49 protein-coding genes and 2 pseudogenes are annotated in these 56,814 nt (G+C 73.5%); 27 read left to right on the plus strand and 24 right to left on the minus strand.

The annotated features are described in order from the left end of the window. Positions 1–72: 72 nt before the first annotated feature. The 8 genes from AB0A94_RS28775 to AB0A94_RS28810 form a co-directional block, all read right to left on the minus strand. The gene (locus AB0A94_RS28775) at positions 73–294 is read right to left on the minus strand and encodes a hypothetical protein (protein WP_361748824.1); all 222 of its coding nucleotides are present in this window, start codon (positions 292–294) and stop codon (positions 73–75) included. A gap of 184 nt (positions 295–478) precedes the next feature. Next, positions 479–1,684, minus strand: coding sequence for a glycoside hydrolase family 64 protein (locus AB0A94_RS28780; protein WP_361748825.1), 1,206 nt, complete (start codon positions 1,682–1,684; stop codon positions 479–481). A 315-nt stretch (positions 1,685–1,999) separates the two neighbouring features. After that, the gene (locus AB0A94_RS28785; RefSeq protein ID WP_361748827.1) at positions 2,000–2,890 is read right to left on the minus strand and encodes a Gfo/Idh/MocA family oxidoreductase; all 891 of its coding nucleotides are present in this window, start codon (positions 2,888–2,890) and stop codon (positions 2,000–2,002) included. Positions 2,891–3,025: 135 nt separating this feature from the next. Next, positions 3,026–3,439: a VOC family protein gene (locus AB0A94_RS28790; RefSeq protein ID WP_361748828.1), complete on the minus strand. Its 414-nt coding sequence runs from the start codon at positions 3,437–3,439 to the stop codon at positions 3,026–3,028. A gap of 110 nt (positions 3,440–3,549) precedes the next feature. Further along, complete coding sequence (locus AB0A94_RS28795) at positions 3,550–6,909, minus strand: SAV_2336 N-terminal domain-related protein (RefSeq protein WP_361748829.1); 3,360 nt, start codon at positions 6,907–6,909, stop codon at positions 3,550–3,552. A gap of 2 nt (positions 6,910–6,911) precedes the next feature. Then, positions 6,912–7,862 carry a MoxR family ATPase gene (locus AB0A94_RS28800; protein WP_361748830.1) on the minus strand — a complete coding sequence of 317 codons (951 nt, stop codon included), beginning with the start codon at positions 7,860–7,862 and terminating at the stop codon, positions 6,912–6,914. Further along, complete coding sequence (locus AB0A94_RS28805; protein WP_361748831.1) at positions 7,859–10,003, minus strand: trypsin-like peptidase domain-containing protein; 2,145 nt, start codon at positions 10,001–10,003, stop codon at positions 7,859–7,861. The genes AB0A94_RS28800 and AB0A94_RS28805 overlap by 4 nt, the downstream gene beginning before the upstream one ends. 3 nt (positions 10,004–10,006) lie before the next feature. Further along, the gene (locus AB0A94_RS28810) at positions 10,007–10,432 is read right to left on the minus strand and encodes a CU044_2847 family protein (RefSeq protein WP_361748832.1); all 426 of its coding nucleotides are present in this window, start codon (positions 10,430–10,432) and stop codon (positions 10,007–10,009) included. Between the two features lie 221 nt (positions 10,433–10,653). Here AB0A94_RS28810 and AB0A94_RS28815 point away from each other — a divergent pair, with 221 nt between their 5' ends. From AB0A94_RS28815 to AB0A94_RS28825, 3 genes are all read left to right on the plus strand, one after another. Beyond that, positions 10,654–11,511, plus strand: coding sequence for an aldo/keto reductase (locus AB0A94_RS28815; RefSeq protein ID WP_361748833.1), 858 nt, complete (start codon positions 10,654–10,656; stop codon positions 11,509–11,511). 116 nt (positions 11,512–11,627) lie between these two features. Then, positions 11,628–13,397 (plus strand): ABC transporter ATP-binding protein, encoded by a 1,770-nt coding sequence (locus AB0A94_RS28820; protein WP_361748834.1) that lies wholly within the window; start codon positions 11,628–11,630, stop codon positions 13,395–13,397. A 110-nt stretch (positions 13,398–13,507) separates the two neighbouring features. Further along, a complete protein-coding gene (locus AB0A94_RS28825; RefSeq protein ID WP_361748835.1) occupies positions 13,508–13,765 on the plus strand; it encodes a DUF5133 domain-containing protein in 258 nt (85 codons plus the stop codon). Positions 13,766–13,786: 21 nt separating this feature from the next. Here the strand turns inward: AB0A94_RS28825 and AB0A94_RS28830 are convergent, their stop codons facing one another. Next, positions 13,787–14,758, minus strand: a complete 972-nt coding sequence (locus tag AB0A94_RS28830) for a helix-turn-helix domain-containing protein (protein ID WP_361748836.1) — start codon at positions 14,756–14,758, stop codon at positions 13,787–13,789. A gap of 188 nt (positions 14,759–14,946) precedes the next feature. Here AB0A94_RS28830 and AB0A94_RS28835 point away from each other — a divergent pair, with 188 nt between their 5' ends. Both AB0A94_RS28835 and AB0A94_RS28840 read left to right on the plus strand, forming a co-directional pair. After that, positions 14,947–15,420, plus strand: coding sequence for a hypothetical protein (locus AB0A94_RS28835; protein WP_361748837.1), 474 nt, complete (start codon positions 14,947–14,949; stop codon positions 15,418–15,420). A gap of 160 nt (positions 15,421–15,580) precedes the next feature. Next, positions 15,581–15,796 carry a hypothetical protein gene (locus AB0A94_RS28840; protein ID WP_361748838.1) on the plus strand — a complete coding sequence of 72 codons (216 nt, stop codon included), beginning with the start codon at positions 15,581–15,583 and terminating at the stop codon, positions 15,794–15,796. Between the two features lie 22 nt (positions 15,797–15,818). Here the strand turns inward: AB0A94_RS28840 and tgmB are convergent, their stop codons facing one another. From tgmB to AB0A94_RS28855, 3 genes are all read right to left on the minus strand, one after another. Beyond that, positions 15,819–16,802, minus strand: a complete 984-nt coding sequence (gene tgmB / locus AB0A94_RS28845) for an ATP-grasp ribosomal peptide maturase (RefSeq protein ID WP_361748839.1) — start codon at positions 16,800–16,802, stop codon at positions 15,819–15,821. 16 nt (positions 16,803–16,818) lie between these two features. After that, the gene (tgmA, locus tag AB0A94_RS28850) at positions 16,819–17,010 is read right to left on the minus strand and encodes a putative ATP-grasp-modified RiPP (protein ID WP_030821244.1); all 192 of its coding nucleotides are present in this window, start codon (positions 17,008–17,010) and stop codon (positions 16,819–16,821) included. A gap of 120 nt (positions 17,011–17,130) precedes the next feature. Beyond that, positions 17,131–17,457: a YkvA family protein gene (locus tag AB0A94_RS28855; RefSeq protein ID WP_361748840.1), complete on the minus strand. Its 327-nt coding sequence runs from the start codon at positions 17,455–17,457 to the stop codon at positions 17,131–17,133. A 474-nt stretch (positions 17,458–17,931) separates the two neighbouring features. Here AB0A94_RS28855 and AB0A94_RS28860 point away from each other — a divergent pair, with 474 nt between their 5' ends. Together AB0A94_RS28860 and AB0A94_RS28865 are read left to right on the plus strand one after the other, a co-directional pair. Next, complete coding sequence (locus AB0A94_RS28860) at positions 17,932–18,147, plus strand: hypothetical protein (protein WP_361748841.1); 216 nt, start codon at positions 17,932–17,934, stop codon at positions 18,145–18,147. Positions 18,148–18,164: 17 nt separating this feature from the next. After that, positions 18,165–18,410: a hypothetical protein gene (locus AB0A94_RS28865; RefSeq protein WP_361748842.1), complete on the plus strand. Its 246-nt coding sequence runs from the start codon at positions 18,165–18,167 to the stop codon at positions 18,408–18,410. A gap of 28 nt (positions 18,411–18,438) precedes the next feature. Here AB0A94_RS28865 and AB0A94_RS28870 read toward each other — a convergent pair whose 3' ends face one another. Continuing rightward, positions 18,439–19,578 carry a hypothetical protein gene (locus tag AB0A94_RS28870; protein ID WP_361748843.1) on the minus strand — a complete coding sequence of 380 codons (1,140 nt, stop codon included), beginning with the start codon at positions 19,576–19,578 and terminating at the stop codon, positions 18,439–18,441. Positions 19,579–19,994: 416 nt separating this feature from the next. Between AB0A94_RS28870 and AB0A94_RS28875 the strand changes: the two genes are divergently transcribed. The 4 genes from AB0A94_RS28875 (at position 19,995) to AB0A94_RS28890 (ending at position 22,188) form a co-directional block, all read left to right on the plus strand. After that, positions 19,995–20,396 (plus strand): hypothetical protein, encoded by a 402-nt coding sequence (locus AB0A94_RS28875; RefSeq protein ID WP_361748844.1) that lies wholly within the window; start codon positions 19,995–19,997, stop codon positions 20,394–20,396. Then, positions 20,393–21,169: a hypothetical protein gene (locus tag AB0A94_RS28880; protein WP_361748845.1), complete on the plus strand. Its 777-nt coding sequence runs from the start codon at positions 20,393–20,395 to the stop codon at positions 21,167–21,169. The genes AB0A94_RS28875 and AB0A94_RS28880 overlap by 4 nt, the downstream gene beginning before the upstream one ends. Positions 21,170–21,207: 38 nt before the next feature. Beyond that, positions 21,208–21,726, plus strand: a complete 519-nt coding sequence (locus AB0A94_RS28885) for a roadblock/LC7 domain-containing protein (protein WP_361748846.1) — start codon at positions 21,208–21,210, stop codon at positions 21,724–21,726. Between the two features lie 87 nt (positions 21,727–21,813). After that, positions 21,814–22,188, plus strand: a complete 375-nt coding sequence (locus AB0A94_RS28890; protein ID WP_217134164.1) for a hypothetical protein — start codon at positions 21,814–21,816, stop codon at positions 22,186–22,188. Positions 22,189–22,239: 51 nt separating this feature from the next. On the opposite strand, the gene AB0A94_RS28895 is transcribed toward AB0A94_RS28890, so the two are convergent. Continuing rightward, on the minus strand, positions 22,240–23,442 hold the full coding sequence (locus AB0A94_RS28895) for a globin domain-containing protein (RefSeq protein WP_361748847.1): 1,203 nt from the start codon (positions 23,440–23,442) through the stop codon (positions 22,240–22,242). A gap of 344 nt (positions 23,443–23,786) precedes the next feature. Here AB0A94_RS28895 and AB0A94_RS28900 point away from each other — a divergent pair, with 344 nt between their 5' ends. After that, a complete protein-coding gene (locus AB0A94_RS28900; RefSeq protein WP_361748849.1) occupies positions 23,787–25,517 on the plus strand; it encodes a GAF domain-containing sensor histidine kinase in 1,731 nt (576 codons plus the stop codon). Between the two features lie 177 nt (positions 25,518–25,694). Then, entirely contained in the window at positions 25,695–28,064 is a 2,370-nt protein-coding gene (locus AB0A94_RS28905) for a glycosyl hydrolase family 65 protein (RefSeq protein WP_361748850.1), read from the plus strand. Between the two features lie 15 nt (positions 28,065–28,079). Here AB0A94_RS28905 and AB0A94_RS28910 read toward each other — a convergent pair whose 3' ends face one another. The 5 genes from AB0A94_RS28910 to AB0A94_RS28930 all read right to left on the minus strand — a co-directional run bounded on the left by AB0A94_RS28910 (position 28,080) and on the right by AB0A94_RS28930 (position 34,342). After that, positions 28,080–28,574 (minus strand): lamin tail domain-containing protein, encoded by a 495-nt coding sequence (locus tag AB0A94_RS28910; protein WP_361748851.1) that lies wholly within the window; start codon positions 28,572–28,574, stop codon positions 28,080–28,082. A gap of 194 nt (positions 28,575–28,768) precedes the next feature. After that, the gene (locus AB0A94_RS28915) at positions 28,769–30,133 is read right to left on the minus strand and encodes an FAD-dependent oxidoreductase (RefSeq protein WP_361748852.1); all 1,365 of its coding nucleotides are present in this window, start codon (positions 30,131–30,133) and stop codon (positions 28,769–28,771) included. A gap of 134 nt (positions 30,134–30,267) precedes the next feature. Continuing rightward, a complete protein-coding gene (locus tag AB0A94_RS28920; protein WP_361748853.1) occupies positions 30,268–33,006 on the minus strand; it encodes a SpoIIE family protein phosphatase in 2,739 nt (912 codons plus the stop codon). A gap of 203 nt (positions 33,007–33,209) precedes the next feature. Beyond that, positions 33,210–33,755 (minus strand): hypothetical protein, encoded by a 546-nt coding sequence (locus AB0A94_RS28925; protein ID WP_361748854.1) that lies wholly within the window; start codon positions 33,753–33,755, stop codon positions 33,210–33,212. A gap of 29 nt (positions 33,756–33,784) precedes the next feature. Further along, positions 33,785–34,342: an ATP-binding protein gene (locus AB0A94_RS28930; RefSeq protein WP_361748912.1), complete on the minus strand. Its 558-nt coding sequence runs from the start codon at positions 34,340–34,342 to the stop codon at positions 33,785–33,787. Between the two features lie 154 nt (positions 34,343–34,496). Between AB0A94_RS28930 and AB0A94_RS28935 the strand changes: the two genes are divergently transcribed. Together AB0A94_RS28935 and AB0A94_RS28940 are read left to right on the plus strand one after the other, a co-directional pair. Further along, positions 34,497–34,727 (plus strand): DUF397 domain-containing protein, encoded by a 231-nt coding sequence (locus AB0A94_RS28935; protein ID WP_217134151.1) that lies wholly within the window; start codon positions 34,497–34,499, stop codon positions 34,725–34,727. A gap of 175 nt (positions 34,728–34,902) precedes the next feature. Next, the gene (locus tag AB0A94_RS28940) at positions 34,903–35,823 is read left to right on the plus strand and encodes a helix-turn-helix transcriptional regulator (protein ID WP_361748855.1); all 921 of its coding nucleotides are present in this window, start codon (positions 34,903–34,905) and stop codon (positions 35,821–35,823) included. Between the two features lie 72 nt (positions 35,824–35,895). Here AB0A94_RS28940 and AB0A94_RS28945 read toward each other — a convergent pair whose 3' ends face one another. Next, a complete protein-coding gene (locus tag AB0A94_RS28945) occupies positions 35,896–36,717 on the minus strand; it encodes an SAM-dependent methyltransferase (protein ID WP_361748856.1) in 822 nt (273 codons plus the stop codon). 224 nt (positions 36,718–36,941) lie between these two features. On the opposite strand from AB0A94_RS28945, the pseudogene AB0A94_RS28950 reads away from it, so the two are divergent. The 11 genes and pseudogenes from AB0A94_RS28950 to AB0A94_RS29000 all read left to right on the plus strand — a co-directional run. After that, a pseudogene (locus AB0A94_RS28950) lies at positions 36,942–37,979 on the plus strand (molybdopterin-dependent oxidoreductase); the annotation flags it as partial. A 350-nt stretch (positions 37,980–38,329) separates the two neighbouring features. Beyond that, on the plus strand, positions 38,330–40,015 hold the full coding sequence (locus AB0A94_RS28955) for a hypothetical protein (protein ID WP_361748857.1): 1,686 nt from the start codon (positions 38,330–38,332) through the stop codon (positions 40,013–40,015). Positions 40,016–40,403: 388 nt separating this feature from the next. Continuing rightward, positions 40,404–40,596, plus strand: a pseudogene (locus AB0A94_RS28960) (hypothetical protein); the annotation flags it as partial. A gap of 384 nt (positions 40,597–40,980) precedes the next feature. After that, a complete protein-coding gene (locus AB0A94_RS28965) occupies positions 40,981–41,883 on the plus strand; it encodes an alpha/beta hydrolase (RefSeq protein ID WP_361748859.1) in 903 nt (300 codons plus the stop codon). Between the two features lie 165 nt (positions 41,884–42,048). Further along, positions 42,049–44,748 (plus strand): helix-turn-helix transcriptional regulator, encoded by a 2,700-nt coding sequence (locus AB0A94_RS28970; protein WP_361748860.1) that lies wholly within the window; start codon positions 42,049–42,051, stop codon positions 44,746–44,748. Between the two features lie 151 nt (positions 44,749–44,899). Beyond that, positions 44,900–46,171, plus strand: a complete 1,272-nt coding sequence (locus tag AB0A94_RS28975; RefSeq protein WP_361748914.1) for a helix-turn-helix domain-containing protein — start codon at positions 44,900–44,902, stop codon at positions 46,169–46,171. 323 nt (positions 46,172–46,494) lie between these two features. Beyond that, positions 46,495–47,277, plus strand: coding sequence for an ABC transporter ATP-binding protein (locus tag AB0A94_RS28980; RefSeq protein ID WP_361748862.1), 783 nt, complete (start codon positions 46,495–46,497; stop codon positions 47,275–47,277). Further along, positions 47,274–48,077, plus strand: coding sequence for an ABC transporter ATP-binding protein (locus tag AB0A94_RS28985; protein ID WP_361748863.1), 804 nt, complete (start codon positions 47,274–47,276; stop codon positions 48,075–48,077). The genes AB0A94_RS28980 and AB0A94_RS28985 overlap by 4 nt, the downstream gene beginning before the upstream one ends. Then, complete coding sequence (locus AB0A94_RS28990) at positions 48,074–48,970, plus strand: branched-chain amino acid ABC transporter permease (protein WP_361748864.1); 897 nt, start codon at positions 48,074–48,076, stop codon at positions 48,968–48,970. The genes AB0A94_RS28985 and AB0A94_RS28990 overlap by 4 nt, the downstream gene beginning before the upstream one ends. Continuing rightward, on the plus strand, positions 48,963–50,108 hold the full coding sequence (locus tag AB0A94_RS28995; RefSeq protein ID WP_361748865.1) for a branched-chain amino acid ABC transporter permease: 1,146 nt from the start codon (positions 48,963–48,965) through the stop codon (positions 50,106–50,108). Before AB0A94_RS28990 ends, AB0A94_RS28995 begins: the two co-directional genes overlap by 8 nt. Further along, positions 50,105–51,391: an ABC transporter substrate-binding protein gene (locus tag AB0A94_RS29000; protein ID WP_361748866.1), complete on the plus strand. Its 1,287-nt coding sequence runs from the start codon at positions 50,105–50,107 to the stop codon at positions 51,389–51,391. The genes AB0A94_RS28995 and AB0A94_RS29000 overlap by 4 nt, the downstream gene beginning before the upstream one ends. A 55-nt stretch (positions 51,392–51,446) precedes the next feature. Here the strand turns inward: AB0A94_RS29000 and AB0A94_RS29005 are convergent, their stop codons facing one another. Then, on the minus strand, positions 51,447–51,929 hold the full coding sequence (locus tag AB0A94_RS29005) for an MSMEG_6728 family protein (RefSeq protein ID WP_217134122.1): 483 nt from the start codon (positions 51,927–51,929) through the stop codon (positions 51,447–51,449). 89 nt (positions 51,930–52,018) lie between these two features. Beyond that, complete coding sequence (mgrA, locus tag AB0A94_RS29010; RefSeq protein WP_361748867.1) at positions 52,019–53,062, minus strand: L-glyceraldehyde 3-phosphate reductase; 1,044 nt, start codon at positions 53,060–53,062, stop codon at positions 52,019–52,021. Positions 53,063–53,290: 228 nt separating this feature from the next. Here mgrA and AB0A94_RS29015 point away from each other — a divergent pair, with 228 nt between their 5' ends. After that, positions 53,291–53,857 carry a snapalysin family zinc-dependent metalloprotease gene (locus AB0A94_RS29015; RefSeq protein WP_361748868.1) on the plus strand — a complete coding sequence of 189 codons (567 nt, stop codon included), beginning with the start codon at positions 53,291–53,293 and terminating at the stop codon, positions 53,855–53,857. 254 nt (positions 53,858–54,111) lie between these two features. On the opposite strand, the gene AB0A94_RS29020 is transcribed toward AB0A94_RS29015, so the two are convergent. Together AB0A94_RS29020 and AB0A94_RS29025 are read right to left on the minus strand one after the other, a co-directional pair. Further along, the gene (locus AB0A94_RS29020) at positions 54,112–55,434 is read right to left on the minus strand and encodes a lipase family protein (RefSeq protein ID WP_361748870.1); all 1,323 of its coding nucleotides are present in this window, start codon (positions 55,432–55,434) and stop codon (positions 54,112–54,114) included. Between the two features lie 177 nt (positions 55,435–55,611). Beyond that, the gene (locus AB0A94_RS29025) at positions 55,612–56,787 is read right to left on the minus strand and encodes an alpha-lytic protease prodomain-containing protein (protein WP_361748871.1); all 1,176 of its coding nucleotides are present in this window, start codon (positions 56,785–56,787) and stop codon (positions 55,612–55,614) included. Positions 56,788–56,814: the final 27 nt, after the last annotated feature.

The raw sequence follows: 56,814 nt of genomic DNA on the forward strand, positions 1-56,814 counted from the left end.
CGGTGCGCGATCGCGCACCGGGCCGGCGGCGCCGTCCTGTCCCGTCCGTCCCGGGAACGGGGGTACGCGGGATCAGGGCAGCATCTTGTCCAGGGCGGCGGGCCCCTCCTCGTCCAGCTTCCGCCTGGCCCACTCGAGGTTGCGCGGGGTGAGGTCCTTGCCCGAGGCGAGGACGATGTCCTCCGGCGACACATCGGTGCCGGTGCGGGCATGGAGCAGGCTGTCCGGGGTGGCGCGGTCCGCGGACCGCCGGGACGCTTCGGGCTGGGACGCGTCGGGCTGGGACGTCGACATCTTCTGGCTCCTCGGGTCCGGATCGCTGGAGCGGCCCCGGTGCTGTCATCGGGTCCGATGTCCACCATTCAACGCGGGAGCCCGCCGTGCATCCGGAACGCTCGCGGCACCGCGGTGAAGGGCCGCTCCTCCTGGCTGCCGGGGTACCTTCCCCGGCCCGCGGGAAACCTGCTCCGCGGGCCGCCTAGAAGGGCGAGAGCGTCAGCCGCAGGCCCGTGGGCGCCGTGTCCTGGATGTACGAGGCGAAGTCGGCCACGTCGTCGAAGGCGAAGCCGTACGCCCTGCCGTCCTCGGTGGCCGCGTGGACGGCCCTGGAGTAGTGGTTGGTGAGCTCGGTCCGGTAGAAGACCGAGGCGTCGGCCGTCGGCTGGTCGGGGTGGCTGAGCAGCGTCGAGCGGTTGAAGCCGGCGCCCAGTACGGCGGCGACCGGGCCGGTCGTGCCGTCGTTGGGGGCGGCGAGGGCGCCGTCGCAGAAGAGGACGTCCCGCGTGGAGGGCTTGCCGAAGGAGACCTGGGCGGGCCCGTCGAAGGTGAACCGCTCGCCGCGCACCCGGCCGGTGAAGGTGCCGGCGTTGGTGGTGACCCTGAGGTCCCGGCCGGTGTAGGTGCTCCACACCTCGTCGATGTACGGGGCGAAGTAGTCCTTCGCGAACAGGCCGGCGTCCAGACCGTGGCCGGGGGCGATGATCCGGGTGTCGTCCACGACGAGCCGGGAGAACGCCTCCACCCGCTTGACGGCGGCGAACGCCGCCGCGCGGCCGCCCTCACGCACGGTGCCCGTCGTCTGGTCCTTGGCGCCGGTGAGCCGGATGCCCATCGGCACGCTGAACATGTCGACCATGGTCGTGTTGCAGAACATGCCCGAGGAGTTGTACGTGAACTCGGCGCAGTCGTGCAGCACGCCGTAGTTGGGGTCGGAGGTGACCCAGCCGGCCGGGTACTGCAGCGCCGCGTTGCCGTTGCCGTCCGTGACGACCTTGAACTTGAGCTTCGCGCCGAGGGAGACGTAGATCCGGCCGGACATGTACGGCAGGGACAGCCTGGTCTCGCCGCTGCCGGCCAGGCCGATCGCGTAGTCGGCGAAGCCGTCGGGGCCGTTGTCGGAGGCGGCGACCGGGGCGACGGTGCCCTCCGGGGTGACCCGGACCTGACGGCCGTCCACGTTGCCCACGATGTAGAGGTGCACGTTCGCGTTGCCGAAGGAACCGCTGTTGTTGACGACCGTCAGCGGCAGGGCCCCCGCCGCCGCCGTGCCGGCCCTCTGCTCGCCGGACTGGTCCGCGAGGGCGTGCGGGGCGATCGCCGCCGCCGCGGGAAGGGCCACGGCGGCTCCGCCGAGGGCGAAGAGGACCTTGCGGCGGCCGAGGCTGCGCTGGTGACGAGGAGTCATGTGGGGGATCTCCAGGGTACTCGTGCGGGTTCCTGACCGCGCCGGCCCGCCGACGTGGGGAGAAGACCCGGAGAGAGCGCTCTCAGGCGGTACGTCGGAACCGGCGCGCGGCACCGATGGTAGGGACGGCCGCGGCCCCCGCCAATGGTCCGACTTGTCCGCAACGCCGCTCTGACCTGCGGTTACGTAAGGAACCGGCGACGAGCCCACGATCACTTAACCGGTCTTTAAGGGCCGCTTAAGCCGGTCGGGCCCGAAAGCCACGGAGCGCGTCGGGAGCGCTCCGCTCCGCAGTCGTCCGGCAGAGGTCCGCCGTCAGCGGGTCCCGCCGCCCAGCTGCGCCTCCGCGGCGGCCAGGATCTCCGTCACCCGGAGCGCGAACGCCGCGTCGCAGGGATGGGGGGTGCCGGTACCGGCCGCGGCGAGGAGGGCGTCCGCGGCCCGGGTGAGCGCCGGGACCGCGCCCTCGGAGGCCTCCGGCAGAAAGGTGACGCCCGCCGTGCCCCGGAGCTCGACCATGGCGCCGGCCGCGGCCGGGGGAGCGGTCAGGCTCAGGGTGAGGCTGCTCGACGCGCCGCCCGCGTGGTCGAGGACGAGATGGACGGTGTCGCCGGGGCCGTACGCCGCCGCCGTCACCCGCCGCGGTTCGCCGAGCACCGGAAGCAGTACGGACAGGGCGTGCGGGCCGACGTCCCACAGGGCGCCCTTCTCCCGCCGCCACGGAGAAGCGGCGAAGGGGTCGCCGTCGGAGGTGAACACCGCTCCGAGCCACTGCGCGCGCCCGGTGAACCAGCCGCCCACACGCGCCTGTTCGGCGATCCAGGCCTGAGGCCCGGGCTGGAAGCGGGTGGTGAAGAAGACCACGGACGCGACCCCCGCCGCCTCGGCCGCCTCGACCACCGCGCGCCCCTGCGCGACGGTCGGCGCGAGCGGCTTGTCGAGCAGCAGATGGCACCCGGCCCGCGCCGCGCGCACCGCCAGCTCCGCCTGCACCGCGGGCGGCAGCGCGACGGCGACGGCGTCCACGTCGGCGAGGAGCGCCTCGACGTCGCCGTACGCCCGGGTGCCGTGCAGAGCGGCCAGCTCCTCGGCGGCGTCGGGCCGGCGGCCCCACACCCCGGCGAGGTCGAGGTCCGGGTGCCCGCTCAGCGCGGGGGCGTGGGCCGCCCGCGCCCAGGGTCCGGTGCCGAGCAGTCCGATCCGCATGCCGCCGCCTCTCCCGGCGCGGCGACCGCCGCCGGGCCGGTGTCCTGTCGCGTCCCACCGACGCGCTCCGGTCAGTACGGTGATCCCTGCCGGAACGTCATGTCAACGGCCGCTCACCGGGAGGCCGTCCGGGGCTCAGCCCCCGGGCTGGTTGATGTTGACCATCCAGGGGACGCCGAAGCGGTCCGTGCACATCCCGAACACGTCCCCCCACATCTGCTTCTCCAGCGGTACGGCCACCGAGCCGCCGCCGGACAGCTTCTCCCAGTAGCCGCGCAGCGCGGCCTCGTCCTCGCCGCTGACGCTCACGGCGAAGTTGTTCCCCGGAACGTGTTCCATGCCCGGCGGTATGTCGGCGCCCATGAGGGTGAAGCCGGCCGCGCTCGCCAGCATGCCGTGCATGATCTTGTCGGCGTTGTCGCCTCCGGGCCGGCCGAAGTCACCGTACGTGTTGAGCCGCAGCTCGCCGCCGAAGACCTCCTGGTAGAACTCCAGCGCCTGCCGCGCGTTCCCGTCGAAGCTGAGATACGGGTTGAGGAGCGAGGCCATGATTACCTCCCGGAACGTCCGCAAAGGGGAAACTGTGCGCAGCGTAACGCCGGGTAGCGGCACCCACATGTCCGGACGGCGCGCACCACGGGCCGCGGGCAGCGCGGGGATCACTGTGCGACGCCGGTGCCGCCGGGATCCACCACCAGCTCCGCCAGCCTCAGGAAGGCGCTCGTGGTGGCCACCCGCAGCTGGTTCAGCTTCCAGCCGGAGGACTGCAGCGCGGCGTCGAAGGGGACGTGCACCACCTGCGCCGGATCGACGTCCAGGTCCCGCACGGAGGCCGCCGGCAAGGGCCGCCCCGAGGGGCCGCCCAGTTCGCTTGCGACCACGATCGCATCCCGCGCCAACCGCTCACGTCCGCCCTGCCGCAGCTCGCCGAGGATGCGTGCCGCCGATTCCAGGAACCAGTGAGACGTACCGCAGCACAGGATCAGCCGGTCCGTGCAGTCGAGGACGGCATGGGCCGTTCCGTCCAGCCGCAGAGGGGCCCAGTCGGTGAGGACGAACGGGTAGTAGGGGGCGGTATGGCCCAGCACGCGTGCGTATTCACGCGCGTGCGCAGGGTTGGGGCTGTAGTGGCCCTTGCGGTGCGCGACCACCTCCAGTCCGGACGGCAGACCGGTGGTGAGGGCGCGGATCTCCTCGTACGACGGGGTGTCCGGCAGGGCCGCCAGATCCCGTACCACTGCCTGGTTGCGCCGGGTGAGAAAGGCGTCCAGCGCTCCCTCGGAAGCCGCGCCGTCGAGGGCGAGGACGGGTTCGCCGCGCACGGAGGCGAGCAGCGAGCCGAGCACCATCGTCGTGGTGGCCCGTCCGCTGTAGCGGTAGGCGCCGATCAGGGTCAGCCGCCTGCTGTGCGTCAGCGGCGCACGCACCCGCCGCAGGCGCCCCTCCATCTCCCGGCGGACGGTCCCGAAGCGCGGCAGGCGCGGTCCGGTCCGGTCGGCGGCGGGGACTTCGGTGGCCGGCGGCGGAGTGAGCGGTACGGGTGTCAGGGGCTGTGGGGTGGCCGGCGCGGGCGACGACGCGGCCCCGGTCTGGTGGAGGCGGGCCCGGGCGACGTAGCGGGCGAGGAGCTCGGCGACCTCGCTCGCCGGGGGCCGCCGCGCCGGATCCGTGTCGAGGCAGCGCAGCACGAGCTGCCGCAACGGCCCCCAGGTGTCGCCCTGCCACAGATGCATCCCCTCCGGCATGCTCGGCATGTCCCAGCCCGCCTTGCTGCTGATGAGCTGGAGCAACTCACCGAGGGAGCGCATGTTGTCCTCGCGGGTGGGCGCCGGACCCGAACCGGCGTACTCCCCGTCCACGGCGCAGTCCGACAGATCGCCGAGGACCACGGTGCGCCGCAGGACGTAGACGCTGTCGGCGCTGAGATCGGCGGGCACGAGTCCGTTGACGTGACAGAGGGCGAGGGCGTTCGCGAGGTAGCAGCCGACCAGGAGCCCCCTGAGCAGGTCGAAGGGAGCGGTCCCCGTGTGCAGGGCGCCGGTGTAGATCTTGCCGAGCCTCGGCGGCTGGGCGTCGGGGGCGTTCGTGTCCGCGATCGGGGTCATCGCCAGCCAGGGCGGGGAGTCCTCGAGCCCGGTGTCGAGCAGCCGGGGGGCGTACTGCCCCTGGAGGCGGGCGAGCGCTTCGGCCTCCACCTCGATCAGCCTGGCGTTGCCGGCGGAACGGCCGAAGCGGGGCACGCGCAGGACGGCGGTTCTTCCCCGCGCGTCGACGCCCCGGTAGACCATCGTCCGGTGCCCGCGGCGGCGGCCCCGCAGGACGAAACCGCCGAGTCTGGGCGGATCGTCGTCGGTGAGGGGTTCCCAGTCGTCCGTGTGGGAGGGGTCCCGCGGGTACGGCCGGCTCGGCGGCAGCGTGGTGCCGCGGGTGAGGGAGACGCCGAAACGGGTCAGCAGCCGGCGTTCGACGCTGGTGAACGCCCGGCGTGAGCCCGGTACGTCGGCGGGACCGTCGGGGTGGGCCAGCCAGGCGGGGAAGTCCGGTGAGTTGCCGGCGAGTTCCTCGAGACGACGGCCGATCCGGCGGCTGGTGTGCAGCAGCTCGGCCTGGGGGACGGCGTCGAGCAGTACCGTCTTGGACTCGTCGGTGAAATCGAAGACCCGGTGCTTGGCGGGCAGCGGTCCCGGCACCGGGGCGGGGGAGGGCCGCACCAGACCACCGAGGAAGACCTCGGCGAGGTGGGACGTGGTGGCGGACCACGGCACCGCCCGCTGCACCAGCCGCATGACCGGAACCGACAGCGGGGAGACCGCCGCCAGATGAGCGGCGAGACGGTACGCCTCCGGAGTCGCCGCGTCCCGGAAGTGCTGGGTGCTGCTGGAGTCACGCAAGGGGGCCGAGGTCCCGTACCGGCCGGGGTACGCCATGAACGGCAGTTCCACGGTGGTTCCGGGTGAGGCGAGCAGGCGCGCCCAGCCGCGCAGCGAGGCCGGTGTCGGCTCCAGCACCGGCACCGGCACCCCTTCGAAGTCGGCGATCCCCGGCGGCAGCACCGGGTCGGTGATCTCCCACGAGGTGTTGGCACCGCCGACCCGCCGGGTGGTGGCCTGCCAGCGTTCGGCGAAGATGCCGGAGGCCTCCCACATGTCGGGCGGCAGGGTGTGCAGGACGGCGACGGGGCCGCGGGCCGCCTGCTGGGCCAGCAAGTCGTGCATGGTGCCGGCCCGCCACGCCGCTCCCATGCCGTCGCTGACGACCAGCAGGAGAGTGCGGCCGGACGGATCGTTGACGGTGCTCAGCGGCAGTTTCGCGCCGTCGGGCCGGAACGGGCGCGCGTGCAGGACCGGGTGGCGTGCGTCGCGGGTGTCCAGACCGAGGACACGGCTGGTGGCGAAGGCCCCCAAACGCTCCAGCAGCGTGCGCAGTTCGGCGCCGAGGCGATGCCACAGCAGCATGGACAGGCCGTCGTCGATGACCAGCGCCAGATTGAGCCAGCGCTCGCGCACGGGCCGCTCCACCACGTCCGCCAGCCCCGTTTCGGCGAGCGCGGTGGCCGTGCGTTCCTCGTCGATCTCCGTGCGGTGGCGGCTCTCGTGGCGACGGCGCAGCGGCCGCAGCACCCGGCCGAGCTCGAGTTCACGAGTGAGGGCCTTGTCCTCGGGGACGCGCACGGGCATGGCCCGGCGGGTCTCCTGCCCCGCCGAGGGGTGGGAGGCACCGGAGGACGGGGCCGGGTCCTGGCGGGCTGCCGCGTACAGCTCGGGGGAGGTGAGGTCGGGCAGATCGGGATCGTCTTCCTCCGGCGGGGAGGACGGGGACTCGGCCGCATCCGGGCCGGGGGGCGGAGGCGCCTCGGAGTGCGTGGCGGACGGCGGACCCTGGCGGAGCGGTGCGAGGGGGCCGGCCGGGAACCGGCGGGCCAGCCAGAGCACGTCGAGTACCTGGTCCGCGTCCAGGTCGACACCACAGGCCGACAGCACCCGCAGGGCTTCGGCGAACCGCGCACCACCGCCCGTCATGGTCACATGGCCCCGGTGAGCTGGTGCAGCACCGCGTCCAGCAGGCCCTCGGCGTCCAGGTCGACACCGCAGACGCGCAGGAACACGGCGTTGAGCAACTGGTCGGTGGCGAGTTCGCCCGGTGCGCGTCGGCGCAGGAACGCCTCGATCAGGTCGTCGGCCTCCCGCAGCGCTTCCTCGCCGAGGTGCGCGGCGACGATGTCACGCAGCCGCTCCTCGTCGGGGACCGGCAGGTCGAGACGGACGCAGCGGCGCAGGAAAGCGGGCGGGAAGTCACGCTCCCCGTTGCTGGTGATGACGACGACGGGAAACTCGACGCACTGGACGAGCCCCTGCTGGACGAGGACGGTTCCCCTGTGGTCGTGGGTCTGGACCGCTACTTCGGACATCTCCTCCGGCAGCCGGGTCAGTTCCGGGATGTCGAACACGCCCTCTTCGAAGACGGTCAGCAGGTCGTTGGGCAGGTCGACGTCGCCCTTGTCCATCTCGTCGATGAGCAGCACGCGCGGCAGGGCGGACGGCACCAGGGCCGTACCGAGCGGGCCGAGCCGGATGAACGTACCGATGGACGGTTCGCGTTCGCCCCGGTCCCGGCTGAGGGTGGTCTCGCGCAGCCTGCCGATCGCGTCGTACTGGTAGAGGGCGTCCTTGACGGTGGAGCGGCTGTTGACGGGCCAGCGCAGCAGCTCGCCCAGGCGCAGTTCGTGCGCGACCGCGCGGGCGAGGGACGATTTGCCGGTGCCGGCGGGGCCGGTCACCAGCAGGGGCCGGCGCAGGTGCAGCGCGGCGTTGACGACGTCGGAGTGCCGTCGTTCGATCAGGTAGGGCAGTTCAGGGCGCATCGACCGGATGGACGTGAAGCGCCGCCAGGGCGGGGCCTGCGGGAGCGTGACGGCGCGGGGCGTGCCGTCGCCGCGGAACAGCCGCCACTCGGCTTCAGGAGTGGTTGTCATGCGCTCTCCTGTGGTTCGGTCAGGTGCAGTCGGGGGACGGCACGGTCGGCGTCGGCCCAGGCGAGAACCGGACGGCCGGGGAACTCGGGCGGACTGGCCTTGGCGTTCGCGCGGTAGGCGCGTACTCCGTCGGGCAGTTCGGGGGTGGCGACCTCCGCCATGCAGGTGACGACGTCGGACGCGGTGTCCCGGACCCGGTCCCAGACCACGACCGGTATGCCCAGAGCCAGGCAGACCTGCACGATGTGGTCCCGCGGGCCGGACGGTACGTCCACGGAGACGCGGACCGTGTCGAGCTGGTTGACAAGCCGGGCGTAAAGGGTCTCCCGGTCCATCGGCTCGGAGACGACGAAGGTCTTGCCCGACTCCAGTCGGCTCCACCGGCTGCGCCAGTGGGACTGGAAACGCCGGTTCCGGCGCAGGAGTTCCGGACAGTGCACGACCAGGGGGAATTCCACGCCGAGCGTACCGGGCAGGATCTCGTCCGGGCCGCCCGCCTCCCATTCGTCGACCGGCAGGTCGAGGTTGGCGCGGTCCACGAGCACCTCGACCAGCGGCGGTCGCTCCTCCCCGTCCGCCGGGGTCAGGGAGTCGAGGACACGCAGCACCTCACGGGCGGCGGCCGACGCCGAGTACGACGTGACGCTGTCCGCCGACACCTGCCGCGGGCCCGCCCCCTCGTCGCACCAGGTGCGCAGCCGGTAACGGCCTTGCTCGGCCTGCGTCACCTGCACCAGGACACGGACGCGTGCGGAGCGGGCGCGCACCGCACGGGACCATTCCTGTGCGTCGGACCGGCGCTCGGCGAGCGCCTCCCGCGCGATTCCGAGCCGCTGGGCCACTCCGTCCGCCCACAGGCGCAGTTCTGCACGCCGGGGCGCAGGAAGGAGCACCCCGGCGTACTCCATGACGCGCAGCAGCGCCGGAACCCTCGGTTCTCCCCGGGCGGAACTGCCGTCCCCGGGCAGCGACTCCAGCTGATCGAGGAGCGCTTCCAGGGTGTCCGCCCCGGGGAGGACGGCACGGCGCGGCAGGGCGGCGCGCACCATTTCGGGAAACCTGCCGAGCACACCGCGTTCCATGGCCTCCAGGTGTTTGCGCAGCCCGGTGTATTCCTGGGGTGACAGCAGCCTGGGGACGGGGGAGAGGGAACCGGCGGCCAGGACACGGTCGGCGCCGGACGGATCGTCCCGGCGCAGGATCCCGGAGAGCGCCGCGACGGCGCGCGGATGGGTGAGGAGGAAGGCCGCGAACTCCTCGGCGGTGGGCGGGACGACGTCACTGCCGTGGCCGACGCCGCACAGGCGGGCCAGCCGACGGGCGCGCAGACCGCGTTCGTGCGGGGAAGGCAGGATGTCGTCGATCGCCTCGGCCAGCAACAGGAAGGCGGGGTCCTCGGTGTCCAGGGGAGCGGGGGTCGCCGCGTCCAGGGCGCCCAGGGGGCGCAGTTCGGCCTCGACGCGCTGCCAGGGGACGGCCCAGCTGCGCCGGATCAGATGCTGAGGGCTGTGCGGCAGGACGGCCCCGGTGGCGTCCTGCGGAGGCATGAAGTGCGCGACGACGAGGCCGACCACGGCCTGTTCCTGCCGGCACCACACCGGGCCGCCGCTGTAGCCGGGGCCGACGGCCATGCCCGTGGCCTCGCCGTCCAGGTAGGCCAGGGAATCGTGCAGGGAGGCGACGACGAGGCGGGCGAAGGTGGAGGCGTGACCGCCGCCGTGCCAGGCCTCCACCTTCTGCCCGACCGCCATGGCGGCCTTGCCGGGAGCCGTGGGCAGTGTCCCGGACCGTCCCCCGAGGCGCAGTACCGCCAGATCCCCGAACCACGCGCCGTCCCCCTCGCGGACCGGACCGCCGTCCCTGCCCCGGGGCGGAACCCAGTGCGAGACGCGCACGAGATGGCGCTCCGGTTCACGGCCGTGGCCGTGCAGCTCCACGCGGATCTGGTCCACTCCGGGGGAACGGGCGTCGAACATGGGGCGCCCCAGAGCGTCATTGATGACGTGCGCGCAGGTCAGAGCGGTCTCGGGGCCGAGTACGACGCCCCCTCCCGCGATCTTTCCGTCGTCGGTCCGCCGGACGGACACCACTCTCGGGGACGGACCGTCGTCCGGGGCGCCGGCCGCCGTGAACCACCCCACGCCTCACTCCGCGGCGGGCGGCGCGGCAGGAGCGGCGGGCGGCACCGCGGCGTCGGCCGGTTTCCAGCAGGCGGTGACGGTCAGGTGCGCCTGGCCCGTGCTGCCCACGATCCCGAACTTGAGGTCCTGGCCGATCTGGACGCCGAAACTGACACTGATCTCCGCGGGTGGGTCGGGCACGGCGGTGACGGCGTCGTGCACCTCCTGCAACAGCGGGCCGAGGGGCTTGAGCGTGCCGCGCAGGGCTCCGGCGGCGAAGCCCGCGACGGTTCGTCCGCCGGCGGCCACCGGAACCGCCGTTCCCATGCCTTCCGGAAGGTCCTCGCCACCGGCGGGGGCCGCCGGTCCCGGTGCGGGGGCCGGCGCCAGCAGGAACCGGACGGGTGTGCCGTCGTCGAGCTCGACGTCAGGTGAAGGTGAAGTGGACACGGTGGGGATTGTCCCCGAATGGCGGCATCTCACGTGCGCACTCGTACAACTCGGTTACCGGATCGATGCATTGGCCATCCTGGGGGCGGGCGGGCCCCGATTCAGTGCCCCGTCCGCTGAATGCGTTCGCTTTCTTCTATTGGATTTCGGGCCGCGCGGCGACCAGGCTGGTACGCGTTCGCCGAGACCGTGAGACGACAGCCGGAAGAGGTCACGCACCCATGCACACCCGCCGTATCGGTGACGTCGAGGTCGGTGCCGTCGGACTGGGGGCCATGCCCATGTCCATCGAGGGGCGCCCGGACGAGGCCCGCTCCCTGGCCACCCTTTACGCGGCGCTGGACGCCGGTGTCACCCTGATCGACACCGCGGACTCCTACCACCTGCGCGCCGGCGAGGCCGGCCACAACGAGACCCTGATCGCCAAGGCCCTCGCCTCCCACGACCGGGGCGGCGACGTCCTGGTCGCCACCAAGGGCGGTCATCTGCGCCCCGGTGACGGCAGCTGGACGCAGGACGGCAGCCCCGCGCACCTGAAGCGGGCGTGCGAGGCCTCCCTGCGCCGGCTCGGCGTGGAGGCCGTCGGGCTCTACCAGTTCCACCGGCCCGACCCCCGCGTCCCGTACGCCGAGTCCGTCGGCGCGCTGCGCGAGCTGCTGGACGAGGGCAAGATCCGCATGGCCGGCGTCTCCAACGCCGACCCGGAGCAGATCCGGCAGGCCCACGAGATCCTCGGCGGCCGGCTGGTCTCCGTGCAGAACGAGTTCTCCCCGGCCTTCCGCTCGAGCGAGCCGGAACTGCGGCTGTGCGGCGAGCTCGGCATCGCGTTCCTGCCCTACAGCCCCTTCGGCGGCATCGCCCGGGCCGGTGAACTCGCCTCGGCCCACGCCCCGTTCGCGCGGATCGCCCGGGCGCACGGGGTGAGCGCGTACCAGGTGTGCCTGGCGTGGATGCTCGCCAGGTCGCCGGTCGTCGTGCCCATTCCGGGCGCGAGCCGGCCCGAGTCGGTCCGTGACTCGGCGGGCGCCGCCGACCTCGTCCTGACGGCCGAGGACATCGCGGAGCTGGACGCCGTCTGAGTCCGCCCCCGCCCGTCCCGGGCGCCGGGGCGGGCACCCGCGTGCCCTGGTGTACTCCTGGCGCGCGGGCGCAGAAAGCGCTTGCTAAAGAAAGTCACAGGGGAGGACCACCACCCATGGCGTCGTCGCTGGAAAGACCGCTCGACCACCGCTACCGCGGCGAGCACCCGATCCGCACCCTCGCCTATCTGTTCCGCGCCGACCGCGGCCGGCTCGCCGCCGCGGTCGGCGTCTTCACGGTCAAGCACAGCCCGGTCTGGCTGCTGCCGCTGATCACCGCGTCCATCATCGACACCGTCGTGCAGCACCAGCCGATATCCCGGCTGTGGACCAGCACCGGCGTCATCATGTTCATCCTGCTGGTCAACTACCCGCTGCACGTGCTGTACGTCCGGCTGCTGTACGGCAGCGTCCGCCGCATGGGCACCGCCCTGCGCTCCGCGCTGTGCACCCGCATGCAGCAGCTCTCCATCGGCTACCACTCCCGCGTCAGCGCCGGCGTGCTCCAGGCCAAGGTCGTGCGGGACGTGGAGACCGTCGAGCAGATGGTGCAGCAGACCGCGGAGAACGGGCTCGGCGCGCTCACCGTCCTCACCGGCGGGCTCGTCATCATCGCGATCCGCACCCCCGAGTTCCTCCCCGTCTTCCTGATCGTCGTGCCCGCCGCCGCCCTGCTCGTCGCCAAGCTGCGGGCCCGGCTGCGCACGCACAACGAGCACTTCCGCCACGAGGTGGAGGCGCTCTCCTCCCGGGTGACGGAGATGACCCGGCTGATCCCCGTCACCCGCGCCCACGGCCTGGAGGGCAAGGCGCTGCGCCGGATGAACGGCACCCTGGACCGGCTGCTCACCTCCGGAATGCGCCTGGACCTGGTCAACGGCCGGTTCGGCTCGCTGGCCTGGGTCGTCCTCAACGTCATCGGCGTGCTGGTGCTGGCCGGCGCGGCCCTCATCTCGTACTACGACGTCTGGGGCGTCACCGCCGGCGACGTCGTGATGCTCAGCGCCTTCCTGACCACGCTCACCAACTCCACGACCACGCTGGCGGGACTGGCCCCGGTCATCACCAAGGGACTGGAGTCCGTCCGCTCGGTCGGCGAGGTCCTCCAGGCCCCCGAGCTGGAGGACAACGAGGGCAAGGCGGAGGTCGACGGGCTGCGCGGCGCGATCACCTTCGAGGGCGTCGGCCACGCGTACGAGACCGACGGGCGCCCCGCCGTGCGCGACTTCACCCTCGACGTCGCCCCGGGCGAGACCATCGCGCTCGTCGGCGCCTCCGGGGCGGGCAAGTCCACCGTGCTCAACCTGGTCATCGGCTTCATCCGCCCGACCTCCGGCCGGCTGCTGCTCGACGGCACCGACATGAACGGCCTCGACCTGCGCACCTACCGGCGCTTCCTGTCCGTGGTGCCCCAGGAGTCGATCCTGTTCGACGGCACCGTCCGGGAGAACGTCGCCTACGGCATGGACGACGCCGACGAGGAGACGGTACGGGCCGCGCTGCGCGACGCCAACGCGCTGGAGTTCGTCGACCGGCTGCCCCAGGGCCTCGACACCCTCGTCGGGGAGCGCGGCGCCCGGCTCTCCGGCGGGCAGCGCCAGCGGCTCGCCATCGCCCGCGCGCTGATCCGGGACCCCAAGGTACTGGTCCTGGACGAGGCGACCTCGGCCCTCGACACCCGCTCGGAGGCGCTGGTGCAGGAGGCCCTCGCCCGGCTGCTGCGCGGGCGCACCACGTTCGTGGTGGCGCACCGGCTGTCCACCGTGCGCGGTGCCGACCGGATCGTGGTGATGGCGGACGGCCGGATCCAGGAGATCGGCACCCACGAGGAACTGCTGCGCCGGGGAGGGGCGTACACGGCGCTGCACAGCGGCCAGGTGGCCTGACCGCGGTCAGGGTGCGACGGTTTTCGGTCAATTTCGGTCAGTCGAGCATGGGGGGTGAGTGCTTCCGCCCGGTCCGGGCATACGCAGCGAAAACCAGAAAGGGGCGCTTCGTGCTCGTACCGGACCCGAAGGTCGTCAGACGGCTGCTGACGCGGTACGCGACGCTGCGGATAGCTCAGGCGGAACGGCATTCGCCGGCGGCGGCGCGTGAACTGGAGGACGTCAGCCACACGCTCTGCGTGATGATGGGGACGTCCGGCGTCCACGACGCCATCGCCCTGGCGGACGCCCTCCTCGACCGGGCGCGGCGCGCGGCCGGCCGGACCCCGGAGGCGGACGGGGAGAGCGGTCTGTCCCTGGCCGTCTGAGCCGGCGGGCCGCTCATCCGGTCACCCGTCGGCCGCGGTGGCGGCGCGCCGTCCGTGGAACGTGGAGCGGTAGGCGTACGGCGTGGTGCCCACCACCTTGCGGAACCGCTCGCGGAACGCCGTGGGGGAACCGAACCCGGCCTGCTGGGCGATCCGTTCGACCGTGTGGTCGCTGTTCTCGAGCAGGTACTGGGCGCGCCGCACCCGCGCCCGCAGCAGCCACTGCAACGGCGTGGTGCCCGTCTGCTCACGGAACCGGCGGCTGAAGGTGCGCTCGCTCATGCCGGCGCGCGCCGCCATCGCCTTGAGGGTGACCTCGTGCGCCAGGTTGTCCTCGACCCATTCCAGCAGCGGTTCCAGATCCGACCCGCGGGGCACGGGCGGGTGCTCGTGCACGATGAACTGGGCCTGTCCGCCCTCCCGTTCCAGCGGCATCACCGACATCCGGGCGGCGTTCGCGGCCACGGCCGAGCCCAGGTCCCGGCGGATCATGTGCAGGCACATGTCCAGCGCGGCGGCGGCGCCGGCCGAGGTGAGGATCTGCCCGTTGTCGACGTAGAGCACGTCCGGCTGCACGTCCACGTCCGGGAAGGCCCGGGCGAGCTGCCCGGCGGCCACCCAGTGCGTGGTGGCGCGCAGGCCGTCCAGCAGCCCGGCCTCCGCCAGCACGAACGCGCCCACGCACACCGAGGCGATCCGGGTGCCCGCCGCGGCCGCCTCGCGCAGCGCCGCGAGCACGGCGGGCGAGGGCGGGGGAGCGCCCTCGGCGCGGCCCGGGACGATGACGGTGTCGGCGTCCGCCAGTGCCTGGAGCCCGCGCTCGACGCGCAGGGTGAAACCGCCGTCCGCGAGCACCTCCGGCCGCTCGGCGCACAGCCGGACCCGGTAGGGACGGCGGCCGTCGGGCAGCCGCGTCCAGTCGAAGACCTGCAGGGGCGCCGCCATGTCGAACGGCACGACCCCATCGAGAACCAGAATCGCCACGGAGTGCATGACCGCCACGATAGGCGGATTCCCGCCACCCGCCGGAACCGGGGCGTCGGGACGATGACGTGCGTGAGCCGTGGTGAACGGTGTTGGCGGGAACCCGTTGGAACCTGTCGTTCCAGCCTCTGGGTGATCGCCAGGCGGGCCCCTAACGTGAGCCCGGCACCGCTGATCACACCATGGAAAGAGTCCCGGTGACCAAGCTCCTGCTGTCCCTCCACGTCCTGGCCGCCATCATCGCCGTCGGTCCCGTCACCGTCGCGGCCAGCATGTTCCCGCCGGCCGTGCGCCGCGCCCTCCCCGCGGAGGGGAACGGGCCCGCCGCGACGGCCGTGACCACCGTCACGCTGCTCCACCGCATCTGCCGGGTCTACGCCCGGATGGGGATCGCGGTGCCCGTCCTCGGTCTCGCCACCGCCCTGGCGATGGGGGTCCTGGACGACGGCTGGCTCGTCACCTCGATCGGCCTCACCGCGGCCGCCGCAGGAGTCCTGCTCGCCTTCGTGCTGCCCCGGCAGGACGACATCATCGAACAGTTGAGCGAGAGTCGGCCCGTCGACCGGCGGAACACGGTGCAACTCGCCATGTACACCGGGGTGTTCAACCTGCTGTGGGCGACCGTCACCGTCCTGATGATCGTCCGCCCCGGCTCGACGACGGGTGCCTGACCGCCGGGGCCGCCCGGTGTGCCCGATCTGTTCCGCACTTCCGGAGCGTCCGTTCTGTATTCCGTTGTGCCGGGGAATTCCTCCTTCAGGGTGGTCGGCCGCCTAGACTCTGCAGTCGCGTCCCGCATCGGGGCCGACGAGCAGAAAGGCACGTTGACGGGTGTTCCAGGATTCCCCCATCTACGACCGACTCATCGCGGAGTGCGGCGACGTGCCCGCACAGGTGCGCCACGAGGCCGAACGCGTGAGCAGGGAGCTGGAGCTGGTCATGCGGCCCCTGCGGTCCCCCGGTTACGCCCCCGGTCTCGACCGGCCGCACTCCCCGGGCAACGGCTGGCAGCGCACCGCCCTGCTGCCGGGACCGCGGTCGCACTGAGCCCCGCGCGGTGACGGCCCCCTCACCGCACCGTGCTGCCCGCCTCGTCGAGCTCGGCGGGTTCGTCGGGGACGGGACGGGACAGCCACTCGGCGATGGTCCGGGCGATCGGCTGCCCCGTCTCCACCTCCACGAACCCGAACTGCCCCGACTGGTTGCACTCCAGGAACCACCAGGTCCCGTCGGCGTCCTCGGCGAAGTCGAAAGCGCCGTACGCCAGTTCGGACCGGCGTAGATACGCGTGTACGGCGTCGGCGGTGCGCGCCGGGACCTCGACCGGCTCCCAGGGCGACCCGGGAGCGGCGAAACGCACGTCCACCTCCTCCGGATCCGCGTCCGGCCGCGTCGCCTTGCGGGCCGCCAGCAACCGCTCGCCCACTGCGGTGAGCCGGATGTCGGCCCGCTTGGCGATCCGCCGCTGCAGCAGTGTCGGCCCGAACGCGACCGCGGAGAAGTCCGTGTCCGGCGCCACCCGGCTGGTCGGCACCGCCCGCGGCGGGTCCTGCGGATGCGCCCCCGACACCGGCTTGACCACCAGGTCCGGGAAGCGCTCCGCGAACTCCCGCGCGGCACGGGGGAACGTGGTGATCACCGTGGCCGGCACGGGCAGGCCGCAGCGCTGGGCCAGCCGCAGCTGCCACGGCTTGTGGCGGGCCTGCCGGGCCGCGTCCGGATGGTTCATCCAGCGTGCGTCACAGCCGCGCAGCATGCCGTAGAGCGCCTGCGACGCCTCCTCGGACAGCCACGCGGACGGCTGCGGCGCGCGCCCGGCCGGCGTGCCGGGCCGGCGCACCCACACGGACCGCAGCCCGCCGATGCTCACCAGCCTCCCCCCGGCGGACAGGTGACCGCGGAAGCGGCCGTGGACGTACTCGCCGGACAGCGAGACGCCGTCCGTCAGATCGGCGGGATCGAGGCGCACCACCGGCACGCCGGAGCCGTTCAGATGGACGACCACCATGTCGGCGGTCACATCCTCCTCACAGGTGAGGATCAGCACGGTCATGGTTCACGGTCCGCGTTCAGTCGTCGAAGTGGGTCTTGGAACCCGCGGTGGACGTCGTCGTCCCCGCCTCGCGCAACAGCGCGTGGTCGCAGGCCGCGATCCGTCCGTCGCCGAGTACGTTCAACTGCAGTCCGGAGTCATACGCGTACGGAGTGGCAACGGCCAACTCCACCGCCGGACGTGCGTAGTTGAGCGCGAACGGTTGCATCGTCTCTCCCTCGTCGGTGCTGCGCCGAGCAGGCAACGGCCCGCTGTGCGCCGTCGCTTGGTCCGCCGACTTCTTTTGGCTTCCAGAGACTTATACGAATCGAACGGGTGGTTGGTTTCCTTACGGAGCGTAATCATCGGCGGGTCGTCGGCCGTCCCGCCGGAAGGGCGCTCCGGGAGCCCGGGCGCCGGAGGAACCTCGCATGGTGCGCAGAGCGAGCAGGAGCACGCCGATGTCGTCCAGATAGACCGGATCGGGCAGCAGATCGGCAGGCAGCACCAGATAGAGGACCGCGCCCCAGAACACCCAGCGGGGCCCCGTGGGCAGACCGGCGTGACGCAACTCACGCCGCGTGCGCACCAGCCGGACCAGGACGGCGACGGCGCCGGCCAGCACCACGGCCGCGAGGACCGCGGCGGCGACGAGCACCACGGTGGTCGTCTCCAACGGACCGCCCTCCTCCCGTGACATGCCGCGGCCTCGCCGCGACACGGCCTGCACTGAGCGGATTCCCGCTCGCGGCGCCGGTATGGCGGCCGGGACCGGCCATGCGCGCACGCGTCCGGTGCCCCGCGAAATCCGCGCGAAACGCCGGATCGTCGCAGGTCGTCCCGATGGCTCAACCGAGTGGCGGGGGTACCGGAAATGGTCAGGGACCTTCCCGCGGAGCCGATCGCGACCACTTTCCCTTCGTCACCCTCCTCGCGCGCACGCCGTGGCCGAGGCGCCGCGCGCCGCCGGGGCGTCTTGCCGATCACGTGCCGGACCGTCACGCGAAACACGGGGCCGGTGAACAGTGCGGCAACAGGACCTACGTCCGGATGGCGGTTCGATCGCTTGTTCTCCGCGGCCCTCGACGGACCTGTGCGGCCTGTACTTTGACGCTCGTTGATCCAGAACTCGCTGAGGGGGCAATGAGTCATGCGCAAGATCGTCAGGTCCAGATCCGTCGCGATGTCCGCCGTCGCCGTCGCCGCGCCGGGAGTCGCCTGCGCGGGAGCCACCGCGAGCGCTTCCCAGCAGGCCGCCGCGGCCGCGGCCCCGGGTGATGTCCACAAGGCCGAAGCGGTGAGCTCGATCGGCGCGACCAAGACGCAGGTCGTCGCCCTGTCGCTCCCCGCGGGACCTACACCCTGACCGGTTCCGCCCATCTGATGTACGCGGACAAGGCGTACTGCCAGGTCACGGGTGGCCCCATGATGGCGACGCCCCGGGGCAGCGGCTACAACGAGGCGTCACTGAGCGCCACCGGAGTCGTGACCCTGGCCTCGGCGGGCAAGGTCCAGCTGATGTGCAGCAGTGAGAAGGTGCTCCCCGTGCCGCAGGACCCGGCCGCCAACGGCACCCTGATGGCCACCAGGGCCGCCTCCTACCAGGACCAGGGGGCAGGCGCCCGGTGACCCGCGCGAGGTGGGCCGGCCGATCCCCCTAGCGGCCGGACGCGGCCGGCCCGTGTTCCGGGTCCTCGGGGGCGGGACGGCGGGTTCTGCCGCCGGCCTTGAGGCGTTCCAGGGTGCGCGTCAGGTGCTGGAGGGGGGAGGGCGCGGGGGTCCGGGGCGCGGGCGGCTGTCCGGTGCCCCGGGGCCCGGCCGTCTCCTGGTACGCGGCCAGCGCCTCGTGGGCGCGTTCCGCGGCCTCACGGTAGAGGTCCCGGGACTTCGTCATCGCCTCCAGCGCCTCGGCGTACATCGCCACCAGCGCCCGCTCGCGGGCGAGTTCCTCCTCCGTCGTCAGCAGGCGCCACTCCTCCCGCAGCGCCGTCAGCGCGTCCCGCGCCCCGTCCGGCAGCGCGCGCGGCAGCGCGTCGTACCGGGACACCGCCGCCACGAGGTCGACCGGTTCCGTGCCGTCCAGGAACACCGCGCGTACGGCGAAGGCGTCGGCGTCGTAACCCTCCGGGGCCGGGCTGCCGGGCAGCACCACCGCGCCCCCGCGCGGAACCTCCACCCCGAACTCCCGCAGCGCCCAGTTCGTCACCCGCGACTGCTGGGGCGTGGCCCGGTGCTCCACCACCCGGTCCCGCAGCCCCGGCGGCAGCCAGCGCGCGAGCGGCACCCGGCCGCGCTCGTCCGTGGTCATGGCCTCATGGACGACGACATGGACGTACCACGCGTCGCGCGCGCAGTCGCGCAGCAGCCGCCGTACGGCCTTGTCGTCCTCGGGAAGCGGATTGATCCTGCCCGGCCGCAGTCCCGTCGCCGGGTCGGCGTTCCACCCGGCGTCCGGCTCCGACGGCCAGAACATGCCCACCGGGGACGGCCAGGAGGGGTCCCAGGGCTGCTCCGCCTCGGCGACCAGGAGCCAGTCCCGGCCCGCGTCCGTGCCGGGCGCGAGGCTCAGCCGGGCGCGCACGGTGACCTCGCCGGCGACCCGCCTCCGGGACTCGAACACCACGTCAGGAGCGGTCCCGGACGCGGGGAGTTCCAGGAAGTCGTCGATGTCCCCGTTGTCCTTGAGCCGGCGCAGGGTGCGTCGGAGCACCGTGTCGGCCGCCGTTCCGGTGTGGCGGCCGCGGGTCGACCAGACCGTGGGAGGGCTGATGGGGAGGGCGGTGGTGGAGGTCTGCATGGGTCCAGTGGTGAGCGGGGGCACGTGCTCCTGCCAGTATCGTCGCCGCCGGCCGGCGGGACGACGCCGGGTACCGCCCGACGGCGTGTCGCGCGCGGGGCGCACGCGGGGTGTGCGCGGCGCACACGTGATGACAGGGGTTCACCCGTGGTCCCGGTGACCTGATCCCCGCCACCATGGGTCCCGCGGGCAGGGCCGGCCCGCCATCCGCACCGAGGCCGGCCCTGCCCGCGCCCGGCCGGACGGCCCCTCGTTCCGGCGGCTGTTCCGGCGGCAAAAGCCCGGACCTTACCAGGGGAGCACCACCCCTGTCGCATATTCCACCGGAAAAAGCCAAAGCCCTCACCACGGTCGAGCACACACCGTAGCGTCGACGTCACGTTCGCGGTACAGCCGTGCGAGAAGGGGGATCCGGCGTGCCCGGAATCGACGAGAGCCTGCTGGAAGCCATGCGCCTGCCGGGGGCGCGCGGTGCCCTGGTGGTCGACTGGATCAGCGGGCTCGCCCTGGGGGCGGTGGGCGAGGCGCCCGGCGAGGACGCGGAGGCCACGGCCGCGGAGACCGCCGAACTCGCCCGCCTGGCCATGGAGAGCGGCACCCTCGCGCCCGCCGACGGCGGCCGGGCCGGGGCGGGCAAGGAACCACCCGTCGACGACCTGATCCTCACCACCGCCGACGCGTACCACCTCCTGCGCTTCGTCGTCACGACCTTCGACAGCACGGTGTTCCTGTACCTCTGGCTCGACCGCGCCGACGGCAACCTCGCCCTGGCCCGGATCCGGCTGGCCGAGATGGCGGACCGGCTGGTGCTCGGATGACCACGGCGTGCACCGGCACCACCGCGCCGGAACTGCTCGGCACCCTCGCGGCCGACCACGCCACCGGCGCGCTCTCCACGGAGTCCGGGATCTTCTACCTCTCGGCCGGACGCGTCGTCCACGTGGAGTCCGCCTACAGCCCCGACCTCGGCGACCTGCTCACCCGCAGCGGCGCCGTCGCCCCGGCCGGTTGGTGGGACGCCGTCGAACGGGCGGGGGCGGTGCACCGCGTCGGCCACCAGCTGGTGGACAGCGGGCGTCTCACCGCCGGGGCGCTGGAACTGTGCCATCTGGGCGCCCTGTTCGACGCGGCGTACTTCGCGCTCGCCCACGACGGCGCCACGCTCCGCTTCCGCCCCGGAGCCGCGCACTGGCTCGGCGCGGTCCGCCCCGTCCCGGTGGCGACCGTGCTCGGCGAGTCACGGCGCCGCCGCGACCTGCTGCACCGCATCTGGCCCGACCCGGCCGTCGACACCGCTCCGCTCACCCGCGTGCCCGGTGCCCCGCCCGCCGAACTGCCGCCGCGCCGCGCCCGCGTCCTCGCGCGGGTCGACGGCGCCCGCACCGCCGCACAGATCGCCGCGGACCTCGCCCACCGTACTTTTCACACCCTCGTCGAACTGCGCCGCCTGGCCGCCGGCGGACTGGTCGCCCCCGCGCCACCCCCGCCCGCCACGCCCGTCCACGCCGTCCCCGACGCGGGCGGCGCGGCGTGGGACGAGCCCGACACAGCGCTGCTGAGACGGCTCCTGGACGCCTTGGAGGCACTGTGATCCGCGCGCGCCGACAGCGTGCCGAAAGGAGACTGCTCATGGCCGTCGAGACCGACGTGCTGGACGAACTGCGTCGGCTCCGCACCCGCGTACCCCGGCTGACGGGCTCCCTCGCGGCCACCGTCGACGGACTCGTCCTCGCCCACGACGTCCCCGACACCGAACCGGAAGGGCTGGCCGCGCTCACCGCCGCCGCGCTCGGCGTCGCGTACCGCATGGCGGACGCCGCCGCCCGCGGCGAGTTCCGCGAGCTCCTGGTGCGCGGCAGCCGGGGCTACGTCGCCACCTACGCGGCCGGCACCACCGCCGTCCTCACCCTCCTCGCCGACGACCGGGTCAACGTGGGCCGGCTGCACCTGGAGGGACGGCGCGGCGGCGCCCGGATCGCGGAGCTCGTGGACACCCACATCGGCCCCGGGGGAGGGCGGCACGCCGACCGGCTCGCGGTCCGGGAGACCCCCGCGCCGGCCCAGGACCCGGCCCGGCCCATCGGCACCCTCCCGGTGCGGACCCCGCAGCGGCCCGTACACCGGCCCCGGCCCCAGCCCGGCGGCTGACCCCCGGCTTTCCCCTCCGGCCGGACGCCTCCGCACGACCCGGCGGCCGGCCCGAATCACCCGTCACGACCGAAAGGATCACGTCCCATGGCCAACACCGAGACCTCGCTCAAGGAATGCCTCAGCTCCATCGACGGCGCGACGGCCGCCGCACTCGTCGACTACACCAGCGGCATGGCCCTCGGCACGCTGGGCGGCGGCAAGGACTTCAACCTGGAGGTCGCCGCCGCGGGCAACACCGACGTCGTACGGTCCAAGCTGCGCACCATGGAGCACCTGGGCCTGAACGAGGAGATCGAGGACATCCTGATCACCCTGAGCAGCCAGTACCACCTGATCCGCCTGCTCAAGGGGCGGGGCGGGAACGGCCTCTTCCTGTACCTGGTGCTCGACGCGGGCCGGGCCAACCTGGCGATGGCACGGCACCAACTGCGTCGCATCGAGGCCGAGCTCGAGGTCTGATCCGCCGTCCGGGCCCTTCGCGCCGCCGAGGGCGTGAAGGGCCCGGGGCGGTCAGGCCGCCTCCGGGAGCCACAGATCGGGGCCGAAGACCTCGTAGTGGAGGGAGCGGGCGGGCACCCCGGCGCCGAGCAGCCTGCCGCGCACGGCACGCATGAACGGCAGCGGGCCGCACAGGTACACCGTCGCGTCCGCCGGCACGTCGATCCCCGAGAGGTCCATCAGGCCACCGCGGGCGCCGGGCTCCTCGGGGCCGGGACGCTCGTACCAGAAGACCGCCTCCGCGTCGGGCAGCGAGTCCACCGCCTCGCGGGTCTCGGTGCGCAGGGCGTGCTCGCCGGGCGAGCCGTCGGCGTGCAGGACGAGCACCCGCCGGGTGGAGCCGGTGGCGGCCAGCCGGGCGAGCATGCCCAGCATCGGGGTGCAGCCGATGCCGGCCGAGACCAGGACCAGCGGGGTGCCGGCCTCGTCGAGCGCCACGTCCCCGGCGGGCACGGACAGCATGAGCTCGTCCCCGGTGCCGGTCCGCTCGTGCAGCAGGTGGGAGACCTCGCCGTCCGGTGCGCCGTCCGCTCCCGCGACCCGCTTGACGGTGATGCGGCGCAGATCGTCCCCGGGGTCGGAGGACAGGCTGTACTGGCGCAGCTGGTGCACCCCGTCGGGCATGAGCAGCCGCACGCTGACGTACTGGCCCGCCCGGGCCGGCGGGGCGGGTTCGCCGTCGGCGGGGCGCAGCAGGAACGACACCACGTCGTCCGTCTCCTCATGGCGTTCGACGACCGTCCAGCGGCGCCAGATGTCGCCCGGTGCGACACCGGCTTCGTGGTACAGGCGCGCCTCCCGCGCGATGAGGGCGCCGGCCATCAGCCAGTACACCTCGTCCCAGGCGGCGGCGACCTCGGGCGTCACGGCGTCGCCCAGCACCTCGGCGATCGCGCCGAACAGGTACTTGTGCACGATCGTGTACTGGTCGTCGGTGATCCCGACCGCCACGTGCTTGTGGGCGATCCGGGACAGCAGGGCGTCCGGGCGGGTGCTCGGGTCATCGAGCAGCGCCCGGGCGAAACCGGCCACGGACCCGGCGAGCGCCCGGCGCTGGGCGCCGCTGGCCTGGTTGCCCCGGTTGAACAGGCCGTCCAGCAGCTCGGGCCGGTCGCGGAACATCGAGCCGTAGAAGCGTGTGGTGATCTCGTCGAGCGCCCCGGCCACGGCGGGCAGGGTGGCCCGCAGCACTGCGGCGGACTCTTCGGACAGCATGAAGTCTCCCAAGGGCGGGACGGGGGAAGCGGGTTGGACCGCGGATCCGGACCGGCGGCAGCACCTGTATAGCAATCCCCCATGCCTGTTTCCGGGGGTGACGGGGCCGTCGGGGACAGTGCGGGACCGTTGTCCCTCCGGAAGGGGACCTCCGGCCCCGGAGGACGGTGACGGGACAGGGCCGTCCGGCCCGTCCGGCACAGCGGGCGCCCGCCCGCCCGTGGTCCCCGCCGCTCCGGCCGCCCGGCCCATGCCGTACCGTCACGTTTACTGGACCGTTACCGGGGCGCCGACCGGGTGGCCGCCGGGCGACGGCGGCGGGCGAGGGGACGGGAGGCACACGGGTGGCAGGCTCCGAGCGGGACGGGGAGGCCCGCGTACGGCTACCGCAGCTGAGGCTCGACGAGCTGCTGGAGGAGCTCCAGGCGCGGATCGACGCGGCCCGTGGCACCCGCGACCGGGTGCACAGTCTGCTGGAGGCCGTTCTCTCGGTCGGCCGGGAACTCGACCTGGAGCAGGCGCTGCACAGCATCGTCGAGGCCGCGGCGGCGCTGGTGGACGCGGAGTACGCCGCACTGGGCGTGATCGGCCCGGACGGCAGGCGGCTGTCCGCCTTCCACACCGTCGGGGTCAGCGAGGAGACGATCGCCCGCATCGGCCACTACCCCGAGGGCCACGGCATCCTCGGCGAGCTGATCCGCCGCCCCGAACCGCTGCGGGTGCCGAAACTCTCCGACCACCCCGCCTCGTACGGGTTCCCGCCCCACCACCCGCCGATGAACACCTTCCTCGGGGTCCCCATCCGGGTCCGCGACCAGGTCTTCGGCAACCTGTACCTGACCGAGAAGCGGGGCGGGGCGCACTTCGACGAGGAGGACGAGTCGGTCCTGTCCACCCTCGCGGTCGCCGCCGGCGTCGCCATCGACAACGCCCGCCTGTACGAGGAGTCCCGGCTGCGCGAGCGGTGGCTGCGGGCCAACGCCGAGATCACCCACGGACTGATGTCCGGCAGCGAACGCGGCGCGGCGCTCCTGCTCATCGCCGAACGCGCCCGGGAGATCACCGGGGCCGCCCTCGCAGCGGTCGCGGTCCCCATGGCCGACACCGACTCCCTGACCGTGGAACTGGCCATCGGGCAGGGCGCGGACACCCACCGCGGGCTTGTTGTGCCCGTCGGCGACAGCCTGCTGGGCCGCGCCTTCACCCGTGCCGCTCCCGTCATCAGCGCGGACATCGCGCGCGACGACCGGGCCTTCCCGGGCCCCCGGCGGTACCCGGGCCTCGGTCCGGCGGTCGCCGTGCCCATCGGGTCGGGCGAGGGCGTGCGCGGCATCGTCCTGCTGGTGCGGGCCGCGGGCCGCAACGCGTTCACGGAGAAGGAGATCGAACCGCTGCGGGGGTTCGCCGCCCAGGCGGCCGTGGCGATGGAGCTGGCGGAACGCCGCCAGGACGCCGAGCAGATCGCCGTGCTCGAGGACCGCGACCGGATCGCCCGCGATCTGCACGACCTGGCGATTCAGCGGCTGTTCGCCACCGGCATGACGCTGCAGAGCGCCGGCCGGTTCATCGAGCACAAGGAGGCCTCGGAGCGGGTGCTGCGGGCCGTGGACGACCTGGACGAGACCATCAAGATCATCCGGTCGACCATCTTCGGCCTGCGCTCGCCCGCCGACGAGGGCGCGGGCGGAACCGGCCTGCGGGCCCGCGCCGTACGGGTGGTCGGCGAGGCCGCACCCGTGCTGGGCTTCCCCCCGAGCGTGCGGATGGAGGGCCTGATCGACACCCACGTCCCCAGGGAGGTCGCCGACCATCTGGTGGCCGTGCTCTCCGAGGCGCTGACCAACATCGCCCGGCACGCCCGCGCCGACCGCGCCGAGGTGGTGCTCGAGACCGACGGCCGCGAGGTGCGGCTGACGGTCGCGGACAACGGCGTGGGCGTTCCGGAGGGGGGCCGCCGCAGCGGGCTGCGCAACATGGCCGAACGCGCGGAACGCCTGGGCGGCACGTTCGACGTCACCGGCTCCGCCGGCCGGGGCACCACCCTGCTGTGGCGCGTGCCGGTGGGGGAGCGGTAGGCGGCTTCCGCCGGCCGGTGTGTGCCGGACACCCGCCACGGGTACTCCGGTGGTCGGCCGCGGGCCGCGGCGGCCGTCCGTCCACGACCGGCGCGGGTCTCACCGACGGTGACGGATCCGGGACGGACCGCCGCGGCGCGGAGCCGCACGGCGGCCGTCGGCGGGAGGAGCGTCGCAGTGACGGGCTGGACCTGGGAGCACGAGGGCTACGATCCCGCCGACGCGCGCCTGCGGGAGTCGCTGTGCACCCTCGGCAACGGATACTTCGCCACCCGGGGCGCGCTGCCGGAGTGTTCCGCGGACGAGGTGCACTACCCGGGCACGTACGCGGCCGGCGTCTACAACCGGCTCGTCTCCGAGGTCGCCGGACGGCACGTCGAGAACGAGGACATGGTCAACCTGCCCAACTGGCTGCCGCTGCGCTTCCGGCTCCCCGGCGAGCCCTGGCTCACCCCCGACACCGCACCCGTGCTCGACCACGGTGAGACCCTGCACCTGTCCTCGGGGCTCCTGGAGCGCAGGACGCGGTACGGCCTCGGCGCCGGACGGGCGCTCCTGGTGCGCCAGCACCGCTTCGTGCACATGGCCGACCCCCATCTGGCGGGCCTGCGCACGGAGTTCACCGCCGAGGGCTTCTCCGGCCCCCTGGAGACCGAGGCGGCGCTCGACGGCGACGTCACCAACGCCGGGGTGCCGCGCTACCGGAAGCTGGACGGCCGTCATCTGACCCACGTGCTCACCGGCACGGCCGCCGCGGACACGGTGTGGCTGCGCTGCCGCACCCGCACCTCGGACATCCGGATCGCGCTCGCCGCCCGGCTGACGGCACCCGGGCCCGTCACGAACCGGCACGACCGCCCGCGCGCCCTGCAGAGCATCCGTCTGGACCTGGCCGCCGGGGACACCGTCACCGTCGACAAGATCGTCGCCCTGCACACCTCCCGCGATCCCGCGATCAGCGACCCGCTGCACGCCGCCGTCGACCGGGTGGCCCGGGCGGGCGGCTTCGACGAGCTGCTCCCGCCGCACCTGACGGCCTGGGCCCAGCTGTGGCGCCGGGCCGAACTGGACGTACCCGGCGAGGCGGGCCGCATCCTGCGGCTGCACCTCTTCCACGTCCTGCAGACCCTCTCCCCGCACACCGCGGACCTGGACGTGGGGGTCCCGGCCCGGGGGCTGCACGGCGAGGCGTACCGGGGGCACGTCTTCTGGGACGAGCTGTTCGTCCTGCCCTACCTCAACCTGCACTTCCCCGAGATCTCCCGCGCGCTGCTGCACCACCGCCACCGGCGTCTGGAGCGCGCCCGCACCGCCGCCCGGGACGCCGGGCGCCATGGCGCGATGTACCCCTGGCAGAGCGGCAGCGACGGCCGGGAGGAGACCCAGCAGCTGCACCTCAACCCCCGCTCCGGCCGCTGGCTGCCCGACCACTCCCACCTCCAGCACCACGTGGGGTCGGCGATCGCGTACAACGTCTGGCAGTACTGCGAGGCCAGCGGCGACCAGGAGTTCCTGCACACCAAGGGCGCCGAGATGCTGCTGAACATCTCCCGCTTCTGGGCGGACTCCGCCACCTTCGACGACCGGCTGGGCCGCTACCGCATCAAGGGCGTGGTCGGCCCCGACGAGTACCACGACGCCTACCCGGACGCCGCCGAGCCGGGCCTCGACGACAACGCGTACACCAATGTCACGGCCGCCTGGGTGCTCGCCCGCACCCTGGACGTGCTGCGCGGCCTGCCCGAGCCGCGCCGCCGGGAACTGGCCGAGCGGACCGGACTGGACGCGAGGGAGCTGGAGAAGTGGGAGGAGGTCTCCCGCACCCTCCACGTCCCCCTCCACCACGGCGTCATCAGCCAGTTCGAGGGCTACGGCGAACTCGCCGAGCTCGACTGGCGGGGCTACCGGCACCGCTACGGCGACATCCGGCGCCTGGACCGGCTGCTGGAGGCCGAGGGCGACACCGTCAACCGGTACCAGGCGTCCAAGCAGGCGGACGTCCTGATGCTGGGCTACCTCTTCTCGCCCGCCGAACTCCAGGGGATCTTCCGCAGGCTGGGGATGAGCCTGGACGAACGGACCTGGCGGCGCACGGTCGACCACTACCTGCACCGCACCAGCCACGGCTCCACCCTCAGCGGCCTGGTCCACGGCTGGGTGCTGGCCAGGGCCCGGCGCGCGGACGCCTGGAAGTTCTGCCAGGAGGCCCTCCAGGCGGACATCGCCGACATCCAGGGCGGCACCACCGGGGAGGGCATCCACCTCGGCGCCATGGCCGGCACCCTCGACCTCGTCCAGCGCGGACTGACCGGTCTGGAGACCCGCGGCGGAGCCCTGTGGCTCGACCCGGTGCCCCTGCCCGAGCTCTCCTCCTACGGCTTCACCCTGCGCTACCACGGTCACTGGGGTGTCCGGCTGCGGCTGGAACACGGCCTGCTGGAGGTCGCCGTGCCCTCCTCCGGCCGCTCCCCGATCGAGGTCCACCTCCCGGACCGCACGGTCCGCCTCCACCCGGGGGAGACGGACCGTCTGGTCCTCCCGGACTGACCGCCGGGCGCCGGATCACTTGTGGAACGACACGTACCCGTTGCCGTCCGGGTCGGAGCCGCGCGCGGTGTACGCGTGCACGTCGGCCCGGCTGCCCGTCGGCTTGACGAGGTGGACGGTGTCCTTGTCGTTGTTCCACAGGAAGTTGCAGTCGTCGCGGTAGACGACGTTGTACTTGTCGGAGTCGGTGCCGTTGCCGCCGCGCAGCTTCACGTGGTCGCCGGGCTGGAGGTGGTGATGGGCGGTGAAGACGAACCTGTTCCCGGCGGCGTCCTTGACGAGGTAACCCTTCAGGTCGACCGTCTTCGACGACGAGTAGTTCCTGATCGTCAGGTACTCCTGGTGGGTGTTGCCCCCGGAGCACCGGTTGGAGTCGCTGCCGGGCGCGTCGTACTGGATGCCGCGCACCTTCAGTGCGGAGGTGTACTCGGCGGCCTGGGCCGGAACGGCCGTCAGCGCGGCCAGCGCGCCCGCGGCGGTGGTGGCGACGGCGGCAGTGCGTATGCGCATGAACTCATCCCCCCTGCATGACTCTTCCGTGAAGGTCATGTGGTGATCCGGTGAAGGGTCGGATCGTACACAACGCGCCGTCGTCCTCACCCTCCGGGGTGAGCGCGCCGGCGGCCGTGGACGCGCCGAGCGCCTGTCAGGTCCGGGGAACGGACCTGGCAGGCGCTCGGCGGTGGGCCCTCGGGGGCGGGAGGTCAGGCGCCGCTCTCGCGCAGCATGTCCTCGCGCTCCACGAGCTTCACGCGCTCACGGCCCTGCGGCTCGCCCAGTGCCTTCTCGGCGGCGTCCAGGCGGTACCAGCCGTCCCAGGTGGTGAAGCGGATGCCGCGTTCGGCGAGGAACGCGTCCACGGCCTCCGGGTCCGGCGACGCGGGCGTCTGGAGCCGGCCGCCCGCGTAGTCCGCCAGCAGGTTCCCCACCGTCTCGTTGGCGTCGCCCTTGGTGTGGCCGATCAGGCCCACCGGACCGCGCCGGATCCAGCCGGTGACGTACGTGGAGTCCAGGTGCTCGCCGGTCTCCTGGATGACGCGCCCGCCCTCGTCCGGGACCGTGCCGGAGTCGATGTCCCAGGGGAGCTTGGGGAGCTTGTCGGAGAGGTAGCCCACGGCCCGGTAGACCGCGCTGACGTCCCAGTCCTTGAACTCGCCGGTCCCCTTGACGTTGCCGGTGCCGTCGAGTTCGGTGCGCTCGGTGCGCAGGCCGACGACCTTGCCGTCCTCGCCGAGGATCTCGGTGGGCGACTCGAAGAAGTGCAGGAACAGCTTGTGCGGACGGTCGCCGGTGTCGCGGATCGCCCAGTTCTCCAGGGTCTTGGCGACCATGTCGGCCTGCTTGTTGCCGCGCCGGGTGGCGATCGAACCGTCGTCGTAGTCGATGTCCTCGGGGTCGACGATGACCTCGATGCTGGGGGAGTGGTCCAGCTCCCGCAGCTCCATCGGGCTGAACTTCGCCTGCGCCGGGCCGCGGCGGCCGAAGACGTGGATCTCCACCGCCTTGTTGGCCTTCAGGCCCTCGTAGACGTTCGGCGGGATCTCGGTGGGCAGCAGTTCGTCGGCCGTCTTGGCCAGGATGCGGGCCACGTCGAGGGCGACGTTGCCGACGCCGAGCACGGCGACCTTCTCGGCCTGGAGCGGCCAGGTGCGCGGCACGTCCGGGTGGCCGTCGTACCAGGAGACGAAGTCCGCGGCGCCGTAGGAGCCGTCGAGGTCGATGCCGGGCACGTCCAGCGCGCGGTCGGCCGTGGCGCCGGTGGCGAAGATCACACCGTCGTAGAACGTGCGCAGATCGTCGAGGTGGACGTCGGTGCCGTAGTCCACATTGCCGAACAGCCGTATCTGCGGCTTGTCGAGCACTTGGTGCAGGGCCGTGATGATGCCCTTGATCCGCGGGTGGTCGGGGGCGACGCCGTACCGGATCAGTCCGAACGGTGCCGGCATGCGCTCGAAGATGTCGATGGACACGCCCGGTTCGGCGGCCACGTCGGACTTGAGCAGGGCGTCGGCGGCGTAGATCCCGGCGGGGCCGGATCCGACGATGGCTACCCGCAGGGGGCGGGGCATGGTCAGGTTCCCTTCGAGTGATGACAGGCGACTCGATGGGAAGCCTAAGCTGAGGCATGCCTTACCTGGTACGCGGGTCCGGTCTATGGACTCATAAGTCTCTCTTATGAGATGTCCCTACGTGCCCTTATGCCTCACGGAACGGGCTGTTCCGCCCAGATGACCTTGCCGGCGGGCAGGTAGCGGGTACCCCAGCGTTCGGCGAGCCGGGCCACCAGGAACAGGCCGCGTCCGCCCTCGTCCGTCATGGTCGCGTACCGCAGATGGGGCGAGGTGCTGCTGCTGTCGTAGACCTCGCAGATCAGGTTGCGGTCGTACAGCATCCGCACCCGGATGGGGGTGCCGCCGTAGCGGAGCGCGTTGGTGACCAGCTCGCTCAGGATCAGCTCCGTGCCGAACGCCAGCTCCTCCAGCCCCCACTCGGCCAGCTTCCGGGTGACCGCCGCCCGCACCTCGCCGACGGCCGCCGGGTCCGGCGGCACCGGCCATTGGGCGATCCGGCCGGCGGCCGGCGCCCGCGTCCGCGCCACGAGCAGCGCGATGTCGTCACCGGCCCGTGCCGGGCGGCGGGACTCCAGGACGACCCTGCACGTGTCCTCGGGGGAGTCACCGGCCCGGGACAGCGCTTCGCGCAGCCGCTCCAGACCGGCGTCGATGTCGTGGCCGCGGTCCTCGATCAGCCCGTCGGTGTAGAGGACGAGCCGGCTGCCCTCCGGCAGTTCCAGCTCGGCCGACTCGAACGGCAGGCCGCCGAGCCCCAGCGGGGGGCCGACGGGCACGTCCCAGAACTCCACGCCGCCGTCCGGGCGGACCACGGCCGGCGGCGGATGGCCCGCCCGGGCCACGGTGCAGCGCCGGGAGACCGGGTCGTAGACCGCGTACAGACAGGTCGCCCCCGTCACCGGTGCGCTCTGCTCGTCCCGCGCCTCGTCCTGGTCGATCCGCCCGACCAGCTCGTCGAGCAGGGCCAGGAGCTCGTCGGGCGGGAGGTCCAGGGCGGAGAAGTTGTGCACCGCCGTGCGCAGCCGCCCCATCGTGGCCGCCGCGTGCAGACCGTGGCCGACGACGTCGCCGACCACGAGCGCGACCCGGGCCCCGGACAGCGGCAGCACGTCGAACCAGTCCCCGCCCACCCCGGCCTGCGCGGGAAGGTAGCGGTAGGCGATCTCCAGGGCGTTCTGCTCGGGCAGGGAGCGCGGCAGCAGGCTCCGCTGGAGCGTCACCGCCATGCTGTGCTCGCGCGTGTAGCGGCGGGCGTTGTCGATGGAGACCGCGGCCCGGGCGACCAGCTCCTCCGCGAGAGCCAGCTCCTCGGTGTCGAACGGCTCCGCCTTCCGCGAACGCCAGAGACTGACCACCCCGAGTACCAGCGCCCCGGCCCGCAGCGGCACGGTGATCAGCGAATGGATGCCGTACTCCATGACCTGTCCGGAGCGCTCCACGTCCTGTGCGTGCCAGCCCGGCGCCTCGCCGAGCCGGGGCTCCAGGACCGGCCGGCCGGTGGCGAGGCTGACGCCCTGCGGGGACGACGCGACGAAGCGGATCCGCTCGTCCTTGGGGTAGAGCGGAGCGTCCGCGCCGATCCCCGCCGACGCCGCGCGGCGCAGTACGCCGGCCGCGTCGGGGTCGCCGCCGGCCAGCACCGACTCGAACAGGTCCACCGTGACGAAGTCGGCGAACCGCGGCACGGCCAGCTCGGCGAGTTCCTCGGCCGTGCGGGTGACGTCCAGGCTCGTCCCGATGCTCACCCCCGCGTCGTACAGCATCTCGAGCCGCTCGCGCGACGCCTCCGCCCGGCCGGACAGGGCGCGCAGCTCGGTGGAGTCCCGGACCGTGGCCACGCTGCCGGGCGGGCCGCCCGCCCGGTCGGTGGGCCGCTGGTTGACCGCCAGCAGCCGGTCGGCCACCAGGTGCACCTCGTCCGTGGCGATGCGGCCCGAGGACAGCAGCTCGGCGGTGCCGGGGTCCAGGCCGATGTCCGGCACGGGGCGGCCCTCGGCGTCCTCGGGCAGGCCGAGCAGCCGGCGCGCCTCGTCGTTGGCGAGCATGAGCGTCCCGTCCCCGTCGACGATGACGACCCCCTCGCGCACCGCGTGCAGCACCGCGTCGTGGTGCTCGTACATCCGGGTCATCTCGTGCGGGCCCAGGCCGTGGGTCTGGCGCAGCAGCCGTCTGCTGACCAGGGCCGCACCCCAGGTGGCCAGGGCCAAGGCGGCGGCCGCCGCGCTCAGCACGAGCGGCAGCTGTTCGGCGGCGGCTCCGCCGACGCGCTCGGTCGTGATGCCCGCCGACACGATTCCCACCACGGTGCCGTCCGGGTCCGTGACCGGCACCACCGCCTGCACCAGCCGGCCGATGGTGCCGTCGATCTCCTCGACCACCGGCTCACCGGCCAGCGCGGGCTCGGTCGTGCCGACGAACCGCTTGCCGATGCGGTCCGGTCTGGGGTGCGTGTAGCGGATGCCCTCGGTGCTCATGACGACGACGAAGTCCACCCCCGTCCGCTCACGGGCCGCTTCCGCGCGGTTCTGCAGCACGGCTGTCGGATCGGGGGAGAGGACCGCCTCGGTGATGCCCGGCGAGTTGGCGAAGGCCTCCGCGACGGCGAGCGAGCGGTTGCGGGCCTCCTCGCCGCTGTTCTGCCGGGCCTGGAGCACCAGCGCGACCACGGCGGCCACGACCAGCAGCAGCACGATCGTCAGATGCAGCACGAACACCTGCCCGGCGACGCTGCGCCCGCTCAGCACCGACCGCAGTCCCGCCGCCGGATGCCACCGGGAGCGGCCGTCTGCGTCCCACCGGCGCCGTACGGACGCCGCGGCACCGGGCCGCAGGGACGACCGGGGCCGGGATCGACCCGTGAGTCGGACCATGTGCCATGTCTACACTGCCGCGCCACGCGAGGCGAGGGGCGGCACCCGCCTGACCGGCGGGCCGTCACCGTTCCGTGGTTTCCGGGTCGCGCGCGGCCGTCCCCCCGGTTGACCGCGCGCGACCCTCCCCCGGCGCGCGACTCGTCCCCCGAAGGTCGCGCGCGTCCTTGACCGGGCCACCCCGGAAACCGTGCTCCGCGGCCTCAGTCGGCCAGGGCGCGGGCCAGTTCCGTGGTGGCGCGGGCGATCTCGGTGTCCGACTCGGCCAGCAGCCGGTTCAGGTCGCCGCGCCGGGCGCGCACCGCCTGCCGGGCGGCCCGCTCCCACACCACCGGGTTCTCCCTGCGGTTGAGCAGCTTGGGATACGCGGTGGCGGTGCTCTCCCACTGTCGGGCGTCGGCGATGGCCTTGAGCAGCTGGATGATCCCGGCCCGGCAGGTGACGTGCGGCAGCTGGGCCAGTTCCCAGAGGAAGGGGACCGCGGCGGCGGTCGCCTGTTCCGTGACGAAGCCGTACTGGCAGATCCGTTTCCGCAGATCCTCCAGGGCGGCGCGGGCGGTGCCGGCGTCCCCCCAGGCGATGCCGTTCAGCAGCAGGGGGATGGCCGCCGCCGAGCCGGTGGAGTCCTGCATGTCGGCCCACGGCACGCGGGACAGTGCCGTGAGGGGCGTGGTCCGTGCCACTTTGGTGGGGGACGTGTGGCGCACAGGGCGCTCGCTGCTCGGCTGTTCCGTAGAAGCGCTGCGCATGGCGTGGGTGCCTTTCCGCGGCAGTCGTGTCAGATGGGGGGTCGGGTCGACAACCGGGCCCACACCGTCTTGCCCGCCGGAGGGGTGGGGGTCCAGCCCCATCCCTCGGACAGGGCGGCGACGATGCGCAGCCCCCGGCCGTCCTCCTCCAGGCCGGAACCGGCACCGGGTGCGCGGACGGGTGGGTGGTCGTCGGGGTCGGAGACGGTGAGCAGCAGGTGCGCGGGCTCCAGGCGGAACCCGAGCCGGATGTCCGGCGCACCCGCGCACCGCGGTGCCGCGTGCGTCACGGCGTTGGCGGCGAGCTCGGTGATCACGAGGGTGGCGTCGTCGCAGTGGTGGGCGAGCGACCAGTCGCGCAGGGTGTCCCGGGTGAAGGACCGCGCCCGCGCGAGCCCCTCCCGGCCGCGTGCGAGGCGCAGCGTGACCGAGGCGGACACGGGGCGGGCCGTCCCCGGCACCGGGAGCGGCCGGCGGGGATCCGTCGCCGCCGTGCCGTGGCCACTCGTCCGTACCGCGGCGGTGGCCGGTGGCCGGAGCAGTGGATGCGCAGGTGATGACACGGCATCTCCCCGATGCGACGTCAGGACGGGGCGCCAGCACGGGGGTTGACGCCGCAGCTATTATCCACGCTGTCAGCGCTCGCGTGCAATTGCACGAGAAATTGCGCGAGATTTTTCCCGGCGCGGCCGGACATCCGGGCCGCGTGCGGGAGGACACGGGAACAGCGAGGAGACAGCGGTGCCAGGAGTGCGGAACGGAGTGCGGGCCAGCCAGTTGGACGCCCGCTGGATCAAGAGCCGGCACAGCAACGCCGAGGGCAACTGTGTCGAGGTGGCCCCGCTGGCCGGCGGGGGGATCGCGATGCGCAACTCCCGTGACCCCGACGGTCCCGCCCTCGTCTACACGGCCGCGGAGCTGGCGGCGTTCCTGGCGGGCGCGAAGGACGGCGAGTTCGACCACCTGGTCTGAACGCTCGCGACGGACCTGCGCCGGCTGTCCGGATCGGTGCCGGCCGTCCGGGCCGGTGCCGGTGAAACGGAACTCAACGCGCCATTTCCTCGGGGGTTTTCGTACGCGGATGCGGTGAGGGACAGTCAGGTGCGATAGTGTAAATCGCCCCTGTGCCGGTCTGCTGGGAGTCAGGATGTCCGCCGCGTCGCATCGAATCTCCCGCCTGGAACCCTATCTGGACAGGCCCGAGCCCGCTCCGACCCTGCTGAAGATGCTGGTCGGCGTGCAGCTGGCAGGTTTCCGTGACGATGCCGGGCTGTCCCAGGACCAGGCGGCGCGCTCCGTCGGCTTCAGCCCGGCGAAGCTGTCCCGCATCGAGTCGGGCAAGGGCCGCCGCCCACCGACCGAGGGTGATGTCCGGGCCCTGCTGACGCTGTACGGCACCGACGAGTACGAGGCGTCGGTACTGCTCAAGCTGCTCCGGCGAGCCGGGGAACCGGGCTGGTGGCAGCGGTACGACAAGCGGCTGATGCCCGAGTGGTTCGACCGCCTGGTCGGACTCCAGGAGGCCGCCGCCACCATCCGCACCTTCGAAATCCAGTACGTCCCCGGACTGCTGCAGACCGCCGCCTACACCCGCGCGGTGGTCGAGCGGGGGCTGCCGAACGCCCCGGCGAGCGAGGTGCAGCGCCGGGTCGAGCTGCGCATGCGCCGCGCCGAACTGCTGCTGCGCGAGGCCGCGCCGCAACTCTGGGCCGTCATCGACGAGTCGGTGCTGCTGCGCGTCCTGGGCAGCCCCGCGGTGATGCGCGAGCAGCTCGAGCACCTGGTGGCGATGGCCGAGCGGCCCAACGTGACGGTGCAGATCGTGCCGCTGGACGTGACGAACGCGTCGGCTCCCGCCATACCCGTGACCTATCTGCGCTTCGGCGGGCTCGACCTGCCCGACGTGGTCTACCTGGAGCACATCAGGAGCGCCAACTTCCTCGAGGACCTCGACGAGACGGAGGAGTACCGGATCGCGCTGGACCGCCTCGCCGACGAGGCGCTCAAACCGCGCGACTCGGTGGAACTGCTCCACAGGACGATCAAGGAGCGCTACGCCACGGCGTAGCGGCAGGCGCGAACACGCCGACGCCCCCGTGGGACCCGAGCGGTCCGGCGGGGGCGTCGCGGCGTCGGGGGATCACAGCGGGAGCCGACCCACACCGCCGAACTCGATCCACTCCTGGGTCAGCTGGCGGGGCGCCACCTCGGTGTCCGGACGCCAGGTGGACACCTCCACCAGGCCCGGCTCCAGGATCTCCAGGCCCTCGAAGTACGACTCGACGTCCTTCTCCTCGCGCACCCGGCCCCAGTTCCCGTGGGTCGCCCGGTCCATGAAGTCGGTGACGAACGCGCGGACCTCCGGGTCCTCGCTGACGAGCTGGCACATCACCATGAAGCTGCCCGGCGCCAGCCGTTCGCGCACCCGGCGGGCCAGGGCGAGCGGACCGTCGGTGTCGCTGTCCGGGATGCAGTGGAAGACCGAGTTGAACAGCACGCACACCGGCTCCGAGAAGTCGATCAGCCGCTGGGTCTCCGGGTGGCCGAATATCCCGTCGGTGTCGCGCATGTCGGCCTGGATGACCACGGTGCGCCGGTCCTGCTCCAGCAGGGCACGGCCGTGCACCAGCACCATCGGGTCGTTGTCGGCGTACACCACGTGGGCGGTCGGGTCGACGCGCTGCGCGACCTGGTGGACGTTGTCCTGGGTGGGCAGACCGGAACCGTGGTCGACGTACTGCCGTATCCCGTACTCCTGCGTGAGGGTGCGGACCACCCGCTGGAGGAAGCGCCGGTTGTTCAGCGCCAGGCGGCGGGTGCTGGGCACCACCTTGTCGAGTTCCTCGGTCGCGGCACGGTCTGCCGCGTAGTTGTCCTTGCCGCCCAGGTAGTAGTCGTACATGCGCGCCGCCGTCGGCACGGTCGCGTCGATCTCGGTGGACAACTGCTTACCGGTGTGCATCGTTCCCCCTGCGGGCCGCGCCAACTGGACTGGCTGGACAGGGAGTACATCCTAGGGAGCCGTGAAGGGGCCGTGCCAGCCCGTCGGGCACGTCGCCCGGAAGGAATGACGCGCCGATCGCTCGAAATGACACAAAGTGCCACATCGGACGCCCCGTGTGAGCGCTTGGGCTCCGGAGAGGGGGTACTCGCGGGGCGACACCGTTTCCCGTGGGAGGCCGGACCTTGGACAGCTCGACGGACCGGATCGCGGACCCCCGGGGTGCGCGCACCCCCTACGCGCCCGGCACCCCCTGGCCGGCCCGCACCGACACGCACCCGGCGGAGGGACTCACGGAGGAGGACGTGGAGCGGTGGGTGCGGTCCGCCTCCATCCTGCACTCCAACGGTGACGCGCTGGACATCGCGGTGCGCGAGGGGCGCATCGTGGGCGTGCGGGGCCGCGCGGCCGACCGGGTGAACCGCGGCCGGCTCGGCCCCAAGGACCTCTGCGGCTGACAGGCCGACCACTCACCGGACCGGCTGACCAGGCCGCTCCTGCGGGAGAACGGACGGCTGGTGGAGTCGGACCGGGACACCGCCATGGACCGGATCACGGCCCGCACGAAGAACCTGCTGGACGAACGCGGTCCGGGCGCCGTCGGCTTCTGCACCACCGGGCAGCTCTTTCCGGAGGAGTACTACACCCTCGCCGTCCTCGCCCACGCCGGCGTCCGCACCGACCACCTCGACGGCAACACCCGCCTGTGCACGGCGACGGCCGCCGAGGCCCTCAAGGAGACCTTCGGCTCCGACGGCCAGCCCGGTTCGTACGAGGACGTCGACCACGCCGACACCATGGCCCTGTTCGGACACAACGCGGCGGAGACCCAGACGGTGCTGTGGATGCGGATCCTGGACCGCCTGGAGGGGGCCGAACCGCCCCGGCTGCTGTGCGTCGACCTCCGGTACACCCCCGTCGCCCGCCGCGCCGACGTGCCCCTGGCACCGCGCCCCGGCACCAACGTCGCGCTGCTCAACGCCCTGCTGCACGAGATCATCCGCACCGGCCGGACCGACCGCGCCTACCTCGACGCGCACACCGTCGGCTTCGGCGAGCTCGCCGCCCGCGTCGAACGGTGCACCCCGAAGTGGGCGGCGGGGATCTGCGACGTCCCCGCCGCGCAGATCGAACGGGCGGCGGAACTCCTCGGCGACGCGCGGCGGCTGCTGTCCACCGTCCTGCAGGGCGTCTACCAGTCCCACCAGGCCTCCGCCCAGGCCCTCGGACGACGCCCGGAGACGGGCCTGCGGCTCCTGCACGACCTGCATCTGGCCGCCTCGCGCAACTCGCTCCACTGGGAGATGCCCGCCCAGGCGGCACAGGCCACCCGGGACCGGGAGCTGCTGGAGCCGGTCTCCTCCTGTCATCCGCAGACCCTCCGCCAGATGCGCTGGACCAACGCGATGATCAAGGTGCTGTCGCCGCAGCTCCTCGTCAGCGCGTGACCGGCACGGGTGGCGGTCCCCGCAGGCGCCTGCACCGACGCCGGTGCCCCGCTATCGTCGGTTTCGTCCCCAGGGGACGTTCATCGCCGGCGTCACCGGCGGCCGGCCATCCGCGGGAGGCACGCATGGACGACTACTACGACCTCGGCGACCACCACCGGCTCGTGACGACCTCCTCCGCCGACGCCCAACTCTGGTTCGACCGGGGTCTGACGTGGACGTACGCGTTCAACCACGAGGAGGCGGTCGCCTGTTTCGAGAAGGCGGCCGAGGCCGACCCGGACTGCGCCATGGCCCACTGGGGCGTCGCCTACGCCCTCGGCCCCAACTACAACAAGCCCTGGGAGGCCTTCGACGGCGCCGAACTCGCCGGCACCGTCGCCCGCACCCACGCCGCGGTGGAGCGGGCGCACGAGAAGGCCGCGCACGCCACCCCCGTCGAGCGGGCCCTCATCGAGGCCCTGCGCGCCCGCTACCCGCAGGCGGAGGCCGCCGAGGACTGCTCGGTGTGGAACGAGCCCTACGCGGACCGGATGCTCGCCGTGTACGAGGACGCCCCCGGCGACCCGGACGTGGCCGCGCTCTGCGCCGACGCCCTGATGAACCTCACCCCCTGGCAGCTGTGGGACCTGCGGACCGGCCGCCCGGCCGACGGCGCCCGCACCCTGGAGGCCAAGGCCGTCCTCGACGGCGCGCTCGCCACCGGAGCGGGCGCCCGGCACCCCGGCGTCCTCCACCTGTACGTCCACCTGATGGAGATGTCCCCCACGCCGGAAGCCGCCCTCACCGTCGCCGACCGGCTGCGCGGCGCCGTGCCCGACGCCGGGCACCTGCACCACATGCCCTCACACCTGGAAGTGCTGTGCGGCGACTACCGCCGGGTCGTCTCCGACAACACCGCCGCCGTCGCCGCCGACGAGAAGTACCTCGAGCGGGCCGGCGCCATGAACTTCTACACGCTCTACCGCGTCCACAACCACCACTTCAGGATCTACGGCGCCATGTTCGCCGGCCAGTCACAGGTCGCCCTGGACGCCGCCGCGCGGCTCGAGGCCGCCGTCCCCGAGGAACTCCTCCGGGTGCAGAGCCCGCCCATGGCCGACTGGCTCGAGGGATTCCTGGCGATGCGCGTCCACGTCCTGATCCGCTTCGGTCGCTGGGACGACGTCCTGGCGCTGCCGTTCCCCGCCGACCCGGAGCTGTACTGCGTGACCACCGCCATGCTCCACTACGCGCGGGGCGTCGCCCTCTCCGCGACCGGCGCCACCGAAGGCGCCGAGGCGGAACGGGAGCGCTTCCGCGCGGCCGTGGACCGCGTCCCCGGGACCCGGATGCTGTTCAACAACACCTGCCACGACGTCCTCGCCGTCGCGTCGGCGATGCTGGACGGCGAACTCGCCTACCGCAAGGGCGAGTACGACACCGCCTTCGCCGCGCTGGAGCGGTCGGTCGAGCTGGACGACAACCTGCCCTACGACGAGCCCTGGGGCTGGATGCAGCCCACCCGGCACGCCTACGGGGCGCTGCTGCTGGAGCAGGGCCGCGTCGAAGAGGCCGAAGCCGTGTACCGGGCCGACCTCGGCCTCGACGGCACCCTGCCCCGGCCCCTGCAGCACCCGGGCAACGTCTGGGCGCTGCACGGGTTCCACGAGTGCCTGCTGCGCACCGGGAGGGCCGGGGAGGCGGCGATCATCGCCCAGCAGCTCAGGCAGGCGACCGCACTGGCGGACGTGCCCGTCGAGGCGTCCTGCTTCTGCCGGCTGGAGACGCACCGCCCGGAGGCCTCCGGCGCAGACCGCCCCTGCCACTGAACCGGCCCGCCCGGGCCGGTCCGGCGGAGCCGGACGGTGGCCGGCCTCAGCTCGCCTCGACGACCGCCTGGAAGTTCTTCATGCAGGAGAAGCAGTGCCGGTCCGTCACATGCCGGTGAGCCGACTCGTCCTGCTTCTCCACTCCGCAGAGCGTGGATGACTTGTCCGACGTGAGGACATGCCACACCAGCTCTCCCGAAGTGTCTGCACCGCACCACATCTCGTGCATTCCCAGCTCCCTCCGGGTAGGCATGGAGGCCGCTTCCATTCGAGCACGGACCGGGCCCGGACGGCTCCTCCGGCGAGCCAGTCGGGTGACGTGCGGGGCCGGGACGCATACCGGCGGTGCCGGCCGGATCCCGGAAGGACGACGAAGGCGCCGGTCGCGGTGCGCCCGCCGCCCGGGCCGGGGGCGGGCGGACGACGGGTGACCGCGCGGTGAGAGCGCCGGCCTGGCGGACTCCGGCCGGGACGCGGTGGAGTTCCCGCGGCGCGCGGGGCTGCCGGAGGACGAACGGCCGCCGGACGATCCCGCCCGGGGCGGGTGGGACGGCGGCCGGGCCCACGTCCACGACGTGGCGCGAGAACCCCTCCGGTCGGCTGCCGACCGGCTGCCGACCGGCGAAGAGCCGGGAGCGGCGCGGGCCGCGATCACCGTCGGCGCCGACTCCGACGGTGACCGCGCCTGCCCGCGTACCCCCGTTCCGCACCGGCATGCCGTGCGCACGGGCACGGCTGCCCCCGGCGCCCGAGGCCGTCGCGGAGCCCCGCGACCCGGCACCCGGGACACCCGGTACGGTGCACGAGACCGGTGAGATTGCCGGTCCGCACCGGCCCCTTCCTCTCCGACAGTGGCACCCCCAGTCAATCGGCGGCGCCCCCGGCCGGTGCACGGCCCCCACCACACCGTGACCCCGTGCACCGGCCGGGCGGGCGACCCGCCGCGGCAGAGAGGACCACTCGTCGTGCAGCAGCACCCCCACACCAGCAGGCGCCGGACCGGCCGGCTCGCCGCACTGGCCGCGGCCGTCACCGCCGTCGTCGGCCTCACCACCCTCACCGGCCCCGGCGCCCAGGCGGCCGACAACCCTTACGAGCGCGGCCCGGCACCGACCGAATCGAGCATCGAGGCGCTGCGCGGACCGTACGCCGTGTCGGACCTCTCCGTCTCCTCGCTGTCCGTCACCGGTTTCGGCGGAGGCACCATCTACTACCCGACCAGCACCGCCGACGGCACTTTCGGGGCGATCGCCATCTCACCCGGGTACACCGCCTACCAGTCCTCCATCGCCTGGCTGGGCCCGCGCCTGGCCTCCCAGGGCTTCGTGGTGTTCACCATCGACACCAACACCACCCTCGACCAGCCCGCCTCCCGCGGCGACCAGCTGCTCGCCGCGCTGGACTACCTCACCCAGCGCAGCGCGGTCCGCAGCCGGATCGACAGCAGCCGGCTCGGCGTCATGGGACACTCGATGGGCGGCGGCGGAACCCTCGAAGCCGCCAAGGACCGGCCCTCGCTCCAGGCGGCGATCCCCCTGACGCCCTGGAACCTCGACAAGACCTGGCCCGAGGTCCGGACCCCCACCCTCCTCTTCGGCGCCGACGGCGACACCATCGCCTCCGTCTCCAGCCACGCCGAGCCCTTCTACAGCGGCCTGCCGTCCTCCCTGGACCGGGCCTACATCGAGCTGAACGGCGCCACCCACTTCACGCCCAACTCGTCGAACACGACGATCGCCAAGTACAGCGTCTCCTGGCTGAAGCGGTTCATCGACAACGACACCCGCTACGAGCAGTTCCTGTGCCCGCTGCCCCGGCCGAGCCTGACGATCGAGGAGTCCCGGGGCAACTGCCCGCACACCTCCTGAGGTCCCCGGCTCCCGCCGAACGACCACCCGGTGGCGGTCCGCGCACGGCGCGGGCCGCCACCGGCGTTGTGTGCGCGCACCGCCGGAGGCCGGGCGCCCTGGGCCCCGGTACATTCGTGGACGCCTCCCCTCCACTTCACCTTACGCGTGAGTAATATCAGGTGAATGATCGGACAGACGCCCCCGCGGCCGCGGGCGACCCACCGGCTGCCGGACGGGCTGAGCACCGACGGCGGCGTCCGCGTCGTGACCGGTGAACCCGGCTGCGGCCGTACGGCGTTCCTCGAGTACGCCGCCGGTTCCTTCCGAGCCGGACCGGTGTGGCACGTACGCGCCGACCCCGGCCGCGGCGCACCGCCGCTGAGCGGCCTGCACACCCTGCTGCGCGCCGCCGGCCGCACCGTGCGGGTCGCGGGGGACGGTACGGCGGGGGAGACGCTGTTCGACGTCCTGTGCGCGGCGGCCGGCGCGTCGCCGCTCCTGGTGTGCGTGGACGACGTGCACCTGTGGGACGCCGCGTCGCGCGCCGCGCTGGGACACGCCGCCGCGCGGGTGCGTGCGACGGGGATCCGGGCGGGGCTGCTCCTCACGGTTCCCGGACACCGGCCCGTCGACCGGGAGCTGGCGGCACTGCCCGTGCTGCGGCTGGACCCGCTGGCACCCGGGGACGCGGCCCGGGTGGTCGACGACGTGACCGGCGGTGCCGTCGCCCCCGGCGTGCGCGAGGAACTGGTGACGGCGGCCGAGGGCAATCCCGCGCTGCTGCTGGCGCTGGTCCGCCGGCTGTCGCCCGCCCAGCTCGCCGGGCGCCGGGCGCTGCCCCGTCCGCTGGCCGACGGGGAGGTCCTCACCGGAGTGGTCGGCGAGTGCCTGACCGGCCTGCCGCCGGACCACACAGGACTGCTGCTGACGACCGCGGCCGCCATGCGCGCGACGGGGGAACCGGACGCGGACGCGGACCTGGTACGGCGGGCGGCGGGGGCCGACGCGGCGCGGCCGTTGCCCGAGGTGCTGGTCCTGGCGGAGGGCCGCCTGCGGTTCCGCAGCGCGCTGCTGGGGAGGGCGGTGTACGCGGGCGCGCCGCCCGAGCGGCGCCGTGCCGCGCACCACGCACTGGCCGCGTGCCTGGCGGGCACCGGCGCGGACGACGTCCTCGCGCTGCTGCACCGCTCCCGGACCGTCACGGGCCCCGCCCCCGCCCTCGCGGCCGAACTCGCGGCGGCAGCGGCCTGCGCGCCGCAGCCGGACCTGCGCCGCAGGGCGCTCACCCGCTCCGCCGAACTGACGGCGGACGAGGCGGAGCGGGCACACCGCTACACCGCCGCCGCGGAACAGGCCCTGTTCGCCGGGCACTCCCCCGAGGCCCTGCGCCTGCTCGACGCCGCCCGGAACGGGCGGGCCCCCGCGTCCGCACGCGGCGGCGCGGAACTCCTGCGCGGCGCGGTGCTCCTCGCCGACGGGCCGGTGGACGACGCCCGCGAGTCCTTCCTGCTGGCCGCGGGTCTGCTCGCCGGGGCCGGCCACGAGGCCGCCGGCACGGCGATCCTGGGAGCGGCGGACGCGGCATGGGCGGCAGGCGACCCGGACTCCTGCCTCCACGTCCTCACCCCCACCCGGGCGCTCTCCTCCGAGGCCCCGGCCGCCGGGCCGCTCCCCGAGCTGCTGCGGGACCACCGGGACGGGATGCGGGCCGTGCTCCTGGGGCGGTTCGACCGTGCCGCCGGCCCGCTGCGGCGGGTGGTCGAGCGCGGGCTGTCCGGCGACGAGCCCGAGCCGCTCCTGCGGTCCGCCTCCGCCGCGCTCATGCTCGGTGACCTGACCGCCGCCCGCCGCGCCGGCGCGCGGGCACTCGCCACGGCCCGCACCCTCGGCCGCGCCGCCCTCGAACCGAGGGCGCTGGAGTACCTGGCCTACGGCGAACTGCGGGCCGGACGCCACCAGCTCGCCCGGACCCACGCCGAGGAGGGGCTGCGCACCGCGTCGCGGACCGGACAGCGGAACACGGCCGCCCACCACCACGCGGTACTGGCGCTCGCCGCGTCCATCGAGGGGGAGCAGGAGATCGTCGCCGAGCACGTCGCCGCGGCCCTGCGCACCGCCCGCCGGCACGGACTCGCGCAGGCCGCGACGCTCGCCCAGTGGGCCGCGGCCCGCGCCGACCTCGGCGCCGGCCGCCCCCGTGAGGCCGCGGACCGGCTGGGCCCCCTGGTCCGCCCCGGTGCCCGCCGCGGCCACTTCGCGGTGTGGATGCTCGCCGTCCCCTGCTTCGTGGAGGCCACCGTGCTCGCCGGACGCCCCGAGCACGCGGCCGCGGCCGTCGAGGAGTTCGCCCTGTGGGCCGCCTGCGGAGCCGACCCGCAGGCCCCCGCCCAACTCCTGCGCTGCCGCGCCCTGCTGGCCGCCCCGGACGCGGCCGACACCCTGTACCTGCGCGCCCTGGACCGCCACGAGGAGACGGCCGGGGACTTCGAGCGGGCCCGCACGGAACTGCTCTACGGCAAGTGGCTGCGGCGCAGACGCCGGCTGCGCGAGGCGCGGAACCGTCTGGGGGAGGCGCTGATGGGCTTCGAGCGCTGCGGCGCGCACCTGTGGGCGCAGCAGGCCGCCGCCGAGTCGCGGGCGGGCGGCGCGGCCCCCGGCCTGCCCGGGGCCGGGGAGCTGTCCCGGCTGACCCCGCAGCAGCTGCGCATCGCACGGCGCGTCGCCGAGGGCGCCACCAACCGGGAGGTGGCCCTGAGCCTGTCCGTCAGCACCCGCACCGTCGACTACCACCTGCGGAACATCTTCGCCACCCTGGGGGTCCGTTCCCGGGTCGAGCTGGTCCGCCTCGTCGGGCAGGCGGAAAAGACCGGTGCACAACCCTAGGGACCGACCGGACGGTATGTCATCCTTCGGGGCAGGACGAGTCCGATGGCGGCCGGCCCACGGGCTCCCCCCGTACCGGCCGGGCGCCGGTACGGGGACCGCCGCCGCACGGGCACCGCCGGGAAGCCGACCCTGGGGGAGATGCGCGATGATGCGACACGCCGTACGGCCACGTACCCTGCCGCGCCCTGGACCCGCGCCCGCCGCGCGGTCCCGCACACCGCGCGTGCGGGCGCTGATCGACGCCGACGCGCTGCGCGTGCTGCACCGGGCCGCCCGCGTCCTGCTGGACGACCTGCCCCAGCTCACCGACGGGCTGGTCGCCGTCCTGCAGGAGCAGGAGCCCGCCTACCGGGCCGCGGTGGAGGGCGACGCCACCACGACCTGGCAGGAGGTGCACCGCTCGCTGCGGCACAGCATCTCCTCCCTGCTCGATCCGCGGGGCGCCCGCGACGCGGCGCGGCGCTGCACCTGGAAGATCGGTGCCACGCGCGCCGAACAGGGGCTGCCGCTGGACGCCCTGCTGCACGCCTTCCGGCTGGGCGGCTCGCTGGTGTGGCAGGGACTGGTCGACGAGACGTCCCGGACGGCACCCGAGGACGTACGGCTGCTGGTGCACGTGGCGTCCGACGTGTGGGACTTCGTCGACGAGCACTGCACCCTCGTCGCGGACGCCTACCGGCAGACCGAGCGGCAGCTCGCGTGGCGGAGGGAGAACAGGGTGCGTCTGCTGGCCGCGGCCCTGCTGGACGGTACGAGCAGGATCGCCGACCTGCCCGAGGCCGCGCAGGCGCTGGACCTGCCCGAGCACGGGCGGTACGTGGTCGTCGCGGTCGCCGGCGGCCGGCCCTCCGGTTGTTCCGGTGCCCAGGCGGACCTCGCCGCGGGTGTGCGCGTGCACTGGCACACGGGCGTGGACGCCGACTACGGCATCGTCCTGGTCGAGGACGGCGCGGAGCCCGTCGTGCCGGAGGAGCAGCCGGCCGGTGCGCGGGTGGGCGTCAGCAGCGTGGTCGAGGGGCTGTCCGCGGTGGGGGAGGCGCGGCGGCTGGCGGACACCGCGCTGAGCCTGTGTCCCGGGCAGGGCGGCACGGTCCACCTGACCGAGCACCTGCCGGCGGCGCTGGTGGTGTCGACCCCCGAACTCGGCGCCGCGCTGGCCGAGCGGCTGCTCGGCCCGCTGGCGCACCTCGAACCCGCCGACGCGGAGGTCCTGCTGGACACCCTGGCCACCTGGCTGGCCTGCGACGGCTCGGCCCAGCGGGCCAGCCGTCGCCTCTACTGCCACCGCAACACGGTCCTCAACCGCCTCCGCCGCTACGAACAACTCACCGGCCGCTCCCTCTCCCGCCCCACCGACCTGATCGAGGTCAGCCTGGCCCTGACGGCCCGCACCTTCCTGACACAACGACGGGCAACCTGACGCAGCCGCGGGCAGTCGTGCCTCCCCCAGTGCCTTCAAGGGCCTGGGAGGCACCCCCAGGGCGGCACGGGTGGGCGAGGCGGCACCCTGCCGGAGGCGACAGGCGACACCCCGGCCCGACACCCCGGCCCGGCGCTGCGGCTCCGGTGCCCCGGGTCCCGCCCCCGGCCTGGGCACCCGCACAACCCCCGCCCACCCGCGTTGGTACGCCGCAGCGTACGGGCGGCAAAAGCTGTACCGCTCCTCCGTCCCCGTGCTGTCGTGAGGCACCCCTTCCCCCGAAGCCGTGACCGCCCCGAGCGGTCCGGCCCCGAGGAGTCGTGATGCCCGAAGCACCACCGGACAGCCCGCCCGCCCTGCACGTCGAGAGCGTCGACGTGACGTACGGGCGCGCGCTGTCCGCCCTCCGCTCCGTGTCCCTGACCGTGCCGCACAGCACCGTCGTCGCCCTGCTGGGCGCCAACGGCGCCGGCAAGACGACCCTGCTGCGGGCCGTCTCCGGCACGCTGCGCCTGCACCGCGGCGCGATCACGGCCGGCCGCATCCGCTACGGCGGGACGGTGCTCGACGGCAAGGACCCCGTCGCGGCGGTACGCGCCGGAGTCGTCCAGGTCCCCGAGGGGCGACGGGTGTTCGCCGGACTCTCGGTCGACGAGAACCTGCGCTCCGGCGGCCTCGGTCTCGGCCGGCGCGGGCGCGCCCAGGTCCAGGAGGCCCGCGACCGGGTCTTCACGCTCTTCCCCCGCCTCGCCGAACGCACCCACCAGGCCGCGGGACTGCTCTCCGGCGGCGAGCAGCAGATGCTCGCCATCGGGCGCGCCCTGATGGCCGCCCCGCGCCTGCTGCTCCTCGACGAGCCCTCCCTCGGCCTCGCCCCGCAGATGGTGTACCGCATCGCCGAGGTGGTCCGCGAGATCAACGCCCAGGGCACCGCCGTCCTCCTCGTCGAGCAGAACGCCGGCATGGCGCTCTCCCTCGCCGACCACGCGCACGTCCTGGAGGTCGGCGAGACCCGCCTGTCCGGCCCCGCCGACGAACTCGCCCGCACCGACGCCGTACGCCGCCTCTACCTGGGCGAGTCGGCCGAGGACCAGGGGGCGGCGTGACCGACCGCACCACCACCGCGCCGCCCGTGCTCGACGTACGGGACGTCACCGTGCGCTTCGCCGGGCTCACCGCCCTCGACGGCGTCTCCTTCACCGTCGCCCCGGGCTCGGTGCACGCGCTCATCGGACCCAACGGCGCCGGCAAGTCGACCTGCTTCAACGTGCTGTCGGGCCTGTGCCGCCCGGCCACCGGCACGGTGACGCTCGGCGGCACCGAGCTGACCCGCCTCGCCCCGCACCGCATCGCCGGGCTCGGTGTGGCCCGCACCTTCCAGAACATCGTCACCACCCACGGCACCGTCGCCGACAACCTGATGCTCGGCCGCCACGCCCTGTCCCGCGCCGGGTTCGCCGCGAGCGCGCTGCGTCTGCCGGGTGCCGTGCGGGAACAGCGCGAACACCTCGGCAGGGCACGCGAGATCGCCGAGCTCACCGGCCTCGGGGACCACTTCGACAGCCCCGTCGCGCTGCTGTCGTACGGCGACCGCAAGCGCGTCGAACTCGCCCGCGCCCTCTGCCTGGAGCCCCGTGTGCTGCTCCTCGACGAACCCGTGGCCGGCATGAACGCCGCCGAACGCGCCCGCACCGCCGAGGTGGTGGGCGAACTGCGGGCCGAACTCGGCCTGTCCATCGTCCTCGTCGAGCACGACATGGGCCTCGTCATGCGCCTCGCCGACGACGTCACCGTGCTCGACTTCGGCAGGCCCATCGCCCACGGCACCCCCGACGAGGTCCGCCGGGACCCCGAGGTGCTGCGCGCCTACCTCGGCACCGACGCGACCGGGGAGGACGCGGCATGACGACCTTCCTCGACACCGTCCTCGGCGGGCTGGCGCTCGGCGCGGTCTACGCGCTGGTCGCCCTCGGCTTCGTCGTCATCTTCAAGGCCTCCGGCGTCCTCAACTTCGCCCACGGCTCCCTGCTCCTGCTCGGCGGCTACCTCACCGCCGTCCTCCACGACGACCTCGGCTTCGCCGGGGCGCTCGCCCTGGCGGTCCTCACCACGGCCGCCCTGGCCGGCGCACTCGACCGGTTCCTGCTGCAACGCGGCGGCCAGGACGCCCACTCCGCCCACGTCCAGACCATCGTCACCATCGGCGTCGACATCGTCCTGCTCACCGACCTGGCCCGGCGCATCGGCGGCGACCTGCTGTCCCTGGGCGACCCGTGGGGCGACTCGGTGACCGAGCTGGGCCCGGTGACCGTCGCCGACAGCCGGCTCGCCGCGATCGTGGTGTCGTCCGTGGTCATCGGCGGAGTGTTCGGGCTCTTCCGGTTCACCTCCTGGGGGCTGTCCCTGCGGGCGGCGGCCGAGGACCTGGAGGCCGCCGCGCTCATGGGCGTACGGCTCGGCCGGGTGCGCGCGGGCGCCTGGTGCCTGGCGGGCGCGCTCGCCGCGCTGGCCGCCGTGTTCCTCGCCGCGTTCCCCGCGCCCGGACTGGAGCGCACCACCGGCCAGATCGCCCTCAACGCCTTCCCGGCCGCGATCCTCGGCGGCCTCGCCTCCCCGGTCGGCGCCCTCGCGGGCAGCCTGATCATCGGCCTGACCGAGGCGCTCGTCGTCGGCTACCAGTCCGAACTGCACGTCCTCGGCGAGGGCTTCGGCGACGTCGCCCCGTACGCCGTGATGCTGCTCGTCCTTCTCGTACGGCCCACCGGGCTGTTCGGCGCGAAGGGAGCGGCCCGTGTCTGACCGACTCCTCGGGGTCCTGACCCGCCGACGGGCCTCGCTCCTGCTGCTCGCCGTGGTGCTGTGCCTGCCGCCGTTCTACCTGGACGCCTTCTGGCTGCGCATCGGCCTGTTCTCCCTGGCGGCCGCCATCGGCGCCACCGGCCTCGCCCTGCTCAGCGGCACCGCCGGGCAGCTCTCGCTCGGCCACGCCTTCTTCCTCGCCGTCGGCGCCTACGGCTACGCCTGGCTGGCCGGCGAACCCGGCCCGGGGCTGCCCCCGGCCCTCGCCGCGCTCCTCGCGGTCCTGCTCGCGGGAGCGGCCGGCGGACTGTTCAGCCCCGTCGCCGCCCGGGTCAAGGGCATCTACCTGGGCATCGCCACCCTCGCCCTCGTCTTCCTCGGCCACCACGTCCTGCTGACCGCCGACTCCGTCACCGGCGGCTTCAACGGCCGCTCCGTGCCCCCGCTGACCCTCGGCGGGTTCACGTTCGCGGAGAGCGACCCCGAACTGACCGTCCTCGGCGTGCCGTTCGGCGCGGAGGAACGGCTGTGGTTCCTGGGCCTGGCCCTGTTCGCGTTCACCTGGTTCACCGCCCGCGGCCTGCTGCGCGGGCGTCCCGGCAGGGCGCTGGCCGCCCTGCGCGACAGCGAGACCGCGGCCGCCGTGATGGGCGTCGACGTCGCCCGGCACCGCTCGGCGGCCTTCGTGGTCTCGTCGATGTACGCCGGCCTCGCGGGAGTGCTCCTGGCGCTCGCCTTCCGCCGCGTCGTCCCGGACTACTTCTCCCTCGCGCTCTCCGTCGACTACCTCGCCATGATCGTCATCGGCGGCCTCGGGTCCGTCGCCGGAGCCACCGCCGGCGCCGTCTTCGTCACCGCCCTGCCGCTGCTGATGGCCCGGTACGCCGACCAGCTCCCGCTGGTGACCGCCCCCGGCTCCGCCGAGGGCGCCGTGGGCCCCACCGAGGCGGCCCGCTACCTCTACGGCGCGGCGATCGTCCTGGTCCTGCTGTACGCCCCCGACGGGCTGCACGGCCTGGCGCGCCGGGTCCGGGGCCGCGTGCGGCGCCGCCGATCCCGTACCCCCGCCCCGGACACCGCCGTCCCTTCGTCCTCGCAACCGGCCGCGGCCGCACGACCCAAGGAGCACACCCCGTGAACACCACGCACCGCACCCGTCGCGACCGGCACCGCACCGCCGGGACCGTCCTCGCCGGCGCCCTCGCCCTGCTGCTCGCGGCCACCGGATGCAGCTCCAAGGCGGACGACGGCGACAAGGGCGGCGAGGCCGCCGACGGCGTCCGCACCGGACCCGGTGTCGACGCCGACACCATCCGGCTGGGCGCCCTCACCGACCTGACCGGGCCCTACGCCACCCTCGGCAAGAGCATCGTGCAGGCCCAGCAGATGTGGGCCGAGGAGACCAACGCCAAGGGCGGCATCTGCGACCGCAAGGTGGAGATCGTCGTCAAGGACCACGGCTACGACGTGCAGAAGGCGGTCACCGCCTACGCCGACATCGCCCCGGACGTCGTGGCGCTGCCCCAGGTCATCGGCTCCCCGGTGGTCGCCGCCCTGCTCGACGACATCGAGCGGGACAGGATGCTCACCTTCCCGCAGGCCTGGGCGGCCTCGCTGCTCGGCAAGGACGCCATCCAGGTGCTCGGCACCACCTACGACGTCGACATGATCGCCGCCGTCGAGTTCCTCACCCGCGCCAAGGGCCTGAAGAAGGGCGACACGATCGGCCACGTCTACTTCGAGGGCGACTACGGCGCCAACGCGCTGGAAGGGTCCACCTGGGCGGCCCAGAAGGCCGGACTGAAGGTGGCCGGGCAGAAGATCAAGGCGACCGACACCGACCTGTCGGCCCAGGTGTCGGCCCTGCGCAAGGAGGGCGTGAAGGCCGTCCTGATCAGCGCCGGACCCGCGCAGACGGCCTCCCTCGTCGGGGTCGCGGCCTCCCGCGGCCTGAAGGTCCCCGTCGTCAGCAGCGCCCCCGGCTTCGCGCCCCAGCTGATGAAGACCCCCGCCGCGCCGGCCCTGGCGGCCATGCTCAACGTGGTCAGCGCGGCGCCCGCGGTCAGCTCCGACCTGCCGGGCGTGAAGAACATGGTGGCGGCGTACCGGAAGAAGTACCCGGACTCGCCGGTCGACTCCGGGGTGCTGTCCGGGTACAACGCCGCACAGCTCATGGGCGCCGACCTGAAGAAGGCCTGCGAGGCGGGCGGCCTCACCCGGGAGGACGTCGTCAAGGCGCACCGCGCGCAGACGAACGCCGACACCGGCCTCGGCACCCCGCAGAACTTCTCCGACGTCGACCGCCCCGCGAGCGTCGAGACGTACGTGCTCAAGCCCGACGCCGAGGCGGTCGGCGGCGTGGTGAACGCGGAGGACGCGCACGCGGCGCCGGGAGTGGAGGACTACCTGTCCGCGCGGTGACGGACGGCCGGCTGACCCCGGCGTCCCCCGGAGGACCCCCGGGGGGACGCCGGGGTCAGCCGCCGGCCGCCTCCGGATCGCGGTCGGACGACGGCCAGACGTACGGCAGGTCGTCCGGCTCCCCGGGGAAGAGCTCCGCGTAGACGGCCGGGTCCTTGCGGACCAGCGCCGAGCGGTGGCTGCGGTGCACGGCGTCGTCCCCCAGCCAGGGCGGCAGCTCACCGGCCTCGGCCAGCTCCCGCTGGCCGCGCACCGGTGCTCCGGGCCGCACGCCGGCGAGGTCGGCGACGAGGGTGGCGGCGCAGCTGTCCTGGTGGCCCCGGTCCCGCCAGACCCGGCAGACGTCCAGGCCGTACCGCACCAGCGCCTCCTCGTAGCCGGTCCACATGCGGACCGCGGGATGGCGGCGCCACCCGTAGCCCGGAACGATCAGGCCGCGCAGCACCTGGAGCGCCTCGACCCGCTGCTTGCCGAGCCGACGCCGGTCGAGAACCAGCGCCGACTCGCAGAAGTCGGGGTACGGCAGAAAGGTCTGCATGGGGTCGTCCGAACGGTGGGGGTCAAGCGGTTCACCGCACCGCAGTTCCCCTTCCGCGGCGGCGCACACCTCACGGCGGCCCCGGGGACTCAGCCCAGCGTGCCGAGCCGGGCCTCGCGCCACAGGTCGACGCCGCCGTCGGTGGCGTACGTGTCGATCTCGGCCAGTTCCTCGTCGCTGAAGCCGAGGTTCTCCAGCGCGGCGACGTTCTGCTCCAGCTGTTCGGTGCGGGACGCGCCGATGACCAGCGAGGTGACCCGCGGGTCCCGCAGGGCCCAGGCCAGCGCCATCTGTGCGAGGGTCTGCCCGCGCCGGGCCGCGATGCCGTCCAGGGCGCGCAGCCGGTGCAGCATGTCGTCGGTCAGCCACTTCGTGTCGAACGACGTGCCGGCCGCCGCCCGCGAGTCCTGCGGCACGCCCTCGAGATAGCGCCCGGTCAGCAGCCCCTGGGCGAGCGCGGTGAAACCGATGACCCCGAAGCCCTCCTCCTGGGCCGCGTCCAGCAGGCCGTCCGTCTCGATCCAGCGGTTCAGCATGCTGTACGACGGCTGGTGGATCAGCAGCGGGGTCCCGAGCTCCCGGAGGACGGCCGCGGCCTCGCGGCTGCGCTCGGCGTCGTACGAGGAGATGCCGACGTAGAGGGCCTTGCCCTGGCGGACCGCCGTGTCGAGGGCGCCCATCGTCTCCTCGAGCGGAGTGGTGGCGTCCAGCCGGTGCGAGTAGAAGACGTCCACGTACTCCAGGCCCATGCGCCGCAGCGACTGGTCCAGCGAGGCCAGCAGGTACTTGCGGGAGCCGCCGCCCCGGCCGTACGGGCCGGGCCACATGTCCCAGCCGGCCTTGGTGGAGACCACCAGTTCGTCCCGGTACGGCGCGAGGTCCCGCTTCACCAGCCGGCCGAAGTTGATCTCGGCGGAGCCGTAGGGCGGGCCGTAGTTGTTCGCCAGGTCGTGGTGGGTGATGCCCAGGTCGAAGGCGCGCAGGGCGATCTCGCGCTGCGTCTCGAACGGCCTGTCGTCGCCGAAGTTGTGCCAGTAGCCCAGGGACAGCAGGGGGAGGTCGAGTCCCGAGCGGCCGGTGCGCCGGTAGCGCATGGTGCCGTCGTAGCGCCCGGGATCGCTGACGTGGTTCATCGGGGTGTCTCCGGTGGTGCGGACGGGGGTGTCCCGTGGCAGGGTGTGGACTCCCGCCCACGGTCTCTCCGAGTGACCGGGAAGTCCAGCCGGTCCCTTCCCCGGCATGCGGCGGTACCGCTTCTCGCCCGGGCCGGCCGGAATGAGGGATTGGCGGCCGTGCCGGTGGGGCAGGAACGCCAGGTGTGTCATGTGCACGACTGCCTTTCCCCCACATGGAGGTCGACCATGCACGTTCGCAAGGTGACCGGCGGCCTGGCCGCGGTCGTCACGTTGTCCTTCGCCCTGCTGGGCGGCCAGGCCGCGGCCGCGCCGTCCGACGAGACCGCGCGACCGGTCGCCGCCCGGGTGCTCACCTACGACGCGAGCGGTTCCGCGGAGTTCCGGTCCGCGGTCGACCGGGGCGCGGCGATCTGGAACGAGAGCGTCGACGCCGTGGAACTGCGCCCGGTGGCGTCCGGGCAACGCGCCAACATCCGGGTCCTGGCGGACAACGGCTGGCCGCGCGCCCTGCCCGGCTCCCTGGGCAACGGCACCGTCTACATCGGCCGCCAGGCCGTGAACCAGGGATACAACACGGTCCGCATCTCGTCCCACGAGCTCGGTCACATCCTGGGCCTGCCCGACCGCAAGCCCGGGCCCTGCTCCAGTCTGATGTCCGGGTCCTCCGCGGGTGTGGCGTGCACGAACCCGTACCCGAACGCGGCGGAGAAGGCGGAGGTCGAGGACAACTTCGCCCAGGCGGTCGCCGGGCAGCCGGTACCGGCGCCGCGAGCCGTCCTGATCAGGGACTGACGGACCGTCCGACGCCCGCACGGGATGCCTCCCGCCCCAGCGCTCATGTGACTGATGTGACTACTGAGGCGAATACCGCTATGGTTGAGGCACGTCACGGCGGCGGGACCACCCGCAGCCCGGCCGTGCGTTGGTGGTCCAAGGAAAGACGCCCCGCTTCCTGCGGGGAGATGCAGGTGCAAGGCCTGCCCGGCGCTCCAGCACGAGCCCCGTCCCGGAATCCCGGGACGGGGCTCGCGGCGTTCGCGGGTGTCTCAGCGCCGTGCCGGCAGGCTCCCGCAGTCGGACCCCGCCGGCTCGCCCTCGAGCCGGTCCGTCAGCCAGGCCACCGCGTCGCCCTGGTCGGTGATGAGCGGTGCCAGGTGGTTGGTGAGCAGCTTGTCGCCCAGGTTGGGCAGCCGGACCGCCTTGTAGGTGACGTCGCCGCCCTTGGCGCACCAGTCCACCGCCAGCTGCCGTGCCTGCTCGTGCGGGACGATGTCGTCCTGGACGCCGGTGGCCACCCGGACCGGCCCGGTCGGTTTCGTCGTCCCGATGCGCTGCTCGTCCAGCACGGCCTGGGCGGCGGGCTCGCCGGCGATGACCTCGGCGATGGACCTGCCGCTCTTCGTCCACTTGGTGCTCTTGGTGAAGCCGTGGCCGAGGATCGCGTCACCGACGCAGGCGGTGGCGACGTCCTCCAGGGCGGCGCGTCCGGTGGCGTTGATGTTCTCCTCGACGACCGCGCGCACCTCCGGTTCCGCCTGGGCGAACCCGTTGATCGACCACCCCAGCGCGCCCGCCAGGGCACTCCCGTCGATGCCCTTCATGACCTCGGTCAGATCGGCGGGCGGCGCCCCGCTGTAGGTGCCGACGAGCCGCACGTCGGGTGCGTAGGAGCGGTGCAGTTCGGCCGCGGCGGCGCTGGCCCCGCCGCCCTGGCTGTAGCCGTACAGGGCCACGCGGGACTCCCCGGTGACGGACGCGCCCGGCACCGAGTGCGCGGCGCGGGCGGCGTCGAGCATGGCGTGCCCCTCGTCGACGCGGTTGACGTAGGTGTGGAGCCGGTCGGTCGCACCGAGGCCGACGTAGTCGGTGACGACGACGGCCGCCCCGGTGGCGAGCAGCCGGTAGACCGCCAGGTTCTCGTAGCCGAACGACACGGTCCGCCCGTTGAGGGTCAGGGGGTGCTGCAGGGCGAGCGAGGGCGCGCACTGGTCGCCCTGTCCCATGGTTCCCGAGCCGACGACCACCAGGGGGCGGGGCCCCTCGCCCTTCCAGTCGGCGGACGGCTCGATGTAGGCGCCGGTGACGGCGACCCGCTGCCCGCCGGAGTCGGTGGAGGTGTACATCAGACGGGTCGCGGTGCCGGGCAGGGTGCGGCCGTCCAGTCCGGGCAGGCTCAGCCCGAGGCGCAGCGGCTCGTGGCGGACCAGTACGCCGTCGTCCGCGGGCAGTTCGGCGGGCGGGGTGTAGAAGGCGGGGATGGTGACGCCCCGCGACACCACGGGGTCGCTCGCGGCGGCGGGCGGCGCGGACGCGCAGACACAGGCGGTCGTGGCGACCACGGTGGTCAGCACGCTGCTGATACGGCTCACGGCTCACTCCTCGCTCTGCTCCAGGAAGGTGAACCGGAAACTAGCAGCGCTTACTTACCACCGGTAACCCATGAGTAAGTTACGGCACGGTAACTTTTGCGAGGGGTGAACTTCCGGCCGCACGCGAGAGCGGGCCCCGCCGGTCGTCCGGCGGGGCCCGCTCCCGGTCGTGGCCGGTCAGGCCGTGTGCAGCGTCAGCCCGTAGCGGTTGAGGATCTCGTTGACCGGCTGGAACCAGGTCTCGCCCCCGCCGGAGCAGTTGCCCCAGCCGCCGGAGGTGACGCCCTGCGCCTGGTCACCGCTGATGAACGAGCCGCCCGAATCGCCCGGTTCGGCGCAGACGCTGGTCTTCGTCATCTGACGCACCGCGCCCTGGCTGTAGTTGACCGTCTCGTTCTTGGCCAGGACCCTGCCGCAGTGCCAGTGGGTCGTGGAGCCGGAGCGGCAGATCGAGGCGCCGACCGGAGCCTCCGCCGAGCCGCGCACCAGCTGGTCCGACACCGTGCCCCAGCCGAGCACCACCGGCACCGTCCACCAGCCGCTGCCCACGTTCACCCAGGCGTAGTCGTTCTCCGGGAACGAGGAGCCCTGGAAGTTGCCGATGTACGAGCCGTCCCAGCCCCTGACCTGGCCGCCGACGCCGCCGCAGTGTCCTGCGGTGACGAAGCCGCCGTGCACCGAGAAGCCTATGGAGCAGCGGACGTTGCCGGTGTAGTACGGGTCGCCGCCCACCGTTCCGGCGGCGAAGGTCTCGGCCGGGGCCGCCACGGTCCGCACGGTGACCGGGCCGGCCTCGCGGGCCTCGTCCACGAAGGCGCGGACATCGTTGTCGGCGCGCTGGTCGGCGACGACGTTCACGACGACCGTGTTGGCGGCCGGGTCGACGGCCCAGCTGCTGACGCCCGAGGGCGCGTCAAGGCGGTCGATGCGGGACTTGGCCGCGTCGAGCTGCCGTGCGCTGTGCTCGACGGTGCGGACGGCCGCGCCGGACGCGCGCAGGGACCGTACCGTCGGGGCGTCGGCGTCCGGGGTGACGGCCACGGTCAGCTTCTCGCTCTTCGCGTCGAACCAGGCGCCGCCGTAGGCGGATCCGGCGGTCTCCCGGGCTCGGGGCGCGAGACCGGTGGCCTCGCGCTCGGCGGCCAGCCGGTCCTCCGCCTCGGCGCGGGTCAGCCCGAAGTCCCGCTGCATCGCCTCCAGCAGGCCGGCGGAGGCGGGCGCGGAGTCGGCGGCGCGGGCGGTGGGGGAGTCGGGGGCGTCCTGTGCCGCGGCCGGCAGGGTGCCGGCCGCGGTCCAGCTGCCGATCACGAGCAGGGCGGCCACGCCGGCATGCGTGAGTCTGGTGCGTCCCATGGAAGGTGTCCTTCGTCGTTCCAGCAA

This window comes from Streptomyces sp. NPDC044984, from assembly GCF_040646935.1.
Lineage (GTDB): Bacteria > Actinomycetota > Actinomycetes > Streptomycetales > Streptomycetaceae > Streptomyces.

Coding starts and splice junctions, on each gene's coding strand:
- AB0A94_RS28970 (WP_361748860.1), top strand. CDS start 42,049: ATGATCGGACAGACGCCCCCGCGGCCGCGGGCGACCCACCGGCTGCCG.
- AB0A94_RS28880 (WP_361748845.1), top strand. CDS start 20,393: ATGACCACGGCGTGCACCGGCACCACCGCGCCGGAACTGCTCGGCACC.
- AB0A94_RS29025 (WP_361748871.1), bottom strand. CDS start 56,787: ATGGGACGCACCAGACTCACGCATGCCGGCGTGGCCGCCCTGCTCGTG.
- AB0A94_RS28940 (WP_361748855.1), top strand. CDS start 34,903: ATGTCCGCCGCGTCGCATCGAATCTCCCGCCTGGAACCCTATCTGGAC.
- AB0A94_RS28785 (WP_361748827.1), bottom strand. CDS start 2,890: ATGCGGATCGGACTGCTCGGCACCGGACCCTGGGCGCGGGCGGCCCAC.
- AB0A94_RS28790 (WP_361748828.1), bottom strand. CDS start 3,439: ATGGCCTCGCTCCTCAACCCGTATCTCAGCTTCGACGGGAACGCGCGG.
- AB0A94_RS28815 (WP_361748833.1), top strand. CDS start 10,654: ATGCACACCCGCCGTATCGGTGACGTCGAGGTCGGTGCCGTCGGACTG.
- AB0A94_RS28895 (WP_361748847.1), bottom strand. CDS start 23,442: ATGCTGTCCGAAGAGTCCGCCGCAGTGCTGCGGGCCACCCTGCCCGCC.
- AB0A94_RS28860 (WP_361748841.1), top strand. CDS start 17,932: ATGCGCAAGATCGTCAGGTCCAGATCCGTCGCGATGTCCGCCGTCGCC.
- AB0A94_RS28885 (WP_361748846.1), top strand. CDS start 21,208: ATGGCCGTCGAGACCGACGTGCTGGACGAACTGCGTCGGCTCCGCACC.
- AB0A94_RS28945 (WP_361748856.1), bottom strand. CDS start 36,717: ATGCACACCGGTAAGCAGTTGTCCACCGAGATCGACGCGACCGTGCCG.
- AB0A94_RS28955 (WP_361748857.1), top strand. CDS start 38,330: ATGGACGACTACTACGACCTCGGCGACCACCACCGGCTCGTGACGACC.
- AB0A94_RS29005 (WP_217134122.1), bottom strand. CDS start 51,929: ATGCAGACCTTTCTGCCGTACCCCGACTTCTGCGAGTCGGCGCTGGTT.
- AB0A94_RS28795 (WP_361748829.1), bottom strand. CDS start 6,909: ATGACGGGCGGTGGTGCGCGGTTCGCCGAAGCCCTGCGGGTGCTGTCG.
- tgmA (WP_030821244.1), bottom strand. CDS start 17,010: ATGCAACCGTTCGCGCTCAACTACGCACGTCCGGCGGTGGAGTTGGCC.
- AB0A94_RS28980 (WP_361748862.1), top strand. CDS start 46,495: ATGCCCGAAGCACCACCGGACAGCCCGCCCGCCCTGCACGTCGAGAGC.
- AB0A94_RS28865 (WP_361748842.1), top strand. CDS start 18,165: ATGTACGCGGACAAGGCGTACTGCCAGGTCACGGGTGGCCCCATGATG.
- AB0A94_RS28910 (WP_361748851.1), bottom strand. CDS start 28,574: ATGCGCATACGCACTGCCGCCGTCGCCACCACCGCCGCGGGCGCGCTG.
- AB0A94_RS28830 (WP_361748836.1), bottom strand. CDS start 14,758: ATGCACTCCGTGGCGATTCTGGTTCTCGATGGGGTCGTGCCGTTCGAC.
- AB0A94_RS28990 (WP_361748864.1), top strand. CDS start 48,074: ATGACGACCTTCCTCGACACCGTCCTCGGCGGGCTGGCGCTCGGCGCG.
- AB0A94_RS28925 (WP_361748854.1), bottom strand. CDS start 33,755: ATGCGCAGCGCTTCTACGGAACAGCCGAGCAGCGAGCGCCCTGTGCGC.
- AB0A94_RS28870 (WP_361748843.1), bottom strand. CDS start 19,578: ATGCAGACCTCCACCACCGCCCTCCCCATCAGCCCTCCCACGGTCTGG.
- AB0A94_RS28920 (WP_361748853.1), bottom strand. CDS start 33,006: ATGGTCCGACTCACGGGTCGATCCCGGCCCCGGTCGTCCCTGCGGCCC.
- tgmB (WP_361748839.1), bottom strand. CDS start 16,802: ATGACCGTGCTGATCCTCACCTGTGAGGAGGATGTGACCGCCGACATG.
- AB0A94_RS28975 (WP_361748914.1), top strand. CDS start 44,900: ATGCGACACGCCGTACGGCCACGTACCCTGCCGCGCCCTGGACCCGCG.
- AB0A94_RS28890 (WP_217134164.1), top strand. CDS start 21,814: ATGGCCAACACCGAGACCTCGCTCAAGGAATGCCTCAGCTCCATCGAC.
- mgrA (WP_361748867.1), bottom strand. CDS start 53,062: ATGAACCACGTCAGCGATCCCGGGCGCTACGACGGCACCATGCGCTAC.
- AB0A94_RS28800 (WP_361748830.1), bottom strand. CDS start 7,862: ATGACAACCACTCCTGAAGCCGAGTGGCGGCTGTTCCGCGGCGACGGC.
- AB0A94_RS28780 (WP_361748825.1), bottom strand. CDS start 1,684: ATGACTCCTCGTCACCAGCGCAGCCTCGGCCGCCGCAAGGTCCTCTTC.
- AB0A94_RS29015 (WP_361748868.1), top strand. CDS start 53,291: ATGCACGTTCGCAAGGTGACCGGCGGCCTGGCCGCGGTCGTCACGTTG.
- AB0A94_RS28915 (WP_361748852.1), bottom strand. CDS start 30,133: ATGCCCCGCCCCCTGCGGGTAGCCATCGTCGGATCCGGCCCCGCCGGG.
- AB0A94_RS28820 (WP_361748834.1), top strand. CDS start 11,628: ATGGCGTCGTCGCTGGAAAGACCGCTCGACCACCGCTACCGCGGCGAG.
- AB0A94_RS28775 (WP_361748824.1), bottom strand. CDS start 294: ATGTCGACGTCCCAGCCCGACGCGTCCCAGCCCGAAGCGTCCCGGCGG.